Raw genomic sequence first — 57671 nt, 5'->3', positions numbered from 1 at the left:
CGATCATCCAGCCTGCTGATCTTGTGAGTGCTTGGGTCGCGCTTGATGATGCCGTCATCGAGAACGGCTGCATGTGGATGGTGCCGGGCAGTCACAAGTGGGGCAATCATCAGCGCTACCTCTCCAGCACGAAGGAATTCAAGCCGTTCCACAAGCGTCCGGAGATGCTGCCAAACAACGCCGTCGTCGAAGCGGTGCCGTTCGAAATCAAGAAAGGCCAAGTGGGCTACCACCACTGCCTGACCTGGCACGGCAGCCCGCATAATCGCTCCGACATGAAACGCCGCGCCATCGCGGTTCATTATATGCCGGGCCATACCCGCTACGAGCCGGTAGGCGAGCATGTCATGCTCTCCTATGTGAACGTCCAGCCGGGCGAGCTGCTGGTCGGGGAGCATTTTCCGGAGGTATACCGGAGGCAAGGGGTACAGGTGTAAGAGATTGGAGCCGAGGCGCGCTTGCGTCTCGGTTTTTTGTTTGGGCGGCGAAGGGATGGGGCTCGTGAGAGTTCGGTTTATGTACTCTCAGCTTCCGGAACGGTTGTTATGGGCTTAGTTTGAGTTGATTGGGTTGGTGAGAGCTCAATTTTCGACGATTGTACCACTTTTTAGCGGTATATCCTCTTATGCGCTCCTCTTCGACTTCGTTTTGATGTTATTAGAGGGATATCCTCTTAATAGTTACAACCTCAAATATGGACGAATTTACCGTAGTTTTAGCGATTGTACCCATTCTTTAGCGGTATATCCTCTTATGCGCTCTTCTTCGACCTCGTTTTGATGCATGAAGCGGAATATTCGCTTCATGCATCCGAAAGCAAACTTCAACATATAAAACCAACTTATACCAGTAACATTTCGAGCATCTTAAACACCCACAACACAAGTAGCCTTCTCACCGACGACAATGACTTATTTGTATGACCGCGTTTCTTTCGGTATAGTAAAATGAATATACAATTCGTACTAGGAGCGTTTATAGATGGATAACAAGCAACAACCAAGATCACCTAAGCAAAAATCGAATGCCGGGAACAGGCAGTCAACAGCATTCGGTAGATCCGAATCGGGAGCTTCGCGCGATTCCCGCGGTGCGTCCGCTTCACGCGGCAAGCCCGGCTTCGCCAGCGCCGCCGGCTCTCGCGGTGCGTCCGCTCCGCGCGGCGCCGCCAAAGCAGCGGCAGCACCGCGCCAAGCTGCGCCGGCACCGAGCCGCAGCTACCCCGTGCAAGAGAACGCCGAGCTGCTCTCGTTCCTGCTCCAAACCGTCAAAGGCGAAGGCCGCAACGCCATTAAGGCGATGCTGAGCCGCGGACAAATCGCAGTGAACGGCAAGACGCAGAAAGTGTTCAACTATGCGTTGAAGCCCGGACAAACCGTGACCGTGTCCAAAGAACGCATCGTTGAGGCGCCTCCGCTGATTGGGCTGTCGATTCTTTTTGAGGATGATGATCTCATCGTCGTTGTGAAGGAAGCGGGACTGCTGTCCATCGCTTCCGATCAAGAGTCGGAGCTGACCGCCTATCGCCAGCTAACCGCACATGTTCGCTTGACGGATCCCAGCAATCGGATCTTCGTTGTCCATCGCCTGGATCGCGATACTTCCGGCGTCATGATGTTCGCGAAGAGTGAACGCGTGCAGCAGGAGCTTCAGCATACATGGCAGGACACGGTGAAGGAACGTACGTACATCGCGCTTGTCGAAGGAATGGTCAAGAAGCAGGAAGGCACCATTTCGTCGTATCTCAAAGAAAGCAAGACGCTCAAAATGTACTCCACCTCCAATCCAACCGACGCCCAGCATGCCGTAACGCATTACAAAGTGCTGCAGAGCAATCGGAATTACTCCCTGCTCGAGGTATCGCTAGAAACAGGCCGCAAAAATCAAATCCGCGTCCACATGGAAGACATCGGGCATCCGATTGTAGGTGATAAGAAGTACGGCTCCAAATCCAGAGCTATTCCTCGCCTTGGTCTCCATGCGCGGCTCTTAGCTTTCTTGCATCCGTCGACAGGCAAGCTGGTTCGCTTCGAAACCGATATTCCGAAGCTATTCTTGAATCCGTTCAAGGATGGCTTTACTCCCAAATAATAAGGAGGCAGCCACCTTGTCCAAAGCAGACAACATGCTGGCCATTCTGTGGCTGCTCAAAGCAAACAAACGAATGACCGCCAAGCAGCTGGCTGACTCCCTAGAAATGCACATCCGAACCGTATACCGGTACATCGATGCGCTCTGTGCGAGCGGCGTCCCGATTGTAGCCGACTCCGGCCATAATGGCGGGTACAGCCTGCTCGAGCACTTCAAGGAATCGCCGCTCTTCTTCGATCTGGAGGAGCAAAAGGCGCTCATCCATGCCGCACTCTTCGCACAGGAAGCGGGATATCCCTACGGAGACGTGCTGAAACAAGCCGTTACAAAATTAAAACGCTACACCAATGAGGCGCAGCGCAGCGAGATTGAACGGCATATGGTCGGATTCGAGGTTGTAAATCCATCCGCTCCACAATCACATATCGAGGGTTTCCTTCAACAGCTGGAGCAGTCCGTCGCAAGCTGCACGACGCAGCATATGGTCTATCAGAAAGGCTACGGTCTGGATGAACAGGAGCGCTCGATCGACCCATACGGACTCGTGCACTGGAGAGGCAAATGGTACATCATCGCCTACTGCCATCTCCGGCAATCCACGCGGAGCTTCCGTGTGGACCGTATTACGGCGCTGAACGGAACGGACCACGTATTCGAGCGACCGGAAGCCTTCTCGGCACGTTCTTTTCTAATTCAGAATTTAAAACGACAACCCGAAGGTGACGTTCAGCTCACCTCTGTCGTCATTCAAGGCAACCTGCAAGCACTGAATGCACTAAGTGAAATTTGGTTGTTCAGTGATGCGCTCGTCAACCGTTATACCGATACCGCCCACTTTATGATGGAGGAGCATTTGCTCCAAACCTTCGTCCCCTATCACCTGCTCAGCTTCGGAACTCGCATTCAAGTGTTGGAGCCGTTGCAGCTGCAGGACAGATTAGTCGTAATAGCCGGTCAGCTTCTTCAGCACCATTCCCGTTAAAGCGCCCTGCTTGCAGCTTGATACTCATCGAGCTGTGCAGCGGGCTGCATGACCGGTCCCCCATGACAAATTTCCAATCGTTTCGGCTTCAGCTTCCGTACGATCTCGCTGCTGCGAATCGCTTCTGCCATGTCCGCCGTAAACATCGCCATCGGTTTGCGCAAACGGCCTTTCTTCGAAGTAAATAAATCTCCCGCCAGCAGCATGCCATCTTGCTCATGGAAGTATACGACATGCCCAGGTGCATGACCCGGCGTATGATAAACGCTCAAGCTGCCGATATTGGCAAGCTCCCCATTAACCTGCTCCAGCGGCTTTGCCAGTCCTGTTTTGACCGACTGCCCCGCTTTCTTGCGCCCCGGATAAGGTTTGCTCCCCTCCATATACGGAAATTCAATCTCATGCGCATAGACTTCGGCATCCGGGTATCGAGCCAATAATCCCGTAATCGCACCGACATGATCCGAATGCCCATGAGTAAGCACAATACGCTTCAGCGGCCCAGCCTGCAATTGATCTATAAAAGAAATGATACCCTTCGTCATGAGCGGAATTCCCGCATCCACCAGCGTAACGCCATCCTCCTCGCGTACCACCCATACCCGGAAGGGGATAATCATCCATGTCCGTAAAGTCCATACATGCTCAGAAATTTGCTCGGATTTCATACTCACTCTCCACTCCTTTTCCCATGATTATTCGTAGCTGTGATACTTCATAACCAACGGTTACTAACCATTGGTTATAATATATGCCCCGACTCCCTTTCTGTCAACATCATTTCTCCCTTTTTCAAAAAACGACATTTTTCGATATATGGAGTAATTGTAAAGAATCCCGAGAGAAGCAGAGATAATAGGCGGATTTCTTGTCATATTGGCATTATTTTGATTTTTCTGAATATTTACATAATAGGCGAATTGCCTGTACACTAAGGTCAGATCAAACAAGCAGCTCGCCCCCAAGCCGAGAGGTTCGGGTAGAGATGAAAGCAGGTTGATCGAGAAGATCTCCACTTTCTCTGAGAGGGGATAGTCCATTGAAGTAGGTTAGCGAAGTATGTCCCTCAATGATTCGGGAAAGGAGTTATCCGGTATAGTTGTTTTCGGGACATGCGGGAAACGGTGAGCAAAGACGGACAATAGAATCAATGGTCAGGTTAAGTTTTATGGTCTTAAGGTAGGTTTACAAGCAAGGTTTACAAGCAAGGTTTACAAGCAAGGTTTAAGAAGTTTACAACAATTACAAATTCAAGAATGAGGATCCATCAACAGTAAGAGCAAGATCAGCGTGAAATTTGATTAGCAACGGTTGTTGTTTGGAAAATGGAATGGAGTTGCAGTATCCAAATTGAATAGGAATGGTTCGTATCGATAGGGATTTCGGTTGTCATAGACAAGCGAAATCCCTATTATATTGCGTTCTTAGCGAAACCGCGAATCCATTCGTTGCCTATTTTACATATTGCGGATTGACATGTTCATCTAATTAGATTATCTTCTAATTAGATGAACATCTAACATATATCGAAAGGCAGGCCACAGCCATGATGCAGCTTGACAAGATCGTTAACTATCATAAGGCACTCGCTGATCCTACTCGCATCCGTATGCTTATTTTGCTGGCGGAAGGTGAAATGACCGGACAACTGCTTGCGGAGAAGCTTTGCCTATCCCCCGCTACAATAACGCATCATGCCGCCAAACTGCGGGCAGTCAGCCTCATTCACGAGCGCCGCGACAAGAATGCGATTTTCTTCTCGCTGGATCATTATTTTCTGAGGCAATACGAAGGCTCGCTGCAAGCTATCCTTGCGCAGCCTGCAATAAAGGAAACGAAGGAGATCGAACCTATGGATGAGAAGAACGAACGATTGAAACAATCCGTTCTGCGCAATTTCATCACTGCAGATGGTAAGCTTAAGCATATCCCCGCTCAGCTGAAGAAGAAACGGATTGTGTTGGAGCATTGGGCACGCCAGCTGGAGGAAGGCAGAAGCTACTCCGAGAAGGAGCTAAACGAGTTTATCAAACAGTTCCATCCCGACTTCGCCACCATTCGCCGCGAGTTTATCATGCATGCTTACTTGTACCGCGAGCAGGAAGTGTATGAACGGAACCCGCAAGAAATGTGGGAACGCTGGGAAACGTTATCCTAATCCATCTAGTCCATTTGGGAGGTACTAATACCGATGAGCAGCCATTCGAACGACCCTCATGAGCCTTCCGGCATCGCCAAGACACCGAAGCCTCCTTATTACGCCGTCATCTTCACCTCGCTCCGGACATCCGGCGACAATGGCTATGGCGATATGGCCGAGCAGATGAGTAACCTTGCTTCTGTACAACCGGGTTTCCTTGGTGTAGAAAGCGCACGCGACAGCGATGGGCTCGGCATCACCGTTTCCTATTGGGAATCCCTTGATGCCATCAAGAATTGGAAAGCCAATCCCCTCCATCTAACCGCGCAGGATAAAGGCAGAACAGACTGGTACGCCTCCTACAGCGTGCGGATCAGCCGTGTGGAGCGTAATTATTTTTTCTAGTATATAACTGTTACAAAGAAAAGGGCCGCCCGGCGAATCGTTGCAGATTCCATCCGAGCAGCCCTATTCTATTTATTCTCCGGCAATGCTGTTCTCTTTCAAAATAACGTCATGCGCGCCGCCCTCAATAATGCTCGTCGCTGAAACCAGCGTAATCCGTGCATTCTGCTGCAGCTCTGCGATGGTAAGCGATCCGCAGTTGCACATGGTCGATTTGATTTTGTGAATCGTCTTGCTCAAGTTCTCGTGCAAGCTTCCCGCGTAAGGAACGTAAGAGTCTACGCCTTCCTCGAACATCAGGCCCGCTTTGCCGCCGGTGTCGTAACGCTCCCAGTTGCGTGCACGGTTGGAGCCTTCGCCCCAGAACTCTTTTACAAAGTTGTTGCCGACCTTCAGCTTACGAGTCGGGCTCTCGTCGAAACGGGCAAAATATCGGCCCATCATAACGAAGTCCGCACCCATCGCGAGCGCCAGCGTAATGTGATAGTCATGCACGATACCGCCGTCCGAACAGATCGGCACATAGATGCCGGTTTGCTGGAAATACTCGTCGCGCGCTGCAGCAACCTCAATCATCGCCGACGCTTGTCCGCGACCAATCCCCTTCTGTTCACGCGTAATGCAGATGGAACCGCCGCCGATACCGACTTTAATAAAGTCTGCGCCTGCTTCTACCAGGTATAGGAAACCTTCACGGTCAACTACGTTACCTGCGCCGATCTTGACATCGGAGTTTGATTTCACGAAAGCAATCGTTTCCTTCTGCCATTCCGAATAGCCGTCTGAGGAATCGATAACAAGCACATCCACGCCAGCTGCGACAAGTGCAGGTACACGTTCCGTATAGTCTTTCGTATTGATGCCCGCGCCTACGATATAACTCTTATTCGCATCCAGCAGCTCGGATGGGTTTTCTTTATGCTCGTCATAATCCTTACGGAAAACCAAATAATCCAAATTGCCCTGCTCGTCTACAACAGGCAGACAGTTCAGCTTGTGATCCCAAATGAGATCATTCGCTTCCGAAAGCGTAATCCCGGACTTGCCGTAAATCAGCTTCGAGAACGGTGTCATGAACTCGCTAACCGTCTTGGACTGCGGGTCTCGGCTGATCCGATAATCACGGCCGGTTACGATGCCAACCAGCCTGCCTTTCGGTGAACCGTCACTTGTAATCGCAACGGTGGAATGGCCGGTACGCTCTTTGAGCTCCAGTACATCCTTCAGCGTGTGCTCTGGCGTCAGGTTCGAACGGCTGACAACGAAGCCCGCCTTGTAGCTCTTCGCTTTACGCACCATCTCCGCTTGGCTTTCCACAGACTGGGAGCCGAAGATAAACGAGATTCCCCCGCTTCGTGCAAGAGCAACGGCCATTCGATCGTCGGAGACAGCCTGCATAACAGCGGATGAGAACGGAATATTCAAGGAATAAGCCGGTTTCTCGCCTTTCTTGAACTTCACGATCGGTGTTTTGAGACTTACGTTTGAAGGATTGCAATCCTTCGTGGTCAAATTTGGCACCAGCAAAAATTCGCTAAAGGTGCGGGATGGTTCCATGTAATAATGAGCCAAAAGATGTCGCCTCCTGCAATCCAATTCCGGATAAATTCTTACAAGCATATCACAGCGATCCCAATCGCGCAATGGAAGTTGTCGTTCGACTTTACTCCGGTATTTTAACGACGATTTCGCCAAAAAGGTTGCTACTTAGCTGCTTCAAGCAAAGAAACCGCTTTGTTTCGTTGGGGATCTTCGACCTCGAATTTACTCGTCACCTTCACCATCATACGGTAGGCGGTCTTATCATTCATCGCACCGGTTTGCGGCAGTTCTTCATTCGCTTGGAAGCTGCGAACCGCTGAAGCTGTATCCTCATCGTAAATCCCTTTACCAGCACCTACTGCATAACCGAGTACTTGCAGCATGCTCTGCACCGTCTGTACCTTGTCGCCATAATCGCCAATCCCCAGCTTCAAGCCGGCTGCAAGACGTGGTAATTGTGCATAATCCGGTGCTGCCACCACATAATCAGGCTCAATGCCCTTCTTATGAATCCATTGTCCATCCGGCGAACGCCATTGCGCCTCCGTCAGCTTAAGCACAGAACCATCCTTCAATTGACGGAAGTTCTGCACGATCCCTTTGCCGAAGGTTTTCTGCCCCACGACTTTGGCATCGGCAGTTGCTTTAAGCGCTGCAGTCAGCACCTCGGCAGAGCTTGCCGTATGAGCATCTACCAGAATTGCAATCGGCAGCTTCCATGGTTCTTTCTGTTTGGACTGATGAGTAATGACGCGTGTCTCGCCCTTATACACGACCTGTACGATTGTTTTCCCCTTTGGAACAAACCGATTAGCAATCGTAATAGTCGGCTCCAGCAAGCCGCCCGGGTTGCCGCGCAAATCGAGCAGAAGCGACTTCATTCCTTTCTTCTGCAGCGCTTCAATCGCAGCGTTAAATTCATCTGCCGTCTTCTCCGCGAATCGGCTGATGGTAATCTCGCCGATTCCGTCTGACAACATCTTCGAAGTAACCGTGAGCACCGGAACGGCACCACGCACAACGGAGATGGAGAGCGGTGTACTCGAGCCCTCACGCTGAACCGTCAGCTTCGCCGTCGTACCTTCTTTGCCTTGCACAAGCTCCTTCAGCTTCGTTAAGTCGAGTCCCTTAGCCGATGTTCCGTCTATCGAGACAAACACATCGCCTGCCTTCAAGCCCGACTTCTCCGCCGGGGCGCTCTTAATCAATTTATCGATAATAAACCGGCCGTCTTCCTCACGAATTTCTACGCCGATCCCGACAAAATGGTCCTCATACGAGCTTATGTATTGCTCCCCTCGATCTCCCGTTAAGTAGACCGAATAAGGATCGCCGAGCGATCCGACCATGCCTTCCGCAGCGCCGTCGACAAGAGCCTTCGAATCCGCGCCTTCCAAATAACGATTCATGATTTCTTTATACGCGTAAGATAAATTGCGGAATGCGGGCTCTTTCATTATGGGGTACTGAAGCAGCATACTGAACCTTCCCCCTGCAAATCCAACCACGACCGCCACTGTCAGCAGTACAGCCATGGAAACGCGCCGCCGCTGTTTTACCGCTTTCTCACCATAAATACTCACCCTGACACCTCTTCCAAAATGAACCTGTAACTCACTCTATCGCATTCGAGCGCCTGTCGCAAGTTCCTCCCAGGCAAAGCAAAAAGACGTTCCCGGGCACATGAAACAGACCTCATTGCTGCATGGCTGCAGCAGTCTGTTCGTGCAAGGGAACGCCTTTGAATTTCAGTTATGTTGGCATGCTACAGCGCCGCTTTCTCTGTAAGCAGGTTCAGCCAATCGCGCTCGGCATCGGTCAGCGTAACCGGCAATGCCTTAAGGCTGTCATGCAGTTCGCTTGGTTTATGCGGTCCGATGATAGCTGCAACCGGGAATGGCTGATTCAGTACATAAGCCAGTGCGATGTGGTTAGCGGTTACGCCGTATTTCTCCGCCAGCAGCGTCGCTCTGCGCTTACGCTCCCAGTTATCGGCGCTGTAATTGACGCGAACCATCTCGGCGTCCTCGCGATTATCTTCGGAATAGCGGTCCGTGAAGAACCCGCCGGATTGCGAAGACCAAGATAAGATCGGCAGCTGCGATTGCTCATGCCAAGCTTCGTCCTCCGCCGTTGTCGTCACACAGCCCGCCCAGCGTGCTTCATTGGGTCGTGCCAGCGCCAAGTTCGGACTGCTGCAAGCGAAGCCTGTCATCCCGTGTTTGGCAGCATAGGCATTGGCTTCTTGAATGCGAGCTACACTCCAGTTGGATGCGCCGATTGCACGGCAGCGACCGGCAGCCAGCTGATCGTTAAGGCCTTCCAGAATGTAACCGACGTTCACGTTCGGATCATCGCGATGAAGCATGTACATATCCATGTAATCGGTTTGCAGCCGCTCAAGCGACTCCACCAAATCACTTTGAATACAGGTTTTGGTCATACGGGATTGCTCATACGGATGAGCGCCTTTCCCGACGATGACGATCTCGCTGCGGTTCCCGCGATCTGCCATCCATTGTCCAATCGCCTGTGCCGAGCTCGCGCCGTAAATATGTCCGGTATCAATAGCGTTGCCTCCGGCAGCTACATAAGCATCAAGCAGTTCACCGGAATAATCCATTCGATTAATGTCAAGCATCATAGAGCCTTGAATGAGCTGCGTAACGCCCTGCTCAATGCCTGCAATTGCGATTCTTTTCATAGTCGTCATCGATCTGCGCTCCTTCATATCGTTATATTGATCATTATAGTAAAGGATTTCACTTTCAAAAATCGAAATATATTGCATAGACTACAACGATATTGCTCATGTAAGGAGTGTACCGATGGCTAAGCAACATTTGACGCTGCCGCTGCTGCGAAGGAATAGGTTCTATTGCTTCCCGGAGTCAGCCGGATATTACGAGCATAATAAAGGGCATGATGTGCGCCGATCGGCAGGTATGCTGCAGGAATTCAACCTGCATCTGGTTACCTCTGGCCATGGTTATGTCGAGCATTGCGGGCAGCGCCATGAGCTGAGCGCAGGTGATGCCTTTCTATATTTCCCGGGCGATAAACAGGCGTATTTCGCCGATGATGATCATCCATGGGATTTCAAGTGGATTCATTTCTACGGCAGCGGTATCCTCGCTGATCTGACCGAAAGGGGCTTCCACCGTTCAATCGGATGGCGAGTACGCTCTCCATTAGTGCTCGAGAGCTTAATCGATGAACTGCTTGGCGAAATCAATCAACACAAAATGCTCCATCCCAGCCGCATTTCCATGCTCATGTACGGCATTATTGCCGAATTCACCGAGCAGGCCGAGCCTATTACGGCACCAAGTGCCGGTGCATCCGCCATAGAACGGATGCTGAAGCTTCTGCCTGAGCTGCAGGCTGCTGCAGCCGAGCCATTCGACCTGGATGATTGGGCGGCACGCGCAGGAACGAATCGTTTTGCTTTCTGCAGGTGGTTTCGCCGCGCCGCCGGTCAAACGCCGCTCGAATTCGTGACGATGTGCCGCATCCAGCGGGCTAAGCAGCTGCTCGTCGAACAACAGGACCTCAGTGTGAATGAGGTTGCGAGGTTGTCGGGTTACGTTCACCCGAGTTATTTTAACAAGCGCTTTCAAGAAAGTGAGAACATGACGCCGACTTCCTATCGTCAGCAATTTACAATGTCGACATAAGGGTTAGGGTTGTTCCTGCCTCTGATTTCCGCTACAATCAATGAAAATGCGTACGCAGGAGAGAGAAGGAGCAGAGAGAAATCATGTATAAATTAATCGCTATTGATATTGATGACACGCTCTTAACCGATGAATATACGGTTACACCGGGAACGAAGGAAGCACTGACAGCAGCGATGGAGCAAGGCCTTTTCGTCACGTTGGCGACGGGCCGCATGTTCCCATCCGCGAAGAAAATCGCTCATCAAATTGAGCTGAATGTCCCAATCATCACGTACCAGGGCTCCAGCGTCAAAACATTACTGGACGAACAAGTTCTCTATGAGCGCTACGTGCCCCAGGATGCTGCCGATCTGCTGATGCAGTATTGCGAGGACCATGGTATCCATCTGCAGCTCTATACGGATGATGTTATTTATGTCAAAGAGGATAATCAGAAAGCGCGCGACTACTCGAAGCTGGCGAACATTCCATTCGTCGTAGAGCCGGATTTGAAATCGCTGATCAAACGCCCTACGGCCAAGATGTTGATGATCGACGATCCTGCCCGCCTCGATGAAGTTGCCGCGGATCTCGCTCCGTTAATCGGCAATCAAGCACATATTACGAAATCCAAGCCGCACTTCCTGGAAGTTACACACAAGGAAGGTACCAAAGGGCATGCGATCGCGTTTATGGCGCAGCATATCGGCTGCTCGCTGGATGAAGTCATCGCAATCGGCGACTCTTGGAATGACCACGAGATGATCGAAACGGCCGGACTTGGCGTAGCGATGGGCAATGCCGTGCAGAAGCTGAAGGATATCGCGCAATATGTAACGAAAACCAACAATGATGAAGGCGTACGCCATGTCATCGAGAAATTCATTCTTCAAACCGTTTAAACGATAAACGAAGAGCTGCACCGACAGTCGATTGGTCCCGACTGTGACGGAGCAGCTCTTTTTTGCTAAATCAGATGGTGAAATAAGTGCCCACAGCGAGCAATACAGAGGTGATGAGCATGGCCGCAAGAGGCTTCACAATCACCTTGCCGCTTCCGCGTAAATCTACATTGAGCCCAAGCGCTACCATCGCCATGGTCAACAAGAAGGTGGTTATCTTGGTAATGGCATTCATGACCTCCGGTGCTTCGTGGATAAAGCTCTGGCCGGCAGCGGTACTTCCAAGCGCACTTAGCGCGAGAAAACCAAGCAGGAACCATGGAAGCTGAAGCTTAGCAGTTTGATGTATCGCTGCTTCAGCAATCGATCCGGATGTCTGCTGCTTTAACCGCCGGAGTTGGCGCTGCCTCCTGTGCCGCTGCACAAGAATAAGCACAAGACTTAGCGGCACAAGCAAGAAAACACGGCCGAGCTTCGCGAGCAGCGCACCTGCGAGCGCATCTTCTCCGGCTGGCGCAGCCGCCAGTGCAACATGCGCGATTTCATGCAGACTCGTTCCGGACCAGATGCCGTACTGCAGCTCCGTCAGCGCAAGGACGGGACGAAGCATCGTGTAACCGACTGCAAATACCGTCCCTACAAGCGCGATAAGGCCGACGCTTACGGCTGTGTCATCCTCCTTGCTGCGCAAGATCGGCGATACGGCTGCAATAGCCGCCGCGCCGCAGATCGCGGTGCCAATGCCAAGCAGCAGCGATAGGTTCTGATCCGCCTTCATCAGCTTAGCCAGCAGCAGGGTACAGCCTATGGCGAATAGGGCAGCAGCGATATCCCGAATGAGCAGTGCCGGTCCATCTTGGAAAATTTGCAGCACATTAAGCTTTATCCCGTAGAGGATGATGGCGAGTCTGAGTAAGCTTTTACCCGAGAATGTGATTCCTGCGCGGAGAGCCCCCGGATAGCCCCACACCTGTCTATAGATGACCGCAAGCAGAATGGCACATGCCATCTGCCCTACATAATGGAGAACCGGCAGCTGTGAAAATCCATATCCCGCAGCCGCCAATAGAAAGGTAAATCCGATTCCGCCTGCTTTCTTGCCGCTTGAAGAGTTGAGGCTTGCTATATAGGAACCAATCGGTTTTATTGTCTGCTGGAGCGCCATAGCCGCCTTGCCACCTCCATGTCTCGTTGTTGGTTTTCATTATACGTGGCAGCAGTTGATAAGAGAAATCAATCATTATGATGAAAAGAATAAAAGATTGTTATGTTAGTCCGTTAGAAACATTGTCGTTACCATTTTGTCACTCCTAATTGGATAATGCCCGTTATACTGAGGTCCTAGCCTACAACAACCCTGGAGGGATTATTCATGTTCAACATACAGCAACCATTCAAACGGATTACCGCAATCGGAGCTGTAAGCTCACTTCTTCTTACTCTTTCTGCACCGCTAGCTTTCGCGGATCAAGCCGTCGCACCGGTAACTACACAAGCAGAGGTTAGCATTCAAGCCGGTACTGTCCAACTGACTTCCAAGACAATTAGTGATAAAACCGACTATTATGAGTCTGAGCTTACGATCCCCGTCATCAGCGGGATGCAAGATAAGAGCTACCAGAACACGCTGAATGCTAATCTTGCGGCACGTGCACATGCAGAGCTTGAGAAACTGAAGAAACAAGCCAAAGACGATGCCGCCGCTGCAGTTGGTGTATACGAGTTTAGACCTTATCTGTTCAAAGTCAGCTATGAATTGATTGCCGATGGCAGCAAAGGCGCAGGTGGCGTCCTATCCTTCAAAATGATTACCGCAGCCTATACCGGAGGCGCTCATGGCTGGACACGCGTTGACACGTACAATGTCCGCAATGAAGTGAAGGCTTCCGCCGTGAAGCTCAAGGAACTATTCGGCGAAGGCTACAAAACCATCCTTAATAAGGCGGTTAACGCTGAAATTGCCGCGCATTCGGATGTTTATTTCAAAGATACATTTAAATCGATTGCAGACAACCAGCCCTTCTATCTCAAGAATGGCAAAGCGGTGCTCGTCTTCCAGCAATACGAAATCGCGCCTTTTGCAGCGGGTATTCGGGAAATCGCCGTTACCCTTCCGGGCAGCAAACCAACACCAACTTCCGCCGTTCCCGGCAACCTTAGTTCCTTATCCATAACTGTTGGTGGAAAAACAGTCTCTGGCGCACATCTATTCGCGGACAAAGACGGCGTCGCGATGGCACCGCTTCGTGCCATTTCCGCCAAACTAGGCTATGAGCTCAGCTGGAACGCTGGCCGAATCGTTGTAGACAAAGGGACTCAGCATGTTTCCCTGCAAGTTGGCAAAGACAATTATGTCACTACTCCTGGCCAAATCACGCTTGGTGCCGCTCCTGTTATGAAAGACAATACGCTCTATGTGCCGCTGTCTTTCTTCTCCAAAGTGCTGAAAGTTACAGTTTCCTACTCGAAGGATGCCGTAGTCATCGGCTAAATCGAATCGAATGGAATCGAATCGAATGAAAACCGAAAAAAGCATTCTACTTTAGGGAGCCTCACAATGTTTCGACAGCCACTTTGGTGTCTATACAACATGAATCAAAGTGTAACGGTTGTCAGCGTGGCTATTCCGTGAAAATAAGCCTGTTTGCAACTCTAGCGGTTGCACCGAGCACCAGCTGGAACGTGAGATTCAGATGAATCTAGATTACCGCCGTTGAGTTCTTTGCCTGGAAACCCGAGCAAAAAGAGAAACCCAACGTTTGAAAAAACGTTGGGTTTCTCGACATTCAGAAGCTCCCTGCTGCAGGGAGCTTTTTATTATATTCCCGATTAAATACCGGCCAACACTTGATACCATACGCCTTTCGGTGAATAGAGCTTCTCGCGAACTTCAGCCCATCCTCCCAAATAGCTGATATCAAACAAATCCTCAGGGGTCTTATAATTGCCTTTGACCTCTTCCATGACCTTGTCATTAACGGGTCGGAAGCCGTTGTCCGCGAAGATACGCTGCGCTTCCTCCGTGTACAAATAGGCGAGCAGCGCTTCAGCTGCTTTACGAGTGCCGTGCTTATCGACGTTCTTATCGACAATCGCAGCTGGATTCTCAATCAGAATGGTTGATTTCGGCACGACCACCTCATACGGAATGCCTTTCTTAATCCGAGCAAGCAGCTCATTCTCGTAAGTGATGATGACATCGCCTACCCCATATTCAAAGGCAGCCATCGATGCACGGCCGCTCTTATCCAGCGATTCTACATTATGATGAATCCGTTCCAGGAACGACTTGGCATAAGCCGGGTCTTTCTGTCCTGTCTTCGTTTCTGACTCCTTCAGTCCCGCACCGTACATCGCATTGATATCCCATTGCGCGCCGCCGGAGGTTTTCGGATTCGGGTATAGAATCTTCACGCCTTTACGGGTGAGATCCTCCCAATCATGAATGCCTTTGGGATTGCCCTCACGCGTGCCCATCACTGCGATAGAGCGTGTAATCATCCCGCCGTTGCCGACTTTCCGCCAGTCGCTTGTAATGAAGCCTGCCTTCTGAATCTTATCGATATCGCTTTCCATCGCAAGAGCCGCTATATCCGCTTCGAATCCGCCTGCAATTGCACGAGCTTGGGTACCGGATGCCTCATACGACTCCTGGAAGGTAATCGTCTGTCCGGTCTCTTCTTTCCAATGCTCCGCAAACTTCGGCAATAGGACATCGAATGCATCCTTTACTACGGAATAAGCTCCGATTACGAGCGTGAGATCACCTTGTGCTGCAGGAGGTTCAGCGCTATTCGTATTCGATGTCCCGCATGCTGTTGTGAAGAGAAGCGAGGACGTCATAAGCGCGGCCACTGCAATGCGCCAACCTTTTGTTAGGAATGATTTCATTGTGTACACAACGCTTTCTTCAGTTAAATATGCATCGGCATCGGATCTTCTTTCAGCTTGTTCTCCATAATCCAAGTGTCGTTGTCGTTAAACAGGTAGGCGCGGTGAATCATGACACTGATCTCTTCGCCCGGCTGCAGCACATCCTTCTCAAGCGAACGATACGTAATTAGTTTAATGTCGCCGACCTCAACCTCAACCATCCATTCGCTTCCGCGGAAATGCAGATGCTTCACTTTGCCGAGCACCGTTGCGGAAGGAAGACGGAATTCATGGCGCTTGCCGATCTCGATATATTCGGGACGAATGAGTGCTTTGGTACCCGGCCAGTTCTTGGCTTCTTCGAAGCCTTTAAGCATCTCCACTTTATCGACGATCGTGGACTCCCCAATGAAGCTGGCCACGAATTGGGTTTGCGGGCTTTTGTAGATATCCCAAGGCGTCCCCTTCTGTTCCAGGCGGCCTTTATTAATGATCATGATTTCGTCGGCTACTTCGATCGCTTCATCCTGATCATGCGTAACGAAAATCGACGTAATCCCAAGACGCTCAATCATTTCCTTCAGCCATGTCCGAAGCTCATGCCGAATCTTCGCATCAATCGCGGCAAAAGGCTCATCCAGCAGCAGCAGCTGCGGCTGTGGTGCAAGCGCCCTGGCAAAAGCCACACGCTGGCGTTGACCGCCGGAGAGCTGATGCGGATAGCGGTGCTCGAAGCCCTTCAGGCCGGTAAGCTCAAGCAGCGACATAACACGCTCGCGGATTGCATCCTTAGGCTCCTTCTTGACCTTCAAGCCGAAAGCGACATTATCATAAACCGTCATATGTTTGAATAGAGCATAGTTCTGAAATACGAACCCGATTCCGCGTTCCTGCGGCGGCAGGTCATTCACCCGTTTGCCATGAAACACGATATCTCCGGAGGTTGGTGTCTCCAGCCCCGCAAGCATGCGGAGAATCGACGTTTTGCCGCCGCCGCTTGGTCCGAGCAGACCGATTAATTGACCTTTGGCAATATCGAAGCTAACATCATTGACCGCTTGAAAATCACCGAACTGTTTATTTAAACCGCGCACCTCGATATGCATCGCTTAATGCACTTCCTTTCTCTTCTTCGCCCATTCCATAAGCAGCAGCAATCCCACAGAGAACGCAGCCAGCACAAGCGCCACGCTGCTCGCCGCGATAACATTGAAATTCTCGACATCCTGATAAACGAGCGTTGTCGCCGTTTGCGTCTTGTTCATGATATTGCCTGAGACAACCAGTACGGCACCAAATTCGCCGAGCGATCTTGCGACGGTCAATACAACCCCATAGATGACGCCCCAGCGAATCGACGGCCAGGTCACCTTCCAGAAGGTGTACCAGGAGTAAGCGCCAAGCGTCGATGCCGCTTCTTCCTGCTGAGAGCCGATTTCCTGCAGCACCGGCATGACTTCACGCACCATAAGCGGGAACGTCACGAAGAGTGTAGCAAGGATCATACCGGGCAATGCATAGACTACTTTGAAGCCGATATCTTCGAAGAATGTACCGATTACCGAGCTCGGACCGAGCATCAGAACGATCATCAATCCACCGATGACCGGCGAAACCGCAAACGGCAAATCAACGATACTGTTCATCAGCCCTTTGAGCCGCTTGCTAAGCCACGTGCCTCTAACGAGATAGAGGGCAAGCATGACGCCGAACAGCGTATTTAGGAGCGTTACTACGATGACGATCAAGCCGGTCATCATAAGCGCATGTAAGGATTGCTTGCGTGTCAGCGCTTCTGCGAAGCCGCTCCATCCATCTCCCCAGGAGCCGGTAAAAATCTTCACGAGCGGTGCAATGAGCAGTATCAGAAACACCAGATAGGTTAACGTAATCCATAGTTTTCTCATTTGCCGTGCCTCCTCGATTGGACGAAGTTAACCGCCCACAAAATGAGGAACGACAGTGTCAGCAGCATAACGGAAACGGCCGCAGCCCCCTGCACGTTATCGCTTTCAATTTCTCCGAAAATATAAACGGCTGCGATCAGCGTTTTTCCCGGAATGTTGCCTGCCACGAGTACGACAGCGCCGAATTCAGCGAGTGCTCTCGAGAAAGCCAGCATCGCTCCGCTAATAATACCCGGAAGCATGGAAGGGAATATCACTTGAAAGAAGGTTCTCGCCCTCGATGCGCCAAGCGTATACGAGGCTTCTTCTTCCGACTTGTCGAGCTCTTCGAGCAAGGGCTGAACGCCGCGAATGACGAAGGGAAACGTCACGAATACCATAGCTATTATGATAGCGGGTTCATGAAATACGATCTGAAATCCGAGCTTGTCGGCGATTCCGCCCGCGAAGCTGTTTGGACCCAAGAGCAGCAATATCATCAAGCCACCGACAGCCGTCGGCAGCGCAAATGGCAAATCTACTAAACTATTAAGTATTCTTCGCCCCGGAAACCGATAACGAATCAATACCCATCCAATCATGGTGCCAAGAAATACATTGATAAGTGCAGCTATTACGGAAAGTTTAACGGTAAGCAGCACGGCCTTCCAAGCCAACGGGTCCGTGATGCTGTCCCAGAAAGGCTGCAGGCCAAGCTCAAAGGATTGCGAGTAGATTCCAATAATCGGCAAAACAATCAGCAATACAAAATAAAGCATAATGGTGCTGCGGAAGCCAAAGCTCCACAAGCGGCTGCGCATGATGATATTCAAGCTGACTTACCCCCTGACACTTTCCTTGAGGAATCGTTGTAGTGGTTTAATCCCCATCAAACTACTTGGTATTAAATGTAGCAGACAGAGGCGAGTCTAGTCAATCCTAATTATTCTTCATCCAGCCCGGGGATTAAGTGAAGGAATAAGAAAGCTCCCCGGCACAGGTTGGTCCGGGGAGCTTCTTATTGCGTTATTCGCCTTCAATGTAGTACTTCTCTTCACCAAGAGAGAGTACGGCTTGTCCTTGCGTGACGTCGGTTATCCACGCGCTGAATCGCTCTGCGTCCGGCGCTTCCGGCAGACAGGTGATGACTACACGGTCGGTGAATTCGGTCCCGCCAACTCGCACATTACGGGCGTGGAATTCGTTTTCCAGCTTGCCATACCATGTATAATCGACATCGACAATTACCTCGCGATGCAGAATATACACAATGGGCTCGGCCGCTTCAATTGCCGCGACAGCACCGTCTGTATAGGCGCGAATAAGGCCGCCTGCACCGAGCATGATGCCTCCGAAATAACGAGTCACGACAATAACAACGTTCTTGAGGCCATGATGCTTGATCACTTCCAGAATCGGTTTGCCGGCAGTACCGCTTGGCTCCCCATCATCGGATTGCTTCTGGATCTCGTCGCGTTCACCGATCACGTATGCAGAGCAATTATGCGACGCGTTCCAGTGAAGCTTCTTCAGCTCCTCAATGTACGCGATCGCTTCTGCCTCTGAAGCGACCGGCTTTCCATAACCGATGAAACGCGATTTCTTAATGACAATCTCTTTGCTGGCCTGCTTACGCAGCGTTTTGTATCTGGGCTGCATGGCGATTAAAGCTACAGGCGAGCTTCCAGCTCAGCCTTCTCTTTCTCATAGCCCGGTTTGCCAAGCAAGGCAAACATGTTCTTCTTGTACGCTTCAACGCCCGGTTGGTCGAACGGATTGACGCCCAGCAGGTAGCCGCTGATGCCGCACGCGATTTCGAAGAAGTACACCAGGTAACCGAATGTATAAGGTTTCATGTCCGCAATGTTCACGACAAAGTTAGGTACTTGGCCGTCTGTATGTGCAAGAAGCGTGCCTTCGAAGGCTTTCTTGTTTACGAAATCCATCGTTTTGCCAGTCAGGAAGTTAAGCCCGTCCAGGTCTCCTGCATCATGACCGATCGTAATTTGTTCCGCTACGTTCTTCACTTGGATGACCGTTTCGAAGATGTTACGGTTACCCTCTTGAATGAATTGACCCATGGAATGCAGGTCCGTCGAGAAGTCTACGGCAGCCGGGAAAATCCCTTTGAAGTCTTTGCCTTCGCTCTCGCCGTACAACTGTTTCCACCACTCCGACACGAAGTGAAGCGCCGGCTCGTAATTCACGAGAATTTCCGTTGCTTTGCCTTTACGGTAGAGAGCGTTGCGCGCTGCTGCATATTGGTAAGCTTCGTTCTCGGCAAGCACGGGGCTGCTATAAGCTTGCTGTGCATCCGCTGCGCCTTTCATCATCTCATCGATATTGATGCCTGCAGCTGCAATCGGCAGCAAACCAACTGCTGTAAGGACAGAGTAACGTCCGCCTACATCATCCGGGATGATAAAGGACTCGTAGCCTTCTTCCGTTGCCAGCTTCTTCAGTGCACCCTTCTCGCGATCTGTTGTCGCATAGATACGTGTACGGGCTTCAGCTTTGCCATACTTTGCTTCCAATGCTTCGCGGAATACGCGGAAAGCAATTGCCGGCTCAGTCGTTGTACCTGACTTGGAGATCACGTTGATCGACCAGTCGCGGCCTTCCAGCAATTGAAGCAAATGCGTTACATATGTAGAGCTGATGTTGTTGCCTGCGAACAAGATTTGCGGCGTCTTGCGTTGTTCTTTCGGCTGCAGGTTATAGAAAGAGTGTGACAGCATTTCAATTGCTGCGCGAGCGCCTAGGTAAGAGCCGCCGATGCCGATAACGATCAGCACCTCGGAATCCGATCCGATCTTCGCAGCTGCTTTCTGAATGCGGGAAAACTCTTCTTTATCATAATTCGTCGGCAGGTCGATCCAGCCCAGATAGTCCGAGCCTGCGCCCGTACCTTCACGAAGCTGGTCATGTGCTGCGCGTACTTGCCCTGCCAGATTATCGATTTCATGCTGGCCGATGAACGACAATGCCTTGCTATAATCAAACTGAACTGCTTTACTCATTCGTAATAAACCTCCCACAAATTATCCTGTTTACAGCTAGGATAAGGATAATGGATTTGTTAGGTAAAAACAAGCGATCGAGGGGGCCAATACTTCTTCCCAGCTTTTTGTGATAAAATGAAACTACATAAAATCCGCTTTCAAGGAGATGAACATGCATGTTTAAAATTGCATTTATCGGCCTAGGCGTTATGGGTGAGCCCATGGTAGCCAATTTGCTCCGCAAAGGGTATTCCGTTACTGTATTTAACCGTACGCCGGGCAAAGCGGACAAGCTTCTCGCGCTTGGTGCGGATGAAGTTTCATCGCCGGCAGCAGCAGCGCGCGTATCGGATCTGATTATTACGATGATCAGCAACGATGACGCGATTCGTGAAGTCTACTACGGTGAGAACGGCCTGCTCGGAGCTATGATGCCGGGAACGATTGTCATCGACAGCAGTACGATATCTCCGGCTTTGGCACGCCAACTACATACAGATGTTTCTGCTAAATTCGGCGACTTCCTCGATGCCCCGGTTACAGGAAGCAAGCCTGCTGCAGAGAGCGGCTCCCTTGTCTTCATGGTTGGCGGCGATATCGAAGTCATCCACAAGGTACACGACGTCCTGAACGCGATGGGACGCAAAGTCATTCCGATGGGTCCGGGCGGAAGCGGTTCAACTGCGAAGCTGGCTCATAATACGATTGTCGGCATCAACGTTGCCGCCCTGCTTGAAGGGATGGCCATAGCCGCAAGCGGCGGCATCGACGCCAAGTCGTTCCTCGAACTGGTTCAATCCGGCGGAGCTGCCAGCAAAATGGCCGAGCTTAAAACGCCGAAGCTGCTGGAACGCGATTTCAGCGTGCAGTTCTCGCTCGCGCTCATGCTGAAGGATCTGCGCCTTGCTTCCTCGCTCTCTGATGAGCTGAAGACGCCAACGCCGATTCTGGAAACGGTAAAGAGCCTTTATCAAGTCGGTGACGCGATGGGTCTTGGAGAGTTGGATCTCTCCGCGCTCGCTCACGGCTATGAGCAGTGGATCAACAAACGAATTACGACGCACAACGATGTTGAAGATACCGTTGCTGCCACTTCGGAAGCACCGACGGGTGTTCAAGTATCCGATAACGGGCAGAACCGTCGCAGGGCCGAACGCCTTGCACTGAATGTACCGCTGAAGCTCTCCGTCTATCAATGGGCGCAAGAAGGTTCGTTCTCCGGTCAACTGATTGATGGGACGCTTTGCGATATTTCCGAAAGCGGACTTCAAATTTCGTCCAACTTCCCGCTGGAGTGCGATATGTTCGTCGTCATCCACTTCCCTCAGGATTCGGAGCTGCCTCCGGTAACCGGACGCATTATCCGCATTGAAACCAATGGCAGCCGCTTTCGTTACGGCTGTTTGCTGGCAGGGCTCGCTCCTTATCAGCGGTTGCAGTTGGAAGCTTATATTAACAAACAACGCATTACGGCTGACTAATCGACCGTTTAACGCAGAAAAAGCTGCCCCACTCTCCTTGGATAATGTCCAAAGCGAGCGGGGCAGCTTTTCGTTTACCTAAACTATTCTTGAATATAAGAGCAAATATAATCCGTAACCGTTGTCACTTGAAGCTTAAACTTTGCATGTGCCGGAACCGTAAACTCGCCTTCGCCGGAGATGCTGATCCATTCGGAATCGCCTGGCAGCAGCACTTTCAAATCCCCTGCCACGATTTCCATAATTTCCTTCACATCTGTACCGAATTCATACTCGCCTGGCATCATGATGCCGAGCGTTTTCTTCGTTCCATCTGCGAACAGTACTGTGCGGCTGGTTACTTTACCATCGAAGTATACATTAGCTTTCTTGACGATTGACACATTCTCGAACTGAGACATTCGGCATTAGCTCCTTTGTGGTATACGCTTAGAATGAGGATAGGAAAGCAGGGCTTCCTGCCGCGTTACAATAGCCGGCTTTCAGCCCCGCAGTTTATTAGCTACTACAGCAAACCTTTTACCTTGCTTACAACATTCTCAACCGTGAAGCCGTACTCTGCAATTACGCGATCGCCTTTTGCGGAAGCACCGAAGGTATTGATACCCAGTACCTCACCGCCGTCGCCTACGTAACGCTCCCAACCGAATGGTGAACCCATTTCGATGGCAAGACGGGCTTTAACACTTGGAAGAATAACGGATTCTTTATACGCCTTAGGCTGGCGCTCGAACAGATCGAAGCTTGGCATGCTGATGACACGAACTTGAATGCCTTCTGCTGCAAGAGCTTTCTGAGCTGCAACCGCAAGCTGTACTTCAGAACCGGTAGCGATCAGCTGAGCTTGAGGATTGCCGTCAGCCGCTTCGGAAACGACATAAGCGCCTTTCGCAATGCCTTCGCGAGCTAGCTCGTTCGTTCCTTCAAGAATCGGCAGGTTCTGACGAGTCAGAACGAGTGCTACCGGCTGATCCGCTTTGGAAATCGCATAAGCCCATGCTGCCGAAGTTTCGTTCGCATCCGCCGGACGCAATACAGTAAGCTGCGGAATGATACGCAGGGAAGCAATTTGCTCGATTGGCTCATGCGTAGGACCATCTTCACCAACTGCGATACTGTCATGCGTCAGTACATAGACAACCGGCAATTTCATCAGCGCGGACAGACGTACTGCCGGACGCAGGTAATCCGTGAATACGAAGAACGTAGCGCCGAATGCTTTAACGCCGCCATGCAAGCTCATACCGTTGATAGCTGCTGCCATCGCAAACTCACGTACGCCGAAGTATACGTTACGGCCTTCGTAGCTGCCTGGTTTAAATACAGGCAACCCTTTCAGGTGAGTCATTGTGGAGCTCTCCAGGTCAGCAGAGCCGCCGATTAGGTTTGGGACGTTCTTCGCAAGTCCGTTAAGCGCGTTACCGGAAGCTACACGAGTCGAAAGTGCTTTGTCCGCAGACGTGTATGCAGGCAGATCATTATCCCAGCCTTCAGGCAGGTTGCCGCTGATTGCGGTTTCGAATTGTGCTGCCAGCTCAGGGTTAGCTGCTTTATAAGTTGCATACAATGCATCCCACGCAGCATTGGCTTTCTCACCGTTTGCTTTCACTTCCGCGAAGTGTGCGGCAACTTCTGCCGGCACGTGGAAAGCTTCGTTCTCCCAGCCGTAGAATTGCTTCGTCAGAACAGTCTCGTCAGCGCCAAGCGGGCTGCCGTGTGTACCCAAATGACCGCCTTTGCCGCCTTTGTTCGGACTGCCGTAACCGATTGTCGTTTTCACTTCAATCAGTGTCGGTTTGCTTGTATCCGCTTGTGCAGCAGCTACTGCTTTAGCAAGTGCGTTCAGATCATTACCGTCTTCTACGCGAATGACTTGCCAGCCGTAAGCTTCGAAACGGCCTTGTACGTTCTCGGAGAACGACAGGTTCAGCTCGCCATCGAGCGAGATATCATTTGAATCGTATAGGACAACCAGTTTGCCAAGCTTCAGGTGAGCTGCGAGCGAAGCTGCTTCGCTTGCAACGCCTTCCATCAAGTCGCCGTCGCCGCAAATTGCGAATGTATAGTGGTCGATCACGTTCAGGTCTTGTTTATTGTAAGTTGCGCCAAGATGAGCTTCAGCCATCGCCATACCAACTGCCATTGCAATCCCTTGTCCAAGTGGACCGGTTGTTGCATCTACGCCGGCTGTGTGACCGAACTCGGGGTGACCCGGTGTCTTGGAGCCCCATTGACGGAAGTTTTGCAGTTCTTCGATTGGAAGACCATAGCCTGTCAGGTGCAGCAGGCTGTAAAGCAGCATGGAACCATGACCTGCGGAAAGTACGAAACGATCGCGGTTGATCCATGTTGGGTTGGACGGATTGTGGTTCATTGTTTTCGCAAACAATTGATACCCCATCGGAGCCGCTCCCATAGGCATGCCCGGGTGGCCGGAATTTGCTTTCTCAATCGAATCGATCGCTAGTGTGCGAATCGTGTCAATGGAAAGCTGGTCGATGGATTTCTGTGTTACTGTCATTACGTAAACTCCTCCTAAATCCGAATAGGCTTGCATCGAAGTGAAACGGCAATCGCGATCCTTGGAAGGCGCGGTGCGTTTCAATGTCATACTCTCTCTTTAATTACTCTGGCGGTGTACCCGCACTGGCTTTGAAATATTGTACCATTACCACTGCGCCTTTTCCATCCTTAATGCGTTAGTGCGCTAAAAATCGACATGAAAATGGCGCGTTCACACGGAGAATTCCGCGAAAACGCGCCATTGTTGTCAGCAGGTTGCTGACGTTTGCTTCAATTAATTGAATACGACCGTCTTGTTCTTGTGCACAAGAATCCGGTCTTCGACATGCCACTTAACCGCACGCGCAAGTACAACACGTTCAATCGTACGTCCGATGCGTTTCAGGTTGTCCACTTCATCACGGTGGCTGACGCGCTGAACATCCTGCTCGATGATCGGTCCGCCGTCGAGCTCTTCCGTTACGTAATGCGCTGTAGCTCCGATGATTTTGACGCCTCGCGTATACGCTTGAGCATAAGGTTTGCCACCTACAAAGGCAGGCAAGAAGGAATGATGAATGTTAATAATCCGATTCGGGAACTGCTCGATGAATTTAGGCGAAATAATTTGCATATAACGTGCCAGTACAATCAGATCTGCTTTATCGGACACAAGCTCCAGCTGCTTCTTCTCCGCTTCGGCTTTCGTGTCAGCCGTAACCGGAATGTGGTGGAACGGGATACCAAATGATTCTACGAGTGCTTTCATATCCGGGTGATTACTGATTACCATTGCAATATCCGCTTCCAGATCACCTGCTTGCCACTGCCAGAGCAGCTCCAGCAAGCAGTGATCTTCTTTGGAAACGAAGATAGCCAGACGTTTCTTGCGGCTCGCGCGGAACGTATGCCATTTCATCTCGAAACGATCTGCCACTCGGGCAAAATCCTCCTGGAGGACCGGCAGCTCGGCGTCCAGGTCACTGAGATCAAATTCAAAACGGATAAAGAACATGCCGCCGCCGGGATCCATGGAATACTGGTCGGACTGCACGATATTCGCGCCATGCTCGTACAAGAAGTGCGAGACAGCCGCTACAATTCCGGGCCGATCCGGGCAAGAGATGAGCATTGTCGCACGTTTGCGCTTATCCGGGCGCTGCGAGGACGGTCCGGGCTGATAGATGTTTTGCATAATAGACAAGTCTTCCTTCCGTCAACAAGTAGAGTAGCTATAGGTCAGCTTATGCGTTCACAAGCAGCGTTTTGCCCGCGAACCAAGCCGTAATCCGCTGATTAATGGCTTCTTCCGAGAGCTCTGGCAAAATGCGATGCTCGGCTACAAGATCATACAAACGATCCATCGGCTCGCGCGGATCGGCTTTCTTTGCTTTTGCGTCATTCTTAAGTACATCCCAAACGGACAGTACATAGCCGCGGTGGTTGATGTCCTGTTTATTGAAGAAATGGTGCAGACGCTCCACATCCTCCAAGAACTCACTGCCGAAACGCGTATGTGCATCGCCGCGAAGCAAAGCGATTTCCGCTTCGTACATCGGACGCTGCGTTTTGTCCTCTTGGCCAATCCATGGTGTCTCAAGGATAAATGGACGTCCTTTGAGTCCTTCATGATGAACGATATTGCGAATCGCATCATGCCCAATCCAGCCGGCACCGATCGGTGCATGACGGTCTTTACCCGCTCCGCGCGGATTTTTACTGTCATTGACATGGACAACGGCGACACGGTTAAGGCCAACAATGCGATCAAACTCTGTCAGTACACCATCAATATCATCGACGATGTCGTAACCTGCATCATGCATATGACAGGTATCCATACAAACGGTCAGACGTTCGTTTGCAGCTACTTTGTCAATAATGGATGCAAGCTCATCGAAGCTGCGGCCGATTTCAGTGCCTTTACCTGCCATAGTTTCAAGGGCAATATTCACGTTTGTTTCTTTCGTGCCATTGAGTACTTCATTCAAGCCTTCTGCAATGCGAGCAATCCCGTACTCCGCATCCTTGTCGGTGAAAGCACCCGGATGAAGCACGATATTGCGTACGCCGATCGCGTCTGTACGGCGAATTTCTTCCTGAAGGAAGCGGACAGCCAGTTCAAACGTATCGTCTTTGTAAGAGCCGAGGTTTACGATGTATGGGGCATGAACGACGATCTCGTCAATTCCCGCCTTGCCCATTGCGTCTCTGCCATCTGGAATATATAAATCTTCAATCGGTTTACGCCGTGTATTCTGTGGTGCACCGGTGTAAATCATGAATGTACTTGATCCGTAGGATACGGCTTCGTTCGCTGCGGTCAGCAGCCCTTTATCGGAAAATGAAACGTGGGATCCGATTTTTAACATGGACTCATTCGCTCCTTTCGTTACAAGGCGGGACTACTAGGTGTCCTGTTCCTCGCAAACGCTTGTCCTTCCTATTTTACAAGGAATACTCCAATAAATCTAGGTGTGTGACCGTAAGGAAAGTTTGGATGCTATCGTATCGTGCCGGAAATGCCTTGTCGGTTGCGGGAGATAGACGTCATCGCTTATAATGGAAACAATTTGTTACGCATAATTCGTATATCTGAGTTGGCTCGAGGTGAATAAGTCGAATGGCACCGAATTGGTTTATGTATTTTATTATGTTTTGGGCAATTGTGATGATTGGCTTTATGTCGATCGGCGGCTATTTTATGTTCCGTAAATTCCTTAAGGTGCTCCCGATGCGAGATGGCAAATCAAAGCTTGATTGGCAGAACTATTGGGTGGAACGAAGCCGCGGCATGTGGCCTGAGGATTCCAAGAGTTTTCTGGATCAGCTCGTCTCTCCTGTACCAAGTGCGTTTCGGGACATTGCCAAACATTCCATTGCAGCCAAAATCGCTCAAGTAGCCGTTGAAGGCGGCGCATCGGAAGTGTCGCGCAATCACTGTATTGAAGGTTATATTCGGGCAACGCCTAAGCGGGATTACCGCAGCTTGGTTTCGTTTCTGGAGAAGGAACAGATCGACTACTCCGCCTATACACATTTACTTAACAAATAAGCCGCCCGCTTGGGCGGCTTTTGCAGTATTATTGAAGCAATTGGATGCTCTGAATGAGGTTTAAGGAGGTCTCTGTATGAAGGTAGCAGTTACCGGAGGAACGGGATATGTAGGAGCTATGCTTGTCGATGCACTGCTGCAGCGAGGAGATGAAGTATGGATTATCTCTAGGTCTGAGAAACAGATGAGCCCGAATCCGAAGCTGCATACGATCACTTGGTCCAAGCTGGCCGAGTCTCCGGTTAAGCTGGAAGGGATCGACGCAATCGTCAATTTAGCAGGAGAATCCATCAGTCGCCGCTGGACGAAAGAAGGCAAATCCGCAATATTGCATTCGAGACTAAATGCAGCGCGTGCGATCGGCAAAGTCGTAGAAGCCCTTCAGCGTAAACCGTCCGTCGTTATAAATGCATCGGGCATCTCTATCTACGGGACGGATGGAAGTAAAGTCAGCGATGAGTGGGGCCCAGCTCACATTACTGATTTCCTCGCTTCTGTCGTTGAGAAGTGGGAAGCTGCTGCAGATCGCATTGAGGTTCAACGGCTTGTAAAGCTGCGAATCGGACTAGTGCTTGGGATGAAAGGCGGTGCCTTCCCGAAGATGCTGCTGCCCTATCGATTAATGGCAGGCGGAAGAATGGGAAGCGGCAAACAGTGGATCCCCTGGATTCACGAAGACGATATGATTCGACTGATTCTATTCTGCCTCGATGATCCGGAAATACATGGACCCGTCAATGCATGTGCACCAGAGCCGGTAACGAACAATGAGTTTGGAAGAGCAATCGGCAAGGCCATGAGAAGACCGCACTGGTTTCCGGTGCCGGCATTCGTACTCAAAGCCGTTCTCGGCGAGCTTTCCTTCCTGCTGCTCGAAGGTTCAAGAGCGATCCCACGGAAGTCTATGGAGCTGGGGTTCGAGTTCCGCTACGATACCGTTCAAGATGCGCTGCGTCAGTTATTAGCCCGGAAGTAACAGCTTCCTTGACTGGTCGGCCTTACACTTCACTTCAATCACTTCCGAAGAACCTTACCATACGGGAAGTCCTTCAGCCTACTTGTTGTGAGGGACTGGAGGGCAATCCTGATCGGAATTTATAGAGTGGCCCTCTATCACCAGCCAGCTGTATCGAATCGTTATCATTTAGCGGATAGGCTTTGTAGGGAATCATTGTAACTCCGTTAAGGGTACTTCCGTTTCGAGAGCCCATATCTTTCACTGACCAGTTGCCTTGCTTCACACTTAATTCCAGATGGGCTCTGGAAATCCCGGAAGACAAATCCACGTGATCCACTCCCTCATTTGCTCGTCCGATTACAAACTGGTTCTGTCCCAGTCTGACTACCACCGCTGACTCTCCTTCTACCTTGCGTTCGAGACACGGAGCACTAATAACAGCTCCGCTTTGCGCCTCTGCATTCTGTCTAAGTAACACTGTTGCATCGTTAGGCGATGCTTCCAGAGATGCTGTCTTTCCGCTGAGTGATAGAGGTGTGAATGGAATCGCGTTTGACTGAACGGCAGGTGGAACATCTTCCTCTGTGAATTCTTCTCGGTATGACTTCAACTGCCTTTGAACGTGGATAGGCATGGAATTAGGCACGAATCCATCTTCGACAGGCCATGCCTGCCTCTCATTCCAACCATTGCCCTCATCTTCCTCACTCGAGCCAGAACTCATCCTTCGATTCACAATTAGTCCTCCCGCGGCTGTCATGAGCGTCAAACCAGAGCAAATCAGCAGACTGCTTTGAGATGGAGAGGGCAAATAGAGAAAGCGCCAAATGACGGCGGCAATAATTAGTCCTCCTGCTCCTAACATCCAGCCCGACTTCATTAAGGAAGCTGGTCGCTCTTGGACCGGCAGCTCCGTTAGCGGAAGCTCAAATCCAATATCCCCCTGAATGCGCTCGCTTCCCTCATCCCTTCGAACTACACTTGGAGCTCTCGGCGGCACAGACTCATTCTTCCATACGAACGAAGATTGAGTAGATGAAGGGACAGCCACATTATCTACCGGCCTTATAGCATGATCCGGCTCTCCGAACGACTCGTTTGTTGACTCTCTGTATTCACTTCCAAGAAGGGCGAGCAGGGTCCGCCTGAGCTGCCCCCAAGCAGTATACTCCCCTCTTAAATGCTGGAAAATTTGCTGCAAGCCCGCTCCATCAGGCTGGGCGATATAACCAACCCAGCGAATAGCCATAGCAAGCACCGCCTCACTTGCCGAGGATACAATGCTTGTATCTCGAAGCGGCACGTACACAAGCTCGGCTTCCTCCCAATGATCACCGATATAGATGTATTGCTCATGAAGCATAAAGCCTTCTTCTCGCAGCATGTATTGTTTACAATCATCCAGTGCTTCCACGATAGCGAGCAGCAGGGCATAGAATTGAACCATCGTCAACTGCTGAGTTTGCATGCGATGAAGTAAGATTCGTTTGCCGTTAATGCGATACCGCAAAGTTATCTTCCCGTCGATATCGACCCATTCCACGGGCAGCAATTTCGGAATACGCTGGCTTTGGAGCATCTTCATTTCGATTGGATCAAACTGCTCCCTCGAGATGCCGGATTCCAAATCAACGATCATTTCAAGTCCACGCTTCATCGTGAAATCGACTCTTAATTCTTTAAACACCATCAACGTCGCTCTCCTTCCTATCCACTGAACGGCCATTCACGCATGAAGCAGCAGGTCGTAATCGCCCCTGGCACCACTGCGATCATGAACGGGAATCGCAACCCATTCTTCTTCAGCGTCATGAAGCCATCTGTATGCAGATTTCGAGGTAAGGCAAACAGTGAAACTGCAAATGCCACAATTCGCTTTGCAAAGGTTTGATTCATGACCAGGAGCACGATTCCAAACAGCCCCCCAAACAAAATGGAATACATAAGAACTTCCAAGCACGTAGCTGCCCCAACAAGCGCACCAAGTGCTCCGAACAACTTCACATCCCCCGCCCCTATTCCCTTCAGCATATACAAGGCAATCAGAGGCAGCACTCCCGCCAGTATACCGATTAACGAGAAAATCACACCGCTCAAACCATCGCTGCTCAAATGATAAATGAGTCCGGCGGCGAAGAAGGTTAGCGTCAGCTTGTTCGGAATGCGCATCGCTCGCACATCACAGATAAAAGCAATTCCAAGCAGCAGCGCTGCTAAAACGAGCTCGATTTGAGCCATCATCCGAAACCTCCTTCCAAGCTACAGAGCAGCTCTCTTCTCCACTACAAAATGTCTGGCAGCACGCGATGAACCTTCACTTGCCGAAACAATAAGCTCCCATACGCCGGGAGTGGTGTTACCCGATATCAGCCATGTCCACTCCGCAAACCCTTCGTTGTCTGTGTAAGTATCGCCGAGATGCTTTGCCACACTGTGCCCACTCTTATAAATCACCTGAATGGACAGCTTTCTACCCGGACTTGTCTGAACGACAACACGTGCCCGTCTTCCCGGATTAGCCGGTGACGGCTCGAGAAGTACAATTTGAATAGGCGCTTCATCTAATTGTGCCAACTCTTGATCCTGAGGTGCCGGAATGGAATCGCGCACCCAGACACGTTCTTCAGCACGCTCCCTCAATACAATCGACTTCTTCGTAAACGGAAATCCCAGCTGGAACTCATACTCCGCCTCGATGAGAAGGGAAACATCTGACTTATTCTTCAAATCAGGAAGCGAAAGCTTGCTCAGACGCAGCCTCTTAGGATCGAGCACGGACTTATCGGCTTCTTGGCGAAGCAGCGGTTCAATAATGCCCCTGCCGGCTTCAGTTGCTGCTGCATCCACTACCGGCTTCCAATTCCCCTGCAATGCCGATGAAAGGAGAAGCCCTGCCGGAGCCGGAAGCCACTCTTCCAGCTTCTCAGCAATGAAATCCACTCCCGGTAATTGTTGCAATAGCGGTGGTAAAGCAGCTTCTGTTCGTGTTCCCGCTTCCGTATCTGCCTGAGGCTCCGTCACCGAATTAGCTGCCGATTCCGGTTCATGGATCTCTCCCACGGATGCACTCAGCTTCTGAAGAGCTAGATCAACAGGATGGATATTAGCCGCAGCCTGCCTTACCGTTTGGGATACTGAGCTATGAAGCGCCATCTGCACCGTATTAAGCCGGATCAAGCAAATAAAGAAAATAACGACCATTAGCACAATCGGAAGCAATAAAGCCGCTTCTAAAGTAATGCTTCCGGTTTCGCTGCTCCGTTTACCCGTACGACCAGCCAATGGTATGCGTCGCTTCATATCGATTGCCCTTAACCTTTCCGCTCAGAATACCTGCGCCAGTAAAGCTCCTCATGAGCCCGGGCAGAAACCACAGCTTCACGGAGGAGGTCAATTCCCCCGTCAAGCCTGTGGAGACATATGATAAGGAAACGCCGCCCAGATTACGCTCAATGACAGCGATAATGCGCGCTGTCTTGGCTTCGCTGCTGCCATGCAACAGCAGAAAAACCCTTAGATAATCCAAATAACTTAATTCCACGGGCGTATACTTGGAAAGCTCCACTTTCCCTTCCTGCGCAATCGTAATCATATCGGCCAGCGATTTCTCTAATCCGTACAGTACCGCAGCGGAGAGTACCAATAATGGATGTCCCAATCCTTTGCATGCAATAAACCCTTCCATCGTTCGAATCGCCAGCCTTGCTGCGAACAATTCACCGTAAGCGGCGGCCACATTAGCAGCGGGCTCCTGAAAACCATACATAATATATTCGACCTCTTGATTCTCGAGAGCCAGTCCCGAAGAGAAGCCTTCTGTGGTCGATCGACCGCTTGCCGGAGAAGCAGAGAACAGCTTAGGATCGAACGAATGAAACCGATGAACGATATATTCATTCACATAGAGCGGATCTCTGATCCCTTCAAGAACATCCGCCATCCCGCTGAAGATCCTTCCCATGGAAGTCATCGATACCCTTGCCTTCTCACCGGCATCGACATCAGCGTCCTCACCGCCATTCAGGTCATCATCTATTAGCGGCGACGTTGCAGCTTCATTGAATTTCAGATTCGCTTCCATTCGCTGCTTCACTTCACGAAATGCCTCTTGGTGGTCCTCCTGATTCGGGGCAGAGATCATCGATTGAAGCTGCTGTTTCACTTGAACCCATTTGGTCTCAGCTGCCGCTTCATTAGACTTTCGTTCTTGATCGCTGGACTGCCGGCTCTCCATCTCCTTCTGCCTGCTATGGATGACGGTGCCCGGTTGAATGTAGCGATCCCCATAGCTGCCATAAGCACCTTCAAGCTGCTGCAAGGATTCACGTAATATTTCGGACCTGCCGATACCCCCAATTGCAGTTAGGACCGCCTGACGAAACAAAGCAGCCCTTGCAGCTACTTGCTGAATATCGACTGTTTGCTGGCTTAGTTCTTGTTCATAAGTTTCAAACCAAGCTTGATCCAGCACGAGCCCTTCTGCAGCATCACGTGATTCACGAAGAGGTGACAGCTCACCAGCTTGCATTGAACCGGATTGCCCTCCGGTAAGCTGCTGCTGATTCATCCGGTCATAACCGTCGCCCGTTCCTTCTTCTCTCATCCGCTTGACCGCATCTTCCATGGCCTTATTCAAGCCCTTTGCTTCTTGGAGCAAAATAACGGCCTTTCGCTCCGATTCGCGATGAAGAATGGCCGCATCATCCAGCACTGCCATGATTGAATCAGCTTCGTTACTCGCATAGTTCCGATAGAAATTAATGGCATCAATGCGTAGTGGGGGCAACTCCTCCATTGTGCGTATCGTATCTTCTCTGATCCACTGCTCATAGGAACCGTAGAGGCTGACTATTTCTCGAGCCGAACCTGTCATTCGTGACCCTATTGCATTCTTGACGCTGGCAGCGGCTTGTTTCTGAATCGTAATCACTTCCTGCAGCCGCTTCTCTCGTTCATCGTAAAGCTGACGAAGCCGCTCCAGCAATTCCACTGACATGGAGGCTTCCTTCATAGCAGAGGCCATCGGGGCGAACTTGGAGGCTACCTCCAATGTAAAATCAATCGGCGCTTTGTATTTCATGTCCTCCAGCACCTGCCTGCTAAAGACCTGATGAAGGCCTAATACCTCATAGCTGTCCACATGCGATGCTTCCGTCTTCCCGTCGAGGAGTCTGAATCCGCCCTCATCCGAGGTCCAGTTGTGCGACACGGCTTGCGCGAACAACTCCCCACGATCTGAACCGCCTGTACCGAACAGACCATATTGCTCATATAACGCCCCGTCATAAGCAGATAAAGCGGATCGGATGCCGGATTGCGCAGCAAGCCTGCTCTGTTTCTCAAAAGCCGCAATTCGCGCTAAATCGATGAGCAGCGCTGTGAACAGCAGCATGGCTGCAGTCGAAACGATCAAGTAAATCGAAACAGCACCGTCACTGCTCCTCCAGAAGAACGACTGGATAGGGGCAACATGCCGACTATTATCATTCAATCGGTGCATTTGTTCTGCCTCCTACTGCTCCTGATCCTGAAGAGATTGCCGGTTATGCAGCACTTCACGGGCTTGTGCCTTGCCTTGCTCGGACTGACCGGCAAATCTTCCTGCATAATACCGTACGAGATCCACATTTCTGATGAGCTCGACAGGGTCGACTATGACAGCATCCGTTATAGCCATCGGCTCCGAGTGGCCAAGTATCGTTTCCAGAGGAGGGATCGATAATGGCTGGCGGAGCTTCACGTCAATTCTTTTCACCCATACCCCGTCATACGTCATCACCCCTTCGAGCGGCTCCCGAACTCTGACTGCTCCAATTGCCATCTTCTTAAGGGGGAGGGATTCAGAGGGAACACTGGACGTATCCGAATTATTGGCAGAGGTGTCGCCAATCGGAACACTCAAGCTGTTCTGATTGCCGCCAGCTGATCCGAATAACGTTTGCAGTGCCCCATTATCTGACAACCGCCAATATAATCCGTCGTACTTCCCGGTCACGCCTATTCCACTGACAGCAGCTCTGGCACTGTTATCCCAGCGGAAAGCAGTTCTCTCTGCCGTTTGTGATGCAACTGAATACAAGACAACCTTCTGGTAGGTATACATACTAAGCATGAGCAGCGTAATGAGGGCTACGAAAATCATAGGAAACACCATACTTGCTTCAAGCGTAAAGCTTCCTTCCTCCTTCAATGCCAGCGCACGCCACCTCGCCAAACTAATTGAAGATTTCGTTCGCTTTATCATCCGCATCGCCCATCAATTTCTCCATTAATGCAATAATCCAATCCTTGAAAAGCAGTGCTAATATAATGACTACAGCAATGATAAGTACGATCTCCAGCGTACCAAGGCCCTCCTCATCCTTCCAAAATGCATGCAGTGCGTTGTTCATGTTCTTCATATCAATCCACTCCTCTATTAGTAGTAGTTAACCGCGCATCATTAAGATCGCAGGTGATGCAACAAGCACCATAAGCACCATAAAGATACCGACAAGCGGGAAAACAAGCTTCGAGGAAGCTTCTTCACCTCTTGCACGAGCTACAGATTTACGTTTCTCCCATAAGGAATAAGAGAGCTCCTTCAAAGAAAGGACAAGCTGATCGCCGCCTCGGCGATAATTCAGCAGTAATGTTGTCGTAAACAGCGACACCTCCTGCACGCCGCAGCGCCGGCTCAGCGTCTCCATCGCCGCCGCAAAGGATTCGCCATTACGCACGGCTTCATTCACTTTGCGAAGCTCGATGAACAGCGGAGTTCCGCCTTTCTCATCCTTTCGTTCACCGGCTCGCACTAATGCGCGCTGCAGCGTCTCTCCCGCTCCAAGCAACAACATCAGCTTGCTGATCACCTCAGGCAGCAGCAGTAAAATATCCTGCTTGCGGCGCTCCACTTTAGTGGCGGTATCCCGCCATTTCGCTGCGGGCAGAAGGATACCAAGCAGCATGCCTATATACAGCAGCGTCTGCTCCTTGCTGAGTACACTAAGCCACGCTCCCGCACATGCTGCCGCGTATCCTGTACCGATGGACATAGCGACAAAGCCGTCTGTTGCATCTACCGTCCAGCTCCGCCCGTTAAGAATAAACAGCCTCCCGTGCAAGCTCGCAAGCAAGGGCTGAATGCGGTTTAACAATCCGCTCTGCTCCAGCAAATAACGAAAAGGGGATGTCACTAATCGTTCTGCCGTGCTCATCTGGTTTCTCTTGTCATGCCGCCTGCATTGCAGCAAAGCCCAACTCCATAAAGCAGTAAGTAAAGACCCCATAATAATGGACAACAGCAAGCTGCAACCCCCTTCGACAATTACATGCGGATATTCATAATTCTCGTCATCAGCATAAAACAAAGTCCGAGAAGAAGAAGCGCCGCTGTCAGTATGACGTAGCCAATCCCGCTGTATAAAGGTGCCATATAGTCCGGCGCTGTCAGGCTGAGGAAGGCTAGGAAAACAAACGGAACCCCCATCATAATTCGCGATTCCAACCGCTTCTGCGCTACCATGACGGCGATTTCCTGCTGCACATCCAGCTTCTCGCCAATCATCTGTGAGGTTCGTCTGATCACTTCAACCAAATCACCTCCGGATCGTTTACAGGTTGTAAAGACGTCGGTGAACTGTGAAATATCATCGATCTGGGCACGTTGGCTCAAATCGATCAGCCCCTGTTCAAGCGTTTCCCCGTAACCCAATCTCGCTGATAAAATCTCAAATTCGATTAGAATCTCAGTCAGCGGATTCGGGTAGAGCAGTCTGAGATCCTCAAGCGCGGTAACGAAGGCATTCTCTACAGAGCGCCCTGCGGCAAGTGAAGATGCGATTGAATAGAGCGCCTCTCTAAATTGAACTGCCAGACGTATTCGCCGCTGCTCCAGCAAGGATCGCCTGTGGATACGAGGAGTGATGATGCCAGCTAATGACAGCACAAGCGCAGCAACAACAGAACGATAAAACAAGAACGCGGCAGCAAAGACCAGAAGCCCTCCGACAACCGCCGCTGCCTTGAATTGCCGACCGGATAAACGATACTCCCCGTAACAAGGAAGCTCCTCTGCGCCTGCTCCTACTGCAGATGCCGCACTCGTCCATCCAAGCCAAAGCATCCAGTCGGCATGAGTACTCTTCATACTCTTCAAGCACCTTCACCTTCCGAGAATTCAGCTTCAGCCATACCCGCCATCTGCAGCTTCCACGTCCGGTGCAACTTCATATTCTCGCAGCGCCGTAGTAAGCCGGACACACGACCTTCACGTTCACCATCCTCTTGGAACCGGTAGAGGGTTTGCAGTACTACCTCACCATCCTGAATTCCGATGACCTCGGATATTTCGATGACTCGCCTCGAACGATCGCGTAAGCGGGATACATGCACGATAATATCGATTGCCGAACTAATTTGCTGCCTGATGACGGCGATCGGCAAATCCGCACCGCTCAGCACCATCGTTTCCAATCGGGCAATCATATCCCGAGCGCTGTTACTATGTCCGGTGGATAAGCTTCCATCATGTCCGGTATTCATTGCAGCCAGCATATCGATTGCTTCGCCGCCCCGTACCTCGCCTACAACGATCCGATTCGGCCTCATTCGCAGCGAAGCTCGAATCAGCTCTCGCATGGAAATAGCCCCTTTCCCTTCGGTGTTCGCGTTACGCGTCTCCAGCGATACTAAATTGGGGACCGTACGAATTTGCAGCTCGGCTGCATCTTCAATGGTTACAATCCGCTCGTCCTCCGGAATGAACTGAGTAAGAGCATTAAGGAAGGTTGTTTTGCCCGAGCCTGTCCCGCCGCTAATGAAGATATTGTATTTGGCCTTCACAAGCTTACTAAGCATGGAGGCGGCCTCAGAAGTGAGCGCCTCACACGCGATCAGATCATCCATCAGCAGCGGACGCTCAGGAAACTTCCGGATCGTCATCGTCGGTCCTTTCAGAGCAACCGGCGGCAATACGATATGCACCCTCGAACCGTCCTTCAGCCTGGCATCCACAATCGGCGTGGATTCATTCACTACGCGGTTAACACCCGCAACTACAGATTGAATCAAATCCTCCAGCCGTTCCTTACTTTCAAAAGCCATCGGAAGCCTCGACAATTGTCCCGCGCGTTCCACGAACATCTCCTTATGGGAGTTGATCATAATCTCCGAAATGGCCGGATCATCCATAAGCGGCTGTATAAAATCCAAGCCTCGGAAAGAATGAAACAATCTTCGAACCAGCTGGATCTTCTCACCTGCCGTAATGGGATGATCCAAGCACCACCGAAAAACCTCCCGTTCAATGCGCGAGCTGAAATCCTCATCCGACATGGCGCTCCCCAGCTCAAGCTGGTTGCGAATTCGCTCCTTGAGCAGCTGGATTGTTTCTTCTTTCAAAGGCGACACTGTCATCACCTCCCGGCTTCAGCTCGCCAAGCTTGCCAAGCAGCGTTTCAAGCGCTCCGCGATACTGAGGAGCATCGAACCACCCAGCCCCGCCTTGCTGACCGATAGCAGTCCATTCTTTCACGAAAGGAACAGTAGCTGTAATCGACAGTGAAGCCATCTTACCGCTATGCCATTCCGCTTCAGGCCTGCCAATTGGTTTAAGCTGAATAAATTGAAATTTCGGTTTCGACTCCGCAAAGGAAGAACCATTCTTCTGCTCGCCATATTGCATGGCTAACTCAGTCTTACGCAAGCTGCTCGGGTCGTTATTCAAGAGCCAAAGCACATGGCGGCTTGCTTGAAACACCCCGAAGTGTAAGGCATCCAATCGGCTGTCCAAATCAACCACAATCTTGTCGTATTCCCCGGTTCCCTTGATGGCACCCAGCAGCCTCTTCACATGCTCAGCCGTAAGGGACAGTCGTTCCTCCGCATTCTCGCAAGGCACGATAAAATCTATGCCGAGCCACGGATGCCGCTTGCGCAGCGCAATAATTTGGGCAACCGCTTTATCCGGGGCTGCTTGCAGCGTGTACAACAAATTCGAGAAATCTTCTCGACCATCCCTGCTGTCCCAGAGCGGTGCAGCATTCCACTGTTCCAAATTCAAATAAAAGACCCGAGCACCGCAGGCGGCTGCCTGCCTCGCAAGCTGAAGCGCAAGCGTGGTCTTACCGATTCCACCGGCAGGGGAATACACCGAGATGATGCTAGCCCCAGCTTCAGACTCAGCGCCGGATTCGGCATTCCCCTCACCCATCAGCTTTACCGTGCGCTGCTCAGAAGAGGCATATAGAGCCGCGAACGACTGCAGCAGCTGCGGCAATGGCTGATACTGCAGCACTTGGTGCTTATGCCCTGAAAGTCCAACCTGCCCTACAAGAGCTGCGGCTAACACGCTCTCAGCCAACTCTCCCAGCTCATCCAATAAGCTTGGTTCTGCGACGAGCAGGTCAACGGCATATCCTCCGCGCATATAGCTGCGAAGTGCTGCCGGATTCGTGAAGGCCGTTAACTGCCAGCCCGTTCCAAAGGAGCTCTGACGCATGTAGTCGCCAAGTCGTTCGATATAACTCGATTCTTGTACAGCAACAATAAGGTTTCGTTTGCTCATACGGATCAATTCCACACTCCTCTTGGCATCCTGAAAAAGAAGAAAAGGACGCAAAAAAGCACCATAACAACGCAGATCATCTGCGCGTTACGGTGCTTCCGTAGCGTCCTTGTACAATTGACCATAATTTACCACATTATTCACATTGGAGTCAACCCACATTTAGGCACAATTCAAAGTTCGACTTCCTAATTTTGTAGTTGCTTATCTTTTGTATGTGTACTATACTAAAGTAAGTTAATTTGTATCTGGTTAGTTACTTATTTTTACATTCATTCCATTTGGAGAGGGAGACACCTAAAATGAACCAAAACAATACTGTAGCAGCACCATCCGCCGAGCAAGTCATGCGTGAGCGTCATTCCGTACGTCAATACAAAAGAGACGTAGTTATTCCTGAAACAACATTGAACGAAATTCTTGAACTGGCAGCAACTGCACCATCTTCTTGGAACCTTCAGCAATGGCGTTTCCTCGTTATCCAAGACCAAGCACAGAAAGATCTTGTTCGTCCGATCGCTTACGGTCAACAACAAGTATCCGACGCTTCCGCCGTTATCGTTATTCTTGGCGACTTGCAAGCGCAAATTACCGGCCGCGAAATCTTTGACGGCATGCTCGCAGCAGGCCATGTGACGCAAGAAATCCGTGACAATATGGTTAGTCAAATCGAAGGCGCTTATTCGTTCGAGCAAGTTGCACGCGACGAAGCTAACAAGAATGCTGGTCTTGGCGCTATGCAGCTAATGCTCGCAGCTAAATCGAAAGGTTATGACACGGTTGCAATGGGCGGCTTTGACAAAGCGAAGCTCGTTGAAGCTTTGAACATCCCGGCACGTTACATCCCGGTTATGATGATTGCAATTGGTGAGGCAGCTGCACCGGGTCGTCCGACTCCTCGTTTGCCGCTTAGCAAATTGGTTATCAACGAATCGTTCTAATTCATCCCCACACACAAAACAAGCACACAATAACGAAAGCCCTCCGTTCTCTCTAAACGAGATACGTGAGGGCTTTCTTGTAATTGCACTACCTGTGTCGTTAATGAATGGAATGCTCATCTCGTGCCACAGCCGTTCTTCCAAATAATGGATCCAGAGGCTGCGCAGCATGCTCGCGATCAAAGAACAGCCCGATTTCACGCGCGGCACTTGCGTCAGAATCCGATCCATGCACAATATTACCCGAAATATCCATTCCGAAGTCGCCCCGAATCGTCCCCGGCCCAGCTTCCACCGGATTCGTCTTGCCGATGATTGCACGCGCATTCTCAACCGCATGAGGCCCTTGCCAGATCATGGCGCACACCGGTCCGGACGTCAAATAATCGACCAATTCACCGAAGAATGGCTTTGACTTCAGCTCTCCGTAATGCGTTTCAGCAAGCTCCCGGTCAATTGTGCGAAGCGATATCGCGGCCAGCTCGAAGCCTTTTTGCTCAAAGCGTGTAATAATAGGGCCGATCAGCCCCCTCTTCACTCCATCCGGCTTTACCATCACAAACGTCTGCTCTACTTGCATACTCCTCGAACTCCTTCCATAAGCGGACAAATCCAGATCCAGATTCCAGTGACAGAAAAACGGCGCCGTCCCCATAAGGCCGCACCGTTCTCTATCGATCATTATTCCACATTATGTCAGGTTTTATGCCTAACTCTCACAATCTTACGATTCTTCTGTCAGAGCCAGAAACTCTTCAACGTCTTCTAAAGCAAGCTTGACCGCTTCACGCCAGAAGTCCGGCTCATCCAAGCGTACGCCAAGATGCTTCTGCGCCAAATCCTCGACCGTCATCAATCCGGTATCGCGAAGCAATGCGACATAGCGGTCCGCAAAAGACTCGCCTTCTTTCTTCGCTTGCGCATAGATGCCGCAGCTGAACAAATATCCAAATGTATACGGGAAGTTGTAGAACGGCACGTCCGTCAAATAGAAATGCAATTTCGATGCCCAGAAATGCGGATGCAGCTTGCCAAGCGCGCCGCTGAACCCTTCCTGCTGCGCCTCTTCCATCAGCTTGCACAGGTCTTCTTGGGTCAGCATGCCCTGCTTGCGTTGCTCATAGAAGCTCTTCTCAAACAAGAACCGAGAATGAATATCCATAAAATAAGAAACCGCGTTATTCAGCTTATCATCGAGCAAGGCCAGCTTCTCTTCCCGGCTAACCGCAGCCTTCAGAGCGGAATCAGATACCAGCATTTCGGCAAAAGTAGACGCTGTTTCGGCCACATTGCTCGCATACTCCTGTGCCAGCGGCGGCAAATCATTCATTACATGCTGATGATACGCATGTCCAAGCTCATGAGCAAGCGTCGAGATATTCGACGGTGTACCGGAATAGGTCATGAAGATCCTTGTTTCCTCACTCTTAGGAAACGACGTACAGAACCCGCCCGGACGTTTACCGGGGCGATCCTCCGCTTCGATCCACGCTTCGCGGAACGCCATCTCCGTAAACGTGGCCAGATCCGGACTGAACGCACGGAACTGCTCCGTAATGAACGCCGCTGCGTCGCTATAAGGTACTGTCTTGCTCGCTGAACCAAGAGGCGCGCTAACATCATGCCAATCCAACTGCGAGAGGCCCAGCAGCTTTGCCTTGCGCTCCATATAGCGGACAAGCCGCGGCTTCCCTTCGGTTACGGCAGACCACATCGCATTCAGCGTAGCCTCGCTCATCCGATTAATCGCAAGCGGCTCCTTGAGCGCCGTACCCCAGCCCCGCTTCTCATACAGCTTCAACCGGAAGCCGGAGATGCGGTTAATCGTATCTGCGCACAGATCCCCTTGCTCCGACCACTCGCGCTCCCACTCCGCGAAAGCAGTCTCGCGTACGCTGCGATCACTATGACTAAGCCTATTATGCATTTGGCCCGCAGATAGCTGCTTCACGGCCCCGTCCTTCTCAGTGACTTCGAATCGAATACGCGATACGATCGTGTTATAGAAATCTCCCCAGCCGTGGTAGCCGTCAACCGCCAGCTCCGCTGCGAGTGCTTCCTCTTGAGGCGGCAGCTTCTCCTTAACGGCTTCCCGCCGCTCATTCAGTACGAAAGCAACCGGTGAAGCATCAGCAGCGTTCAGCCAATTCTTCCAGCTCTCCTCATTTGTCCGCAGAAGCAGCTCATCGAAGTTGGTAAGTGCCCCGTTGAACTTGGCCGATAAGGTTTTGACTCGATCATTAAGCCCGTTTGCCGCCGTATCTTTCATCTGCTGCGCTTGCAGGCATCCTACGAAGGAATCCGACTGACGAAGCCGAAGCAAAATCGACTGAACCGCTTTCGTCCAGCCTGACAGCTGATCCGGTGAAGCAGGCGTGCCGCTTGCAGATGCCGCGGACAGCTCACGTGTCAGGACATCAATATCGCGCTCCATGCCGCTTAGTTCCTGATGAAATGCGGCAGATCCGGAACCCCCCGCATAGATATTTTCTAAATTCCATGTTGTCGGTAATATGGATTGCATAAGAGCCTCCTCCTGTCTGCGCGTTGCGAATTCTATCGTCGCAGTGTATAACTGAATTATACCGTTATCCATGTCCCTTTTTCCATCCTATGCAAATCTGGGCGCTGCCTATGCAGACAAGCCCCTACGATAAGGAGTGTTTACGATGTCTCAACCCTTACAGCTCTCAGCGGAAACTGCAGTTAAGCTGGCGAAGGAATTGAATGTTCCGCTGGAGCATTTGATGCATATGCCCAAACATATTTTGCTGCAAAAGATTGCCGAGCTCGCGAAGAATGCCGCAAGCGACACTGAGGATAAAGGAGCTTCCACGCCGTGATTCCTTTTGAACGCGCTTGGCCTTATGACATTATCATGAAAGACGTGTATGTGCCGAGCTGCCCGTTCTGCAAGAAAGACAACGTCCTGCTGCCAATCAGACCCAAGGAGCTTGGCGATATTCGCACAGGCAAGAAAAGACTTCTCGTCTTCCCATGCTGCCATAACCGGGTAACGGTGATCGATGCAGACCAGGACTATCTCCTTACGGACACGACGCTTCGCCACGCCTAATTTCGCTTCCATGCACACAAAAAGCCGTCCGAGCAAAAGCTCGGGCGGCTTTGTATTATCGCTATTGTATATTATCCCTACGCGTTCATTGCGGCGGGCTCATCCTCGAAATTGTCTCCAAATTGCTGCTGCTCGCGAAGCAGCTGCCATTGATCGCGGCATGCCCGGATCATGGAAGCATCCTCAATCCGTTTGTCATTGACGACACGCGAGAACCATTTCACTGCTGCATTCGGCTCGCCGATCCGACGATTCAGCTCCCCCATCAAATACATCAGCTTCGCATTATTGAGTGAACCGCTCTCCGTTTCGAATACGGCTACGTAAGCATCCAGTGCGAAGCGGAGGAAACGCAGCTCCTGTTCCTTCATATTCTCATACCGATAGAGCCATGCAATATGATGAAGGATACCCGCTATGACGCGTTCCTTCTCGTCAATAATGCCTGAACAGAGGAGGGCAAGCTTGTAGCATTCCAGCGCCTGCTCCTTCGTACGCGTACCGCCGTAATCGCGATAACTCCAGCGGCCTCCCAGCGTCTGTTGATAGAGACTTTTCTGAGCTGCTGTCATTGACGTCTTGCCGTTCTCCGTAGAAGAGAATCCGCATCTCGGACATACACGTACAACGTAGAAATCAGGGTTAAACTCCGTCTTGTAATGCGAACAGAAATCGGTATCCCGACCGGAAGGCTTCTTGAAGCTTGGGCGTACACGTGACGTCTTGTAGGTGGACTCACAGCAAATGCAGGTAATTGAAGTTAAATAGAGTGGATCCATTTCGTCACGTCTCCCTATTGTTATGGTTGTTGATTAACAAAGTGATGCGCCGGTCCCGATAAACGGTCAAGCATTACTTCCTGCAGCTCTGCAGGTAAGTCCGTTTCAGCAAGGGCTTCCCGCATACAACCAAGCCAAGCCTCCGCACGTTCAGGTGTTATAGGAAACGGCAAATGCCTTGCCCGCATCATGGGATGCCCATATTCATCAGAGTATAAAGAAGGGCCGCCGAAGAACTGCGTCAGAAACATCGTCTGTTTCTCCATGACAGGTTGTATGTTCGGTGGAAATAAAGGCCCAATCAATGGGTTCTTCTGAACCTTAGAATAGAAGGATTCTACGATGCCTTTAATACCGGCAACTCCTCCGACAGCCTCATATATAGTGCTATAGTTATTCATCGTCATTACTCACTCCGTTTTGTAGGTCTTTTGTAGCACTTTTCTTAATTATTTTAACATAAAACATGAATCCATAGGCACACAAAAAAATGCCCTCTAGGAAGAGGGCATTACGGCAGTAGGTGTTGGTACGAATAAGAGTCGGGATATATCAGCTTTCGTAATCCTCTTCTCCGGGAGCCATCAGGGACTCACGGATGACGTAGATGAATGCGCAGACGAGGATGCCAGCAATTATACTCATAGTCATCACCTCAAGGCGTTCGATTGATGTAAGACAATTGTAGCATACCCAGAATAAAAATAACATATTGTTTTGCAAGCGTTTTCTAAACATTTTTTCCCCATATTACAGCCATATTACAGCTCTTTTACGCCCCTATTACAGCACCTTTAAAAAGCATTTTTTCGGACAAGTGATGTTTGTCCTCTCTCGCACATATAGCAGTAATAGTAGGCATTTTACGATTTTCAAGGAGGGCCTCTTCGTGCATGTCGTTCGCTATTTACTTCGTCCGTCCATCATACCGGCTTGGTCAGCGGTTCTGCTCGTTCTGCTGATGATTGGTTTTCCCGCTGAGGCGCTCTCAGCTTCCATTCGTGGGCTCTCCATCTGGTGGGAAGTGCTTTTTCCGGCTCTGTTCCCCTTCTTCGTCATTTCAGAGCTGCTGCTTGGACTAGGCATCGTACATTTCTTCGGCAAAATATTGGATCCGCTCATGCGGCCGCTCTTCCGTATACCCGGTATAGGCGGTTTCGTTGTGACGATGGGGTATGCATCCGGTTATCCTGTAGGGGCAAGACTTACGGCCCAGCTCTGGGAACAAAAGCTTATTAATCGTTCGGAGGGCGAGCGGCTCGTGGCGTTCACGACAACCTCGGACCCCATTTTCCTCATCGGTGCGGTTTCCGTCGGCTTCTTCCACAATGTTGCACTCGCGCCGGTTTTGGCCGCAGCCCATTATGGCGGCGGTCTCATCATCGGCCTGCTGATGCGATTTCATGATCGTAAAGCAGAGGCGACTCTACCCGCAGCAGCAGGCAGCACGGGAGGCAAGAGCAGCACAAATGGGAAGAGAAAAAGCCGTCTCTCCGAGGCTATACACGCCATGCATTTCGCGCGTTTAATGGATGGACGCAAATTCGGCGATCTCCTTCAAGACGCCATACAAGCTGCGCTGCGGCTCATGATCGTAGTCGGCGGTCTCGTCGTGGTGTTCTCCGTAATCATGGAACTGCTAAGACAGGCAGGGGGCATCAATGTATTGGCGCACGGCATTCAGTCCTTGCTCAGCCTGATTCATGTTCCGCCTGCCCTCTCTGACGCCGTAGTAAACGGCATCTTCGAGGTTACGCTCGGCGCGCGCTCCGCAGGCGCGGCAGTCAGCAGCGGTCTCGTCCACCAAGCGGCAATTGCCGCATTCATCCTCTCTTGGGGCGGCTTGTCCGTCCATGCCCAAATCGCCAGCCTACTCAGTCATACGGATCTGCGCTATAAGCCTTTTCTGATTGCACGGTTCGTACATGGCTGTATTGCCACCTGCTTAATCTATCTGCTTTGGGGTGCGCTCGGTCCGGCGCTTTGACATTGAATTCGCCACAGATATCCGCTATGATTCAAGTATTAACTGCGCGGAAGGGGCGCCTGGATTTGAATTATGTCGTAATTGATCGAGGAGATAAGTTATCGAAAGAGCTTGTCACTCGTTTTCATGAGCTTGCAGCAGCACGAGGATTAAAGCGTAATGATGAGAGTCCTGAGATGGTCATCTCCATCGGCGGCGACGGAACGCTCTTGAAGGCATTCCACACCTATGTCGACCGAATCGATGACCTCGCTTTTATCGGTGTACATACAGGTCATCTTGGATTCTTCGCCGATTGGAAAGCCGACGAATTGGAAGAGCTGGTCCGCATGATGGCGGAAAGTGAACCTCGCATCGTACGTTACCCGCTTGCCCAAATCGAGCTGGACACAGACGCAGGCAAAGTGACACATACGGCGTTGAACGAATTTACTCTTAAGGGCCTCGACAATATGTTAGTCGCTCAAATTAACGTCAATGATGAAATGTTTGAAATGTTCCGCGGCGACGGCATTGTCGTCTCCACTCCATCAGGCAGTACGGCGTATAACAAAAGTCTTGGCGGCGCGATCATCCATCCATCGATCGAATCGCTTCAGCTGGCCGAAATTGCATCGATCAATAACCGGGTCTACCGTACGCTGGGTTCTTCAATTGTCCTGCCACAGCACCATCACTGCGACATCATTCCACGCAAGGATCAGCGGCTGCAGCTGACAGTTGATCAGCTTACCATTAAACGGGACGATATTCACTCCATTCGGTGCAGCGTGGCTTCACGCAAGGTTAGCTTCGCACGCTACCGTCCATTCCCGTTCTGGAACCGGGTGCGCGAAGCGTTCCTTGGTTACGATGTGAAATAGATGAATCATTTTCGCGCCTATCTGCAAATTGTTAAACCTTATCGCTGGCTGATTGCGATTACGCTGGCGATTGGCATCATTAAGTTCGCGATTCCGCTGACACTTCCCTTATTTCTCAAATATGTCGTCGACGACGTGTTGCTTGCTTCTCTCTCGGTTGAAGACAAAACAGCAAAGCTGTTTAAGGCGGTCGGGCTCGCCTTCTTACTCTTCGTCGTGGTCCGATATCCAGTCGAATATTACCGTCAATATTTCGCGCAGCTGACAACGAGCCGCGTGCTTTTTGACTTGCGTAACAAGCTCTACGCTCACCTGCAGCGGTTGTCCATTCGGTTCTACCAGAACCGCAAATCCGGCGAGATAATCTCTCGCATGATGAACGACGCCGAGCAGACCAAGTCGCTCGTAGAGACAGGACTCATGAACATCTGGCTGGATATGTTCACGCTCGTCATTGCACTCATCATCATGTTCAACATGAATGTCATGCTGACCTTTGTGGCTATTGCGATTCTGCCTTTCTACGGTTATGCGGTGAAGAAGCTGTACAAACGGCTGCGAGGCTACTCGCGTTCGAGATCGCAAGCGATGGCTGAGATGCAGGGGTATCTCAATGAGCATGTGAACGGTATTCCCGTGGTGAAGAGCTTTACCTTGGAGTCTTATGAGCAGCAGCAATTCGGCAATCGGAACCAGACCTTTCTGGAACGCGCCTTCGCCTTAACTCGGTGGAATGCGCTCACGCAATCCATTATTAATACGTTGACCGAAATTGCACCGCTGCTGGTGCTTGCCTGCGGCGGTTATTTGGTTGTGCAAGGCAAGCTTACGTTAGGCGAGTTTGTCGCCTTCTATGGCTATCTTGATCGGTTGTACGCGCCGCTTCGCCGGCTTGTCAACTCGTCTACCGAGCTCACTCAAGCATCCGCATCGCTGGAGCGTGTGATGGAGCTGCTCGGCGAGCAGGCTGAAATCACAGATGCGCCGGACGCTGTCCCGCTGCGTACTGTGCAAGGAGATATTCAATTCCGCCATGTATCGTTTCGCTATCAGAAGGAATCGGACTGGGTGCTGCGCAATATCAACTTGCACATTCCAAGAGGTCACACAGTCGCGTTAGTCGGCATGAGCGGCGGCGGCAAATCTTCGTTAGTCAGCTTGCTGGCACGCTTCTACGATACGCAAGAAGGCGAAATTACAATTAACGGCCAGCCCATTCGCAGTGTGACGCAGCATAGCCTCCGTTCGCAGATCGGGATGGTGCTGCAGGATAACATCTTGTTCAGCGGCTCTGCTCGCGAGAATATTCTGCTTGGCAATCCGGAGAGCACGGAGGAGCAGATTTACGATGCAGCCAGAAGAGCCAATGCCCATGAGTTCATCATGTCGCTGCCCAAAGGCTATGACACGGAAATCGGCGAACGCGGCGTTAAGCTCTCCGGAGGGCAGAAGCAGCGAATCGCGATTGCCCGCGTGTTCCTGAAGGATCCCGCCATCCTCGTGCTGGATGAGGCGACCTCGGCGCTTGACCTGGAATCCGAGCATGCCATCCAGGAGTCCCTCGCGGAGCTCTCGCAGAACCGTACAACGCTTGTCGTGGCGCACCGACTCTCAACAATTACACACGCTGATCTCATCGTCGTCATCGAGCATGGCCAGATCGTGGAGCAAGGCCGCCATGAGGAGCTCATGCGTAACGGAGGGGCTTACGCCCGGTTGTATAACGTGCAGTATTTATAGCTGCCATTGCGCACCAGGACATCTACTTGGGAGCGAATTCGGCGAAATGAGCTCATGTAGCGCACCAGGAGATCTACTTGAAAGCGAATTCGGCGAATCGAGCTCATGTAGCGCACCAGGACATCTACTTGGGAGCAAAATCGGCGCATCGAGCTCATGTAGCGCTCCAGGACATCTACTTGCGAGCGAATTAGGCGAAATGAACTCATGTAGCGTACCAGGACAGCTACTTGGGAGTGAATTCGGTGAAATGAGCTCATGTAGCGTACCAGGACATCTACTTGGGAGTGAATTCGGTGAATTGAAATCATGTAGCGAACCAGGTCAGCTACTTGAGAGCGAAATCGACGAAATGAGCTCATGTAGCGTGCCAGGACATCTTCTGGGAAGCAAATTCGGCGAATCGAGCTCATGTTCCGCACCAGGACATCTACTTGGGAGCGAATTCGGCGAAATGAGCTATAACAAAAAAGGCCAGCCTCAAAAGTAAGCACTTTTGAGACTGGCCTTTTATTTAATGTTTAGGGCTCTGTTCCTTGCCGCCACGCCCTTGAGGCGGATGGGAAGGGTTCTCCGATGCGGCCGCAACGGGAGCCTTCTGGTTAAAATGAGGGCGTTTGTTGCGATTCCGTTCCGGCCGATCCGGACGTTCATTACGATCTGAACGCTGCTCGCCGCCGCGATCAGGGCGCTCATTGTTATTGCGCTCCCCGCGTTCGCCACGCTCGCTGCGTTCTCCGCGTTCATGACGCTCGCCGCGCTCCGGACGTTCATTCTGATTGTTCCGAGCAGCCTGCTTGCCACCATGCTCACGGTCCTTATTGAAAGGCTTACGTCCCTCGCGAGGCGTTTCCTTCTCCGGATCCTTCGCCGCATCCTTACGGTTGCTGTTGCGCTGCTGCTCCCTGCGTTGATCCCGCTCATGCCGCGGCATGAACTTCACCTGCTGATGCTCCGAAGCCGGAGCATCAGCGGCTTGACCGGCAGCGACGGCACGGGAGGCGGTTACATAAGCTTCCACGCCATCAGCCGTTTCATAGGTTTCGCCATCCTGATCTTCGGTCAGATCGCCGTCTTCACCGGATTTCGCACCACCCGGCTGTTTCTCGAGCACGAAGTAGGCGCATCCAAAATTACAATACTCATTAATATAATCCGTCATCGAGGAGAACGCGCTCTCGCGCGTCACCTTCGGATGGTTATCACGAAAGAATCCCTTGAGCCGAAGCTGATTATATCCCCAATCACCGATTACGTAATCGTATCGTTCCAGTACTTCACTGAATCGTTCTCGAAAGGCTTCGAAATTCCAGCCGTTTCTGTTCTCATGTATTAATTCGTAGGTTCTGCCGCTGATATGGATCAAGTCTGCTTCTCACTCCTTCTCACAGGGATGCAGGCTCGGCCTGTGCTGCGGATTTCACTTGCTCATGCGCGTGATACGAGCTGCGTACGAGCGGTGCCGATTCCACATGGCTGAAGCCGCGTTTAAGTCCTTCTTCTTTAAGCTTCGCGAATTCGTCTGGATGCACATATCGCTCAATCGGCAAGTGGTTCGGTGAAGGCTGCAAATATTGGCCCAGGGTCAATATGTTGCAATCCACCGCACGCAGATCATCCATTGCCTGCAAAATTTCATCCCATTCCTCGCCGACGCCAAGCATGATGCTGGACTTCGTAGGAATATTCGGCTTCATTTCTTTGGCGCGCTTCAGCAGCTCCATCGAACGAGCATACTTCGCTTTCGCGCGTACGCGGTTGGAAAGCCGAGCAACGGTTTCAATATTGTGGTTGAGAATATCCGGATTCGCATCCATAACCGCTTGCAGTGCATCCCAATTGCCCATAAAATCCGGAATAAGCACTTCTACGCTGCAGAACGGCAATCTCTTGCGGATGGCTTTGATCGTCTCGACGAAAATCATCGCGCCGCCGTCAGCCAGATCATCACGAGCAACCGAAGTCACAACGCAGTGTTTCAAGCCCATCTGCTCGGCGGCTTCCGCTACGCGTTCCGGCTCTTGCAAATCGAGCTCGGTCGGCAAGCCTGTCTTCACTGCACAGAATCGGCATGCACGTGTACATATATCGCCTAGAATCATGAACGTGGCCGTCCGATTCGCCCAACATTCATAAATATTCGGACAACGCGCTTCCTCACATACAGTATGCAAAGTTTTGGTGCGCATCATCTCTTTAATTTCGGCATAGTTGCCGCCTGTCGCTAATTTAATACGAAGCCAATCCGGCTTCGGCGCTCTTTCGGTGAGCTTTGTCTTCATGGGAGGTGTACCTGCTTTCTGTAATCTCTGCGTCTTATTATAGCACGTTTCGGATAAAAACCAATGATTTGCAAATCATAACAGCAGGGCAGTTCAAACCAATTGCACCCATTTCAGACATTCGACCGAAACCTAAAATGAAAGTTTTGCTAGTTGGCGCGTGTGGAGGCTGATACATCTGAGATCATTTGTAATACGCCTATTCTTGGTGATGTTGGTGATGGCAGGGCTTCCGCCAGGCACCGCTGCTTACGCAGGTGCGAAGGACACGGCGCCCAAAGACGATGCTTTCGCCAAACGAAGAGAGCTGTACGATGAAATTAGCATCGTAACCCGTATTCCCTGGTACCGTCTGGCCGCAGTCGATCAATACGAGCGAACCATGACAAGAGCCCGGCCCAAGACGAGGGCTCAGCTGGGCCAATATATCGGTATCTTTATGACCGAGAGTGCTTGGGCCGGCGTACTCAACCCCGATATGTCGGATGAGTCGCCTGCCTCCATTCGGTGGTTCAGCGGACTTGGTGTAGATGGGGACGGAGACGGGCGTGCGATACGCACGAATGACACAGATTTACTGTATTCTGTAGCCAATCATTTCATGCAATTTGGCACAGAAGAGGATGATTTTTCCATTGGTGTGTGGCAGTATTACCACAATACCAGGGCGGTACAACGCATCCGCCAGTTTGCGCGTCTGTATGCTACATACGGCAAGCTGGATTTGTTCGAGCATGCTTTTCCCGTCCCAGTCGGAACTAATTATTCCTACAAAGGAACTTGGGGTACCCGCCGCAGCTGGGGAGGCTACCGGATTCATGAAGGAACAGATATTTTCGCAAATCATGGTGTTCCGGTTCGCAGCACCTGCTACGGCATTATTGAGGTAAAAGGCTGGAACCCTTATGGCGGCTGGCGTCTTGGCATCCGCGACCTCAATAATTACTATCATTATTATGCGCATCTGTCCGGCTATGACAAGACATTAGCCGTTGGCAGCGTCGTAAAGCCCGGCCAAGTTGTAGGATGGGTGGGCAGCTCCGGATATGGCAAGCCCGGAACGCAAGGGAAATTCCCTCCGCACCTGCATTACGGGGTATACCGCGACAGAGGGTTAGTGGAGTGGTCGTTCGATCCCTATCCAATGCTAAGGCAATGGGAGCGAGAAGAGCGGCGCAGATTACGCAGAAAGTAAACAAAGAGCGCTAATCACAGGCCTTTAGCCTTGATTAGCGCTCTTTGTTTAAGGTTCGTCTGCAGGCGCAAGCGACGGCACATCAGCATTACCGCCGCTATTCCCCTCAGCGTCATGCGTCTCCGTCGTAGTGGACACACCATCCCCGCTTTGCTCCATCGGCAGTGAAATATTCGGAGCTCCTGGCGCCGAATCACCGACGGGATTGCCTTTGTTATCGTAATAGTACATCGGCACATCGCCAACTACGAGCAAATACGAAATCGGAATTTCGGTCTCCACGAGCTCCGGCTTCGTATCGAACGGGATAATGATCGAAACCTCGGCCACAATGTGCATGTAAACCTCAACCAAAATCATATTGATCCCGGCATCCTTCTGCCGCGTGCTCAGATCGACCTTCACCGCTCCGATCGGCTCGAATTTCACGGGTATACGCGGACCGAAAGAAGCGATAATCGCGCTGCCCAGCGCTTGGCCAAGGGGAATCCGCTCCGGAATATCGCCCATCTTGTTCAGCGTTGTTTGCACAGTATCGATCGTCTCGGACGTAATCCGCATATGCTCGGCATAGTTGAGCATGAAGCCGGAAATTTTGCCGCTGGCATTCGTTTTCCAATCAATCAGCTTATCCGCATTGGAGTTCCCGGCGACCTGTTCCGTAATCGCTTTGTTGATGGATTGCGTAGCCACCTGCTTCACGCGCAGGGTAGCGACGGTCATGAGCGGGCCTTGCAGATTGCGTTCAATGAAGATAAACGTCTGCGCGAAGAACAGTATAAACAGCAGCATCAGGAAGACGAGCAGCTTGCGTCTGCTTATCTTCTTCCTAGGCTTTCCGGACGAACGGCGCCGCCTGCCGCTGCTTCGCCAGCCCCGTCTTCCCCATTTGCGCATGCGACGGCCTCCTTCGTGGACGGTCTTGCACATCTCCATTCCAAGCTAGCTTATGCGGAGACCGTCCAAAAAAGAAGACAACTAGTGCAGCTCAAGAAGCCCCATTTCGAGACAAGCGGCAACCGACAATTTACGAACGCCGGTCGTAAATCGAATTTCGATAAATTCCGCTCCAACCGCTATCAGCTTCCCGTTGCCAAACACGCGGTGCTTCAGCTGCTGACCCGGCTGCAACGAAGCAACGTTCTTCAGCGCTTTCGGATTCGGCGGTACGAACGACTTCGCTGAGCTTGTAACCGTCACCGTTCCGGCAGATTTGCGCGATCCGGCAGCAGACTTCCTCTGCTCACCACCCGCACGGGTTGCCGCAATTTCCGCCGATGCCGTCCCCGTCTGTTCTGCACCCGGAGGCGTCTGGAGATTACGAACGGCCGTCACAAATTGGGACTCCTTCACCTCTTCCCCGTCCCGCTGTCCATAGCTCAGCAGCACAAGCTGCTGCTTCGCCCGCGTCATGCCGACGTAGAACAACCGAACCGCTTCTTCCATTTCCGGCGAAATTTCGCCTTCCACTTTCTTCATATCATCGTTAGACGGCAGGATGCCGTCGATCAGATCAATGATATATACGCGCTCAAACTCCAAGCCCTTGGCGCTGTGCAGCGTGGAGAACGTAACGGCGTTGGCGTTCTTGTTGCGTTTGGAAGCCTTCATGACCGCTTCCAGATACTTGAGCCGGTTCGCGAAATCCTCCAGCGTCTCCAGTCCCACCGCAATATCCTCAAGCGTATTAAGGATGCCGATCAGATTCTCTTTGCGGAAGCCGAGCCGCTCGCACATTTTCTCCAACGCCTTCTCGTACCCCAGCTTGTACCGGATCGTACGAATCGCCGACTGGGGAGCTGTCTCCTTCAGCGAAACAAACGTATCTTTGCAATCCTGCAGCTGCTTCGGCTGGTAGTCCTGCAGCGGCACGAATCGAATCAAGTTGTCGAAGACGGACTCGTTATTCTGAATTTGGCTAAGCGCTGCCATTTGCGTTTTGGTAATATAACCGTTCAGCTTCGTATGAATCTTCTCCAGCAAATCCGGTCGCTTGTCCGTGTAGGCCATTCGCATGAAATTCAGGATGTCCTCCAGAATCCAGTGGGAGAAGAAACGATTGTCGCCATCCTTCATATAGAACGGAATGCCTCTGCGGTCAAACTCATTCATGAGCGAGATCGACGATGAATTGTTCCGATACAATACGGCTGTCTCGCTTAAATTCTCGATCAGCGCCACCTTGTCTCCGACATACTTAGCCTGCACCTTGTAATCGGCCAAACTCTTGATTTGAATCGGCCTGTTGCTGGGGTTGCGGGTAAACATCTCTTTATCATAACGGTTGCGGTTACGTTTAATGAATCGGTTGGCGATGCTGACGATATTTCGCGAGGAACGGTAGTTCTGCTCCATTTTCAGTATCGCGGCGTCCGGATATACCTCTTTGAAATCGAGCAAATACTGCGGTTCCGCCGCCCGCCAGGTATAGATGCTCTGATCGTCATCGGCGACGACGCACAGGCAGCCATGTCTGCGCACCAGCTTCTCAATAATGGCATGCTGTACCAAGGAAGTATCCTGGCTTTCATCCGTCAGCACATAGTCGAATTTGTTCTGGTACTTCCATAGGAGCTCATTGCTTTGCTCCAGCGCGCGGTTCGCGATGACGAGCATATCGTCATAATCCACGAGCAGCTTGTCGCTTCGCGTACGTTTGAACGCTTCGTATTCCTTCAATAGCAGAGCAGCATCCGGAACATCGCATTTCACACTCGCCCATTCCGCTTCGGGAACCAGCTTGTTCTTAATGAAACTAATATAGGTTGTGAGCTCTTCCATCTGCTCTTCCGTGATGTTGTCGCCCCGAACCTTCCGGTAAATATCCCGAAGGATCAGCTTCTTATGAAGGGGAGGATTATTGTCATCGAAACCGCCGGTTTGCTCCGTTTCCCCCTCGCCGACTTCTATCTCTACTGCGCCTTCTATAATTTGAAAGGAAGTTTGCGAGCGGCGCAAATATTCCCGCATGACTTCGAATGCGAGACTATGTATGGTAGAGAAATCGACGCTGCCGGAGGGCATCTCCGGGAAAAACCGACTAAACCGGTCCTTCATATCCTGCGCAGAGGCTTTACTGAACGTAACCGCCTTAATACGCGAGGGATGGACACGTTTCACTTCAATTAAGTAGCCGATTCGCATAATAATTGTCGTCGTCTTCCCTGATCCGGGCGAAGCCAGCAGCAGCAGCGCACCTTCGGTGTGCATAACCGCCTGCTTCTGCACCTCATTAAGCGCAACGCCAAGCTCTTCTTTCTTTCTAGCGAAAAAATCCATCGTTCCTGCCATTTCCGAAATGTCCCTTCCATTCCATAAACATTAAAATTCCCTCTGACGCGGCTGCGGGAGGGAATATAGTCGTCCGTCTATGATTGTATAGAACAAGTATCGCTCGTTTGCTCCCCTGTCCGCAATAGTTATTTTCTGCCTTCGGCGCTGCGGCCCCTTAACCTTAGCTTAGCAATGCCCCACAGCAGAAGCGGCACACCTACACAATGAACCGGAAGGAGGTATGGAATGGCGATTTTCTGCGGGAAATAGACCGAGCTCTCGATGAAATCTTTGGGAATAAAGGAGAGCAGCATCACGAAAGGCGCTACCCCCCACATGAGCCGCTTCCACTTCTTCACCCCCAGCCACTGGGCGGTCCCATAGGTGCTGACGAAGAAATAGAGCGAGACTTTAATAAACACACTAATGATCCAGATGGCGATGACGAGCGAGTCCAGATTTTGGAGAAAATCAAAATACGTCATGTAGCGGATTAGATTGAAGAACGGAAAGGTCAGCCCCGCTCCGGCGCCATAACCAATGACTCCCACTATCAGAAAGGTCGAGAGGGACGTCAGCAGCCCTGCCGTCCCTACGCCAAGCATAGCCGGTTTTGTGCCCGATTTCGGATTCGAAACGAAGGCAAACAGCATGATGAGAATGATGCAATCGCCTAAGAAGGTCGTCGTCGGGAGTGAGCCCTTCAAGATCGTTTTAATGCCCGTATCGGTATACACAGGAAGTATATGATTCCAATTAAAGCCTTTGGAGCTCAAGACGAGCGGCAAGAAGATGCCAAGCAGGATAGGCGGCCCGAACACCTCGCTGCAGCGTGCAATGACTTCAATTCCGGCACTCGCTACATAGATCGCAACAAAGAGCATACCAATAATCGGAACAATCATTGGCGTTTTCGGCAATATCGTAGCTGCAATAAAATCCGCATATTGGCGTAAGATGATCGCGAGAACGCTGTACCAGTAAATGAAGTACAGGAAAATAAGCAGATGACCTGCCCATTTGCCGACAATGAGCAGCACATACTCCACAAAGGTTTTTCCGGGATACAGCTGACTGAGCCGCGCGCATACAAAAGCAATAAATGTGCTAAAGACGCTTGCAAGCACCATCGACAGCCACGCATCCTGCTTGGCGGTTACAAGAGCCGGATTAATCGTTAGCAATATGGTCATGCCTGCTTGCATGGTCGCGATCAACCAGAACAGCTGCTTGCCGCCGATTCGCATCTCGTTCATGATTGTCCCTGCCCGCTGCCAATCAGCAGCCTGCCAAGCGGGCCAAACCACAGCTCCAGAAGCTCCGAAGGACCCGGAAGCCGAGGATAAACATACAGCAGCACGCCAAGCCCAAAGCCAATCGCCAATAATGCAAAATATGCAATTCGCTCTTTCCTCGGAGCATTGCGTACCCAGTACCACTGTAGAACGCTCACGATCAAACTGCATGTCAATAACGCGGGAATGGATTTCCAAGTCATAGCCTTCGCTCCTAATCGCTAGATCTTGCCCTTACATTAGATAATCCCGGACGCAGCAAAACGGCATCAGGCTCAATCTTAACCTCCACTTTCGGAAACTGCTCATCCCAGTCATTCTCGGTACGTTGCCATATTTGCGGATAAGCCCGGTGAAATTCACCTGCAAAGTCAAATACATCTGCCTGCATCCCCAATTGAATTCGTCTAAGCGCATTTCCGATCTCCTTCTTCATGTCCTGCTCAAGCGCACGCTCCACCTTCCTGACGCCCGCTTCACTTGAAGCCAAATTGATGCTGGTCGCATTCTGCAGGGTATCGTTCTCCGAATGAATACGTACCGTCATACTCCATTTCCCATCACTGATATGCGGGATGAGCTTGGTTTGGCTTCTCAGCATCTGTACGGATACGGACCCGTCTTCTCCTTTCGGCACGACCGTTACGATCGCATAATCGATTTCATTGCGAAGCCATAGCAGGCCTCTCGTTGTTTGTTCGTCTACAAGGCCCACCATACGGCCGTTTTTGAAGATCGCCGTTCCATTCTGATAGCGGGCCGACCCGATGTTCGAAGAATTAGGCGGCTTAAGCTCCCTTAACCACGGCAGCGCAAAAGCATCGGCCTTCTCAGTCAGCATTTCGGAGACCTCGGCCAGCGTAAAGCTCATGGTGCTTTTGCTCTTAGCGAGCTCCCGCAGTACCTCAGATGTATCTCGCTCCAATGTAGACTGGATCGCGAGCACACTCTTCGCCTTACTACGACAGACATAAATATAGGCACGCTCTCTTGGCTGCGGTGCTCGCATGAGGTAATCCACATCGTCACGGATGCCTAACTTAGCCGCTCCCTCACCAAATATGATGACTTCGGCATGTCCCCAAAACAGTTTCCTCGAGAGCTTGTCCTGCATATGGGATAGGGCATCGGCAATATTCACCCCTGTTGATGTCAGCACGAATGTGTTGGATGTCCCGCTCCCGCCCTTATCTCCCATGCCCACTCCGCCTCCGCC

54 protein-coding genes (2 of these 54 running past the window's edge) are annotated in these 57671 nt (G+C 51.2%); 18 read left to right on the top strand and 36 right to left on the bottom strand.

Annotated elements, in window-relative coordinates; all coding sequences use genetic code 11:
- The 3 genes from AC0YNS_RS11770 to AC0YNS_RS11760 form a co-directional block, all read left to right on the top strand.
- Nucleotides 1-437, top strand: the 3' portion of a protein-coding gene (locus AC0YNS_RS11770) for a phytanoyl-CoA dioxygenase family protein (protein WP_090977490.1). It extends 397 nt beyond the left edge of the window; only the last 437 of its 834 coding nucleotides appear in the window; its start codon lies beyond the left edge, outside the window; it ends in the stop codon at nt 435-437.
- A 544-nt stretch (nt 438-981) separates the two neighbouring features.
- A complete protein-coding gene (locus tag AC0YNS_RS11765) occupies nt 982-2091 on the top strand; it encodes an RluA family pseudouridine synthase (RefSeq protein WP_475781180.1) in 1110 nt (369 codons plus the stop codon).
- A 16-nt stretch (nt 2092-2107) separates the two neighbouring features.
- The gene (locus AC0YNS_RS11760; RefSeq protein WP_475781179.1) at nt 2108-3073 is read left to right on the top strand and encodes a helix-turn-helix transcriptional regulator; all 966 of its coding nucleotides are present in this window, start codon (nt 2108-2110) and stop codon (nt 3071-3073) included.
- On the opposite strand, the gene AC0YNS_RS11755 is transcribed toward AC0YNS_RS11760, so the two are convergent.
- Nucleotides 3070-3741 carry an MBL fold metallo-hydrolase gene (locus AC0YNS_RS11755; RefSeq protein ID WP_475781868.1) on the bottom strand — a complete coding sequence of 224 codons (672 nt, stop codon included), beginning with the start codon at nt 3739-3741 and terminating at the stop codon, nt 3070-3072. The genes AC0YNS_RS11760 and AC0YNS_RS11755 overlap by 4 nt on opposite strands.
- An 881-nt stretch (nt 3742-4622) precedes the next feature.
- Between AC0YNS_RS11755 and AC0YNS_RS11750 the strand changes: the two genes are divergently transcribed.
- Both AC0YNS_RS11750 and AC0YNS_RS11745 read left to right on the top strand, forming a co-directional pair.
- Nucleotides 4623-5231, top strand: a complete 609-nt coding sequence (locus AC0YNS_RS11750) for a DUF2087 domain-containing protein (protein ID WP_475781867.1) — start codon at nt 4623-4625, stop codon at nt 5229-5231.
- Nucleotides 5232-5264: 33 nt separating this feature from the next.
- Nucleotides 5265-5618: an antibiotic biosynthesis monooxygenase family protein gene (locus AC0YNS_RS11745; protein ID WP_475781178.1), complete on the top strand. Its 354-nt coding sequence runs from the start codon at nt 5265-5267 to the stop codon at nt 5616-5618.
- A 72-nt stretch (nt 5619-5690) separates the two neighbouring features.
- Here AC0YNS_RS11745 and AC0YNS_RS11740 read toward each other — a convergent pair whose 3' ends face one another.
- From AC0YNS_RS11740 to AC0YNS_RS11730, 3 genes are all read right to left on the bottom strand, one after another.
- Nucleotides 5691-7190 carry an IMP dehydrogenase gene (locus AC0YNS_RS11740; RefSeq protein ID WP_475781177.1) on the bottom strand — a complete coding sequence of 500 codons (1500 nt, stop codon included), beginning with the start codon at nt 7188-7190 and terminating at the stop codon, nt 5691-5693.
- 131 nt (nt 7191-7321) lie between these two features.
- The gene (locus tag AC0YNS_RS11735; protein WP_475781176.1) at nt 7322-8743 is read right to left on the bottom strand and encodes a S41 family peptidase; all 1422 of its coding nucleotides are present in this window, start codon (nt 8741-8743) and stop codon (nt 7322-7324) included.
- Between the two features lie 182 nt (nt 8744-8925).
- On the bottom strand, nt 8926-9873 hold the full coding sequence (locus AC0YNS_RS11730; RefSeq protein WP_475781175.1) for an aldo/keto reductase: 948 nt from the start codon (nt 9871-9873) through the stop codon (nt 8926-8928).
- Nucleotides 9874-9988: 115 nt separating this feature from the next.
- On the opposite strand from AC0YNS_RS11730, the gene AC0YNS_RS11725 reads away from it, so the two are divergent.
- On the top strand, nt 9989-10837 hold the full coding sequence (locus AC0YNS_RS11725; RefSeq protein WP_475781174.1) for a helix-turn-helix transcriptional regulator: 849 nt from the start codon (nt 9989-9991) through the stop codon (nt 10835-10837).
- Nucleotides 10838-10920: 83 nt separating this feature from the next.
- A complete protein-coding gene (locus tag AC0YNS_RS11720; RefSeq protein ID WP_475781173.1) occupies nt 10921-11721 on the top strand; it encodes a Cof-type HAD-IIB family hydrolase in 801 nt (266 codons plus the stop codon).
- A 70-nt stretch (nt 11722-11791) separates the two neighbouring features.
- Here AC0YNS_RS11720 and AC0YNS_RS11715 read toward each other — a convergent pair whose 3' ends face one another.
- A complete protein-coding gene (locus AC0YNS_RS11715; protein ID WP_475781172.1) occupies nt 11792-12886 on the bottom strand; it encodes a YeiH family protein in 1095 nt (364 codons plus the stop codon).
- Nucleotides 12887-13093: 207 nt separating this feature from the next.
- Here AC0YNS_RS11715 and AC0YNS_RS11710 point away from each other — a divergent pair, with 207 nt between their 5' ends.
- A complete protein-coding gene (locus AC0YNS_RS11710; protein ID WP_475781171.1) occupies nt 13094-14212 on the top strand; it encodes a stalk domain-containing protein in 1119 nt (372 codons plus the stop codon).
- Nucleotides 14213-14550: 338 nt separating this feature from the next.
- On the opposite strand, the gene AC0YNS_RS11705 is transcribed toward AC0YNS_RS11710, so the two are convergent.
- From AC0YNS_RS11705 to AC0YNS_RS11680, 6 genes are all read right to left on the bottom strand, one after another.
- Nucleotides 14551-15612 carry a sulfate ABC transporter substrate-binding protein gene (locus tag AC0YNS_RS11705; RefSeq protein WP_475781170.1) on the bottom strand — a complete coding sequence of 354 codons (1062 nt, stop codon included), beginning with the start codon at nt 15610-15612 and terminating at the stop codon, nt 14551-14553.
- Between the two features lie 23 nt (nt 15613-15635).
- Nucleotides 15636-16700: a sulfate/molybdate ABC transporter ATP-binding protein gene (locus tag AC0YNS_RS11700; protein WP_475781169.1), complete on the bottom strand. Its 1065-nt coding sequence runs from the start codon at nt 16698-16700 to the stop codon at nt 15636-15638.
- Nucleotides 16701-16703: 3 nt separating this feature from the next.
- Entirely contained in the window at nt 16704-17501 is a 798-nt protein-coding gene (locus AC0YNS_RS11695; RefSeq protein WP_475781168.1) for a sulfate ABC transporter permease subunit, read from the bottom strand.
- Complete coding sequence (cysT, locus tag AC0YNS_RS11690) at nt 17498-18301, bottom strand: sulfate ABC transporter permease subunit CysT (protein WP_371264686.1); 804 nt, start codon at nt 18299-18301, stop codon at nt 17498-17500. Before cysT ends, AC0YNS_RS11695 begins: the two co-directional genes overlap by 4 nt.
- Nucleotides 18302-18506: 205 nt before the next feature.
- Nucleotides 18507-19139: a YigZ family protein gene (locus AC0YNS_RS11685; RefSeq protein ID WP_475781167.1), complete on the bottom strand. Its 633-nt coding sequence runs from the start codon at nt 19137-19139 to the stop codon at nt 18507-18509.
- Between the two features lie 11 nt (nt 19140-19150).
- Nucleotides 19151-20500, bottom strand: a complete 1350-nt coding sequence (locus tag AC0YNS_RS11680; protein ID WP_475781166.1) for a glucose-6-phosphate isomerase — start codon at nt 20498-20500, stop codon at nt 19151-19153.
- Nucleotides 20501-20658: 158 nt separating this feature from the next.
- On the opposite strand from AC0YNS_RS11680, the gene AC0YNS_RS11675 reads away from it, so the two are divergent.
- Nucleotides 20659-21963, top strand: a complete 1305-nt coding sequence (locus AC0YNS_RS11675) for an NAD(P)-binding domain-containing protein (protein WP_475781165.1) — start codon at nt 20659-20661, stop codon at nt 21961-21963.
- An 83-nt stretch (nt 21964-22046) separates the two neighbouring features.
- Here the strand turns inward: AC0YNS_RS11675 and ppnP are convergent, their stop codons facing one another.
- The 4 genes from ppnP to AC0YNS_RS11655 form a co-directional block, all read right to left on the bottom strand.
- The gene (gene ppnP / locus AC0YNS_RS11670) at nt 22047-22364 is read right to left on the bottom strand and encodes a pyrimidine/purine nucleoside phosphorylase (protein ID WP_090977527.1); all 318 of its coding nucleotides are present in this window, start codon (nt 22362-22364) and stop codon (nt 22047-22049) included.
- Nucleotides 22365-22468: 104 nt separating this feature from the next.
- Nucleotides 22469-24484 (bottom strand): transketolase, encoded by a 2016-nt coding sequence (gene tkt / locus AC0YNS_RS11665; RefSeq protein WP_475781164.1) that lies wholly within the window; start codon nt 24482-24484, stop codon nt 22469-22471.
- Nucleotides 24485-24760: 276 nt separating this feature from the next.
- On the bottom strand, nt 24761-25660 hold the full coding sequence (gene purU / locus AC0YNS_RS11660) for a formyltetrahydrofolate deformylase (protein WP_475781163.1): 900 nt from the start codon (nt 25658-25660) through the stop codon (nt 24761-24763).
- Nucleotides 25661-25709: 49 nt separating this feature from the next.
- Entirely contained in the window at nt 25710-26837 is a 1128-nt protein-coding gene (locus AC0YNS_RS11655) for a deoxyribonuclease IV (RefSeq protein ID WP_475781162.1), read from the bottom strand.
- Nucleotides 26838-27088: 251 nt separating this feature from the next.
- Here AC0YNS_RS11655 and AC0YNS_RS11650 point away from each other — a divergent pair, with 251 nt between their 5' ends.
- Nucleotides 27089-27520 (top strand): DUF2621 family protein, encoded by a 432-nt coding sequence (locus AC0YNS_RS11650; protein WP_475781161.1) that lies wholly within the window; start codon nt 27089-27091, stop codon nt 27518-27520.
- A 76-nt stretch (nt 27521-27596) separates the two neighbouring features.
- On the top strand, nt 27597-28496 hold the full coding sequence (locus AC0YNS_RS11645; RefSeq protein ID WP_475781160.1) for a TIGR01777 family oxidoreductase: 900 nt from the start codon (nt 27597-27599) through the stop codon (nt 28494-28496).
- A gap of 73 nt (nt 28497-28569) precedes the next feature.
- On the opposite strand, the gene AC0YNS_RS11640 is transcribed toward AC0YNS_RS11645, so the two are convergent.
- The 10 genes from AC0YNS_RS11640 to AC0YNS_RS11595 all read right to left on the bottom strand — a co-directional run bounded on the left by AC0YNS_RS11640 (nt 28570) and on the right by AC0YNS_RS11595 (nt 39024).
- Nucleotides 28570-30168, bottom strand: coding sequence for a DUF6382 domain-containing protein (locus tag AC0YNS_RS11640; protein ID WP_475781159.1), 1599 nt, complete (start codon nt 30166-30168; stop codon nt 28570-28572).
- Between the two features lie 17 nt (nt 30169-30185).
- Complete coding sequence (locus AC0YNS_RS11635; protein ID WP_475781158.1) at nt 30186-30719, bottom strand: A24 family peptidase; 534 nt, start codon at nt 30717-30719, stop codon at nt 30186-30188.
- A gap of 18 nt (nt 30720-30737) precedes the next feature.
- Nucleotides 30738-31778, bottom strand: coding sequence for a TadE/TadG family type IV pilus assembly protein (locus AC0YNS_RS11630; protein ID WP_475781157.1), 1041 nt, complete (start codon nt 31776-31778; stop codon nt 30738-30740).
- On the bottom strand, nt 31741-33978 hold the full coding sequence (locus AC0YNS_RS11625; protein ID WP_475781156.1) for a hypothetical protein: 2238 nt from the start codon (nt 33976-33978) through the stop codon (nt 31741-31743). The genes AC0YNS_RS11630 and AC0YNS_RS11625 overlap by 38 nt, the downstream gene beginning before the upstream one ends.
- Before the next feature lie 12 nt (nt 33979-33990).
- Nucleotides 33991-34668 carry a pilus assembly protein gene (locus AC0YNS_RS11620; protein WP_475781155.1) on the bottom strand — a complete coding sequence of 226 codons (678 nt, stop codon included), beginning with the start codon at nt 34666-34668 and terminating at the stop codon, nt 33991-33993.
- Between the two features lie 25 nt (nt 34669-34693).
- A complete protein-coding gene (locus AC0YNS_RS11615; protein WP_475781154.1) occupies nt 34694-34879 on the bottom strand; it encodes a Flp1 family type IVb pilin in 186 nt (61 codons plus the stop codon).
- 27 nt (nt 34880-34906) lie between these two features.
- Entirely contained in the window at nt 34907-35674 is a 768-nt protein-coding gene (locus AC0YNS_RS11610; RefSeq protein ID WP_475781153.1) for a type II secretion system F family protein, read from the bottom strand.
- Between the two features lie 110 nt (nt 35675-35784).
- The gene (locus AC0YNS_RS11605) at nt 35785-36606 is read right to left on the bottom strand and encodes a type II secretion system F family protein (RefSeq protein WP_475781152.1); all 822 of its coding nucleotides are present in this window, start codon (nt 36604-36606) and stop codon (nt 35785-35787) included.
- 5 nt (nt 36607-36611) lie between these two features.
- Nucleotides 36612-37859: a CpaF family protein gene (locus AC0YNS_RS11600; RefSeq protein WP_475781866.1), complete on the bottom strand. Its 1248-nt coding sequence runs from the start codon at nt 37857-37859 to the stop codon at nt 36612-36614.
- Entirely contained in the window at nt 37807-39024 is a 1218-nt protein-coding gene (locus AC0YNS_RS11595) for a P-loop NTPase family protein (RefSeq protein WP_475781151.1), read from the bottom strand. Before AC0YNS_RS11595 ends, AC0YNS_RS11600 begins: the two co-directional genes overlap by 53 nt.
- 302 nt (nt 39025-39326) lie before the next feature.
- Between AC0YNS_RS11595 and AC0YNS_RS11590 the strand changes: the two genes are divergently transcribed.
- Entirely contained in the window at nt 39327-39965 is a 639-nt protein-coding gene (locus AC0YNS_RS11590) for a nitroreductase family protein (protein WP_475781150.1), read from the top strand.
- Nucleotides 39966-40065: 100 nt separating this feature from the next.
- Here AC0YNS_RS11590 and ndk read toward each other — a convergent pair whose 3' ends face one another.
- Together ndk and AC0YNS_RS11580 are read right to left on the bottom strand one after the other, a co-directional pair.
- Complete coding sequence (ndk, locus tag AC0YNS_RS11585) at nt 40066-40545, bottom strand: nucleoside-diphosphate kinase (protein WP_475781149.1); 480 nt, start codon at nt 40543-40545, stop codon at nt 40066-40068.
- Nucleotides 40546-40689: 144 nt separating this feature from the next.
- Nucleotides 40690-42489: a M3 family oligoendopeptidase gene (locus AC0YNS_RS11580; protein ID WP_475781148.1), complete on the bottom strand. Its 1800-nt coding sequence runs from the start codon at nt 42487-42489 to the stop codon at nt 40690-40692.
- Between the two features lie 145 nt (nt 42490-42634).
- Between AC0YNS_RS11580 and AC0YNS_RS11575 the strand changes: the two genes are divergently transcribed.
- Together AC0YNS_RS11575 and AC0YNS_RS11570 are read left to right on the top strand one after the other, a co-directional pair.
- Nucleotides 42635-42808 (top strand): YycC family protein, encoded by a 174-nt coding sequence (locus AC0YNS_RS11575; RefSeq protein WP_475781147.1) that lies wholly within the window; start codon nt 42635-42637, stop codon nt 42806-42808.
- Nucleotides 42805-43041, top strand: coding sequence for a hypothetical protein (locus AC0YNS_RS11570; RefSeq protein ID WP_475781146.1), 237 nt, complete (start codon nt 42805-42807; stop codon nt 43039-43041). Before AC0YNS_RS11575 ends, AC0YNS_RS11570 begins: the two co-directional genes overlap by 4 nt.
- Before the next feature lie 77 nt (nt 43042-43118).
- Here AC0YNS_RS11570 and AC0YNS_RS11565 read toward each other — a convergent pair whose 3' ends face one another.
- Both AC0YNS_RS11565 and AC0YNS_RS11560 read right to left on the bottom strand, forming a co-directional pair.
- Nucleotides 43119-43820, bottom strand: a complete 702-nt coding sequence (locus AC0YNS_RS11565) for a DUF2225 domain-containing protein (RefSeq protein ID WP_475781145.1) — start codon at nt 43818-43820, stop codon at nt 43119-43121.
- Between the two features lie 20 nt (nt 43821-43840).
- Nucleotides 43841-44221 carry a globin domain-containing protein gene (locus AC0YNS_RS11560; RefSeq protein ID WP_475781144.1) on the bottom strand — a complete coding sequence of 127 codons (381 nt, stop codon included), beginning with the start codon at nt 44219-44221 and terminating at the stop codon, nt 43841-43843.
- 560 nt (nt 44222-44781) lie between these two features.
- On the opposite strand from AC0YNS_RS11560, the gene ylbJ reads away from it, so the two are divergent.
- The 3 genes from ylbJ (at nt 44782) to AC0YNS_RS11545 (ending at nt 48410) form a co-directional block, all read left to right on the top strand.
- Entirely contained in the window at nt 44782-45807 is a 1026-nt protein-coding gene (gene ylbJ / locus AC0YNS_RS11555) for a sporulation integral membrane protein YlbJ (protein ID WP_475781865.1), read from the top strand.
- Between the two features lie 65 nt (nt 45808-45872).
- Nucleotides 45873-46670 carry an NAD kinase gene (locus tag AC0YNS_RS11550; protein WP_475781143.1) on the top strand — a complete coding sequence of 266 codons (798 nt, stop codon included), beginning with the start codon at nt 45873-45875 and terminating at the stop codon, nt 46668-46670.
- Nucleotides 46671-48410 carry an ABC transporter ATP-binding protein gene (locus AC0YNS_RS11545; protein ID WP_475781142.1) on the top strand — a complete coding sequence of 580 codons (1740 nt, stop codon included), beginning with the start codon at nt 46671-46673 and terminating at the stop codon, nt 48408-48410.
- Between the two features lie 514 nt (nt 48411-48924).
- On the opposite strand, the gene AC0YNS_RS11540 is transcribed toward AC0YNS_RS11545, so the two are convergent.
- Nucleotides 48925-49776, bottom strand: coding sequence for a YutD family protein (locus AC0YNS_RS11540; RefSeq protein ID WP_475781141.1), 852 nt, complete (start codon nt 49774-49776; stop codon nt 48925-48927).
- A 19-nt stretch (nt 49777-49795) separates the two neighbouring features.
- Nucleotides 49796-50692, bottom strand: a complete 897-nt coding sequence (gene lipA / locus AC0YNS_RS11535) for a lipoyl synthase (protein WP_210662457.1) — start codon at nt 50690-50692, stop codon at nt 49796-49798.
- Between the two features lie 220 nt (nt 50693-50912).
- On the opposite strand from lipA, the gene AC0YNS_RS11530 reads away from it, so the two are divergent.
- Nucleotides 50913-51887 (top strand): M23 family metallopeptidase, encoded by a 975-nt coding sequence (locus AC0YNS_RS11530; RefSeq protein ID WP_475781140.1) that lies wholly within the window; start codon nt 50913-50915, stop codon nt 51885-51887.
- 48 nt (nt 51888-51935) lie between these two features.
- On the opposite strand, the gene yunB is transcribed toward AC0YNS_RS11530, so the two are convergent.
- The 5 genes from yunB to AC0YNS_RS11505 form a co-directional block, all read right to left on the bottom strand.
- Entirely contained in the window at nt 51936-52784 is an 849-nt protein-coding gene (gene yunB, locus AC0YNS_RS11525; protein ID WP_475781139.1) for a sporulation protein YunB, read from the bottom strand.
- Between the two features lie 81 nt (nt 52785-52865).
- On the bottom strand, nt 52866-55178 hold the full coding sequence (locus AC0YNS_RS11520; RefSeq protein ID WP_475781138.1) for an ATP-dependent helicase: 2313 nt from the start codon (nt 55176-55178) through the stop codon (nt 52866-52868).
- A gap of 128 nt (nt 55179-55306) precedes the next feature.
- Nucleotides 55307-56416 (bottom strand): GerAB/ArcD/ProY family transporter, encoded by a 1110-nt coding sequence (locus AC0YNS_RS11515; RefSeq protein ID WP_475781137.1) that lies wholly within the window; start codon nt 56414-56416, stop codon nt 55307-55309.
- Nucleotides 56413-56658: a hypothetical protein gene (locus tag AC0YNS_RS11510; RefSeq protein ID WP_475781136.1), complete on the bottom strand. Its 246-nt coding sequence runs from the start codon at nt 56656-56658 to the stop codon at nt 56413-56415. Before AC0YNS_RS11510 ends, AC0YNS_RS11515 begins: the two co-directional genes overlap by 4 nt.
- An 11-nt stretch (nt 56659-56669) precedes the next feature.
- Nucleotides 56670-57671, bottom strand: the 3' portion of a protein-coding gene (locus AC0YNS_RS11505) for a Ger(x)C family spore germination protein (protein WP_475781135.1). The gene runs 186 nt beyond the window's last position; 1002 of the gene's 1188 nt are visible here — the last part of the coding sequence; the start codon falls outside the window, past its right edge — the gene reads right to left on this strand; its stop codon occupies nt 56670-56672.

The organism is Paenibacillus sp. J22FR21 (assembly GCF_056269135.1).
Note: the sequence above shows the minus strand (reverse complement) of the source record. Positions and strands in the feature narration are given on the sequence as shown.

Excerpts from the sequence above, each read along its gene's own strand:
- AC0YNS_RS11765 (WP_475781180.1), top strand. The coding sequence starts at position 982 with ATGGATAACAAGCAACAACCAAGATCACCTAAGCAAAAATCGAATGCC.
- AC0YNS_RS11755 (WP_475781868.1), bottom strand. The coding sequence starts at position 3,741 with ATGAAATCCGAGCAAATTTCTGAGCATGTATGGACTTTACGGACATGG.
- AC0YNS_RS11750 (WP_475781867.1), top strand. The coding sequence starts at position 4,623 with ATGCAGCTTGACAAGATCGTTAACTATCATAAGGCACTCGCTGATCCT.
- AC0YNS_RS11745 (WP_475781178.1), top strand. The coding sequence starts at position 5,265 with ATGAGCAGCCATTCGAACGACCCTCATGAGCCTTCCGGCATCGCCAAG.
- AC0YNS_RS11730 (WP_475781175.1), bottom strand. The coding sequence starts at position 9,873 with ATGACGACTATGAAAAGAATCGCAATTGCAGGCATTGAGCAGGGCGTT.
- AC0YNS_RS11725 (WP_475781174.1), top strand. The coding sequence starts at position 9,989 with ATGGCTAAGCAACATTTGACGCTGCCGCTGCTGCGAAGGAATAGGTTC.
- AC0YNS_RS11720 (WP_475781173.1), top strand. The coding sequence starts at position 10,921 with ATGTATAAATTAATCGCTATTGATATTGATGACACGCTCTTAACCGAT.
- AC0YNS_RS11715 (WP_475781172.1), bottom strand. The coding sequence starts at position 12,886 with ATGGCGCTCCAGCAGACAATAAAACCGATTGGTTCCTATATAGCAAGC.
- AC0YNS_RS11710 (WP_475781171.1), top strand. The coding sequence starts at position 13,094 with ATGTTCAACATACAGCAACCATTCAAACGGATTACCGCAATCGGAGCT.
- AC0YNS_RS11705 (WP_475781170.1), bottom strand. The coding sequence starts at position 15,612 with ATGAAATCATTCCTAACAAAAGGTTGGCGCATTGCAGTGGCCGCGCTT.
- AC0YNS_RS11700 (WP_475781169.1), bottom strand. The coding sequence starts at position 16,700 with ATGCATATCGAGGTGCGCGGTTTAAATAAACAGTTCGGTGATTTTCAA.
- AC0YNS_RS11695 (WP_475781168.1), bottom strand. The coding sequence starts at position 17,501 with ATGAGAAAACTATGGATTACGTTAACCTATCTGGTGTTTCTGATACTG.
- cysT (WP_371264686.1), bottom strand. The coding sequence starts at position 18,301 with ATGCGCAGCCGCTTGTGGAGCTTTGGCTTCCGCAGCACCATTATGCTT.
- AC0YNS_RS11685 (WP_475781167.1), bottom strand. The coding sequence starts at position 19,139 with ATGCAGCCCAGATACAAAACGCTGCGTAAGCAGGCCAGCAAAGAGATT.
- AC0YNS_RS11680 (WP_475781166.1), bottom strand. The coding sequence starts at position 20,500 with ATGAGTAAAGCAGTTCAGTTTGATTATAGCAAGGCATTGTCGTTCATC.
- AC0YNS_RS11675 (WP_475781165.1), top strand. The coding sequence starts at position 20,659 with ATGTTTAAAATTGCATTTATCGGCCTAGGCGTTATGGGTGAGCCCATG.
- ppnP (WP_090977527.1), bottom strand. The coding sequence starts at position 22,364 with ATGTCTCAGTTCGAGAATGTGTCAATCGTCAAGAAAGCTAATGTATAC.
- tkt (WP_475781164.1), bottom strand. The coding sequence starts at position 24,484 with ATGACAGTAACACAGAAATCCATCGACCAGCTTTCCATTGACACGATT.
- purU (WP_475781163.1), bottom strand. The coding sequence starts at position 25,660 with ATGCAAAACATCTATCAGCCCGGACCGTCCTCGCAGCGCCCGGATAAG.
- AC0YNS_RS11655 (WP_475781162.1), bottom strand. The coding sequence starts at position 26,837 with ATGTTAAAAATCGGATCCCACGTTTCATTTTCCGATAAAGGGCTGCTG.
- AC0YNS_RS11650 (WP_475781161.1), top strand. The coding sequence starts at position 27,089 with ATGGCACCGAATTGGTTTATGTATTTTATTATGTTTTGGGCAATTGTG.
- AC0YNS_RS11645 (WP_475781160.1), top strand. The coding sequence starts at position 27,597 with ATGAAGGTAGCAGTTACCGGAGGAACGGGATATGTAGGAGCTATGCTT.
- AC0YNS_RS11640 (WP_475781159.1), bottom strand. The coding sequence starts at position 30,168 with ATGGTGTTTAAAGAATTAAGAGTCGATTTCACGATGAAGCGTGGACTT.
- AC0YNS_RS11635 (WP_475781158.1), bottom strand. The coding sequence starts at position 30,719 with ATGATGGCTCAAATCGAGCTCGTTTTAGCAGCGCTGCTGCTTGGAATT.
- AC0YNS_RS11630 (WP_475781157.1), bottom strand. The coding sequence starts at position 31,778 with ATGAAGCGACGCATACCATTGGCTGGTCGTACGGGTAAACGGAGCAGC.
- AC0YNS_RS11625 (WP_475781156.1), bottom strand. The coding sequence starts at position 33,978 with ATGCACCGATTGAATGATAATAGTCGGCATGTTGCCCCTATCCAGTCG.
- AC0YNS_RS11615 (WP_475781154.1), bottom strand. The coding sequence starts at position 34,879 with ATGAAGAACATGAACAACGCACTGCATGCATTTTGGAAGGATGAGGAG.
- AC0YNS_RS11610 (WP_475781153.1), bottom strand. The coding sequence starts at position 35,674 with ATGAGCACGGCAGAACGATTAGTGACATCCCCTTTTCGTTATTTGCTG.
- AC0YNS_RS11605 (WP_475781152.1), bottom strand. The coding sequence starts at position 36,606 with ATGAAGAGTACTCATGCCGACTGGATGCTTTGGCTTGGATGGACGAGT.
- AC0YNS_RS11595 (WP_475781151.1), bottom strand. The coding sequence starts at position 39,024 with ATGAGCAAACGAAACCTTATTGTTGCTGTACAAGAATCGAGTTATATC.
- AC0YNS_RS11590 (WP_475781150.1), top strand. The coding sequence starts at position 39,327 with ATGAACCAAAACAATACTGTAGCAGCACCATCCGCCGAGCAAGTCATG.
- ndk (WP_475781149.1), bottom strand. The coding sequence starts at position 40,545 with ATGCAAGTAGAGCAGACGTTTGTGATGGTAAAGCCGGATGGAGTGAAG.
- AC0YNS_RS11580 (WP_475781148.1), bottom strand. The coding sequence starts at position 42,489 with ATGCAATCCATATTACCGACAACATGGAATTTAGAAAATATCTATGCG.
- AC0YNS_RS11575 (WP_475781147.1), top strand. The coding sequence starts at position 42,635 with ATGTCTCAACCCTTACAGCTCTCAGCGGAAACTGCAGTTAAGCTGGCG.
- AC0YNS_RS11565 (WP_475781145.1), bottom strand. The coding sequence starts at position 43,820 with ATGGATCCACTCTATTTAACTTCAATTACCTGCATTTGCTGTGAGTCC.
- AC0YNS_RS11560 (WP_475781144.1), bottom strand. The coding sequence starts at position 44,221 with ATGAATAACTATAGCACTATATATGAGGCTGTCGGAGGAGTTGCCGGT.
- ylbJ (WP_475781865.1), top strand. The coding sequence starts at position 44,782 with ATGATTGGTTTTCCCGCTGAGGCGCTCTCAGCTTCCATTCGTGGGCTC.
- AC0YNS_RS11545 (WP_475781142.1), top strand. The coding sequence starts at position 46,671 with ATGAATCATTTTCGCGCCTATCTGCAAATTGTTAAACCTTATCGCTGG.
- lipA (WP_210662457.1), bottom strand. The coding sequence starts at position 50,692 with ATGAAGACAAAGCTCACCGAAAGAGCGCCGAAGCCGGATTGGCTTCGT.
- AC0YNS_RS11530 (WP_475781140.1), top strand. The coding sequence starts at position 50,913 with ATGGCAGGGCTTCCGCCAGGCACCGCTGCTTACGCAGGTGCGAAGGAC.
- yunB (WP_475781139.1), bottom strand. The coding sequence starts at position 52,784 with ATGCGCAAATGGGGAAGACGGGGCTGGCGAAGCAGCGGCAGGCGGCGC.
- AC0YNS_RS11520 (WP_475781138.1), bottom strand. The coding sequence starts at position 55,178 with ATGGCAGGAACGATGGATTTTTTCGCTAGAAAGAAAGAAGAGCTTGGC.
- AC0YNS_RS11515 (WP_475781137.1), bottom strand. The coding sequence starts at position 56,416 with ATGAACGAGATGCGAATCGGCGGCAAGCAGCTGTTCTGGTTGATCGCG.
- AC0YNS_RS11510 (WP_475781136.1), bottom strand. The coding sequence starts at position 56,658 with ATGACTTGGAAATCCATTCCCGCGTTATTGACATGCAGTTTGATCGTG.